General features: G+C 55.7%; 47 protein-coding genes, 2 pseudogenes and 1 CRISPR repeat array (1 of these 50 running past the window's edge). Of the genes and pseudogenes, 32 read left to right on the top strand and 17 right to left on the bottom strand.

Translation table 11 applies throughout. The features are described 5' to 3' along the window. The 5 genes from HRQ60_RS16125 to HRQ60_RS16105 form a co-directional block, all read left to right on the top strand. Positions 1-1,418, top strand: partial view of a helix-turn-helix domain-containing protein gene (locus HRQ60_RS16125; RefSeq protein WP_172197274.1) — the 3' portion only. 226 nt of this gene lie to the left of the window's left edge; only the last 1,418 of its 1,644 coding nucleotides appear in the window; the start codon falls outside the window, past its left edge; its stop codon occupies positions 1,416-1,418. 72 nt (positions 1,419-1,490) lie between these two features. Next, the gene (locus tag HRQ60_RS16120; RefSeq protein WP_343044715.1) at positions 1,491-2,645 is read left to right on the top strand and encodes an ABC transporter substrate-binding protein; all 1,155 of its coding nucleotides are present in this window, start codon (positions 1,491-1,493) and stop codon (positions 2,643-2,645) included. Next, positions 2,646-3,470, top strand: coding sequence for a (2Fe-2S)-binding protein (locus HRQ60_RS16115; RefSeq protein ID WP_172197272.1), 825 nt, complete (start codon positions 2,646-2,648; stop codon positions 3,468-3,470). A gap of 304 nt (positions 3,471-3,774) precedes the next feature. Then, positions 3,775-4,065, top strand: a complete 291-nt coding sequence (locus HRQ60_RS16110) for a putative quinol monooxygenase (RefSeq protein ID WP_172197270.1) — start codon at positions 3,775-3,777, stop codon at positions 4,063-4,065. Between the two features lie 64 nt (positions 4,066-4,129). Further along, positions 4,130-4,780, top strand: a complete 651-nt coding sequence (locus HRQ60_RS16105; protein WP_172197268.1) for a histidine phosphatase family protein — start codon at positions 4,130-4,132, stop codon at positions 4,778-4,780. A 274-nt stretch (positions 4,781-5,054) separates the two neighbouring features. Here the strand turns inward: HRQ60_RS16105 and fucU are convergent, their stop codons facing one another. From fucU to HRQ60_RS16085, 4 genes are all read right to left on the bottom strand, one after another. Next, positions 5,055-5,477, bottom strand: a complete 423-nt coding sequence (fucU, locus tag HRQ60_RS16100; RefSeq protein ID WP_172197266.1) for an L-fucose mutarotase — start codon at positions 5,475-5,477, stop codon at positions 5,055-5,057. 18 nt (positions 5,478-5,495) lie between these two features. Then, a complete protein-coding gene (locus HRQ60_RS16095) occupies positions 5,496-6,173 on the bottom strand; it encodes a class II aldolase/adducin family protein (RefSeq protein WP_172197264.1) in 678 nt (225 codons plus the stop codon). Positions 6,174-6,430: 257 nt separating this feature from the next. Continuing rightward, positions 6,431-8,263 carry a rhamnulokinase gene (locus tag HRQ60_RS16090; protein WP_246281361.1) on the bottom strand — a complete coding sequence of 611 codons (1,833 nt, stop codon included), beginning with the start codon at positions 8,261-8,263 and terminating at the stop codon, positions 6,431-6,433. A 38-nt stretch (positions 8,264-8,301) separates the two neighbouring features. Continuing rightward, positions 8,302-10,080, bottom strand: a complete 1,779-nt coding sequence (locus HRQ60_RS16085; RefSeq protein WP_172197262.1) for an L-fucose isomerase — start codon at positions 10,078-10,080, stop codon at positions 8,302-8,304. A 253-nt stretch (positions 10,081-10,333) separates the two neighbouring features. On the opposite strand from HRQ60_RS16085, the gene HRQ60_RS23920 reads away from it, so the two are divergent. The 10 genes from HRQ60_RS23920 (at position 10,334) to HRQ60_RS16040 (ending at position 21,740) form a co-directional block, all read left to right on the top strand. Next, the gene (locus tag HRQ60_RS23920) at positions 10,334-10,531 is read left to right on the top strand and encodes an S-layer homology domain-containing protein (RefSeq protein ID WP_172197364.1); all 198 of its coding nucleotides are present in this window, start codon (positions 10,334-10,336) and stop codon (positions 10,529-10,531) included. A 216-nt stretch (positions 10,532-10,747) separates the two neighbouring features. After that, positions 10,748-11,551, top strand: coding sequence for a DeoR/GlpR family DNA-binding transcription regulator (locus tag HRQ60_RS16075; RefSeq protein WP_172197260.1), 804 nt, complete (start codon positions 10,748-10,750; stop codon positions 11,549-11,551). A gap of 458 nt (positions 11,552-12,009) precedes the next feature. Further along, positions 12,010-12,775: direct repeats of the CRISPR family, unit length 32 nt; unit sequence GTTTCAATCCACGCACCCGCACGGGGTGCGAC. A gap of 296 nt (positions 12,776-13,071) precedes the next feature. After that, positions 13,072-14,226, top strand: a complete 1,155-nt coding sequence (gene bglB, locus HRQ60_RS16070; RefSeq protein WP_172197258.1) for a beta-galactosidase BglB — start codon at positions 13,072-13,074, stop codon at positions 14,224-14,226. Next, entirely contained in the window at positions 14,219-15,409 is a 1,191-nt protein-coding gene (locus HRQ60_RS16065) for an SGNH/GDSL hydrolase family protein (protein WP_172197257.1), read from the top strand. Before bglB ends, HRQ60_RS16065 begins: the two co-directional genes overlap by 8 nt. A 209-nt stretch (positions 15,410-15,618) precedes the next feature. Then, entirely contained in the window at positions 15,619-16,578 is a 960-nt protein-coding gene (locus tag HRQ60_RS16060; protein ID WP_425501692.1) for an ABC transporter permease, read from the top strand. A 16-nt stretch (positions 16,579-16,594) separates the two neighbouring features. Further along, the gene (locus HRQ60_RS16055; RefSeq protein WP_172197253.1) at positions 16,595-17,470 is read left to right on the top strand and encodes a carbohydrate ABC transporter permease; all 876 of its coding nucleotides are present in this window, start codon (positions 16,595-16,597) and stop codon (positions 17,468-17,470) included. An 85-nt stretch (positions 17,471-17,555) separates the two neighbouring features. Beyond that, complete coding sequence (locus tag HRQ60_RS16050; RefSeq protein WP_172197250.1) at positions 17,556-19,247, top strand: extracellular solute-binding protein; 1,692 nt, start codon at positions 17,556-17,558, stop codon at positions 19,245-19,247. 66 nt (positions 19,248-19,313) lie between these two features. Next, complete coding sequence (locus HRQ60_RS23730) at positions 19,314-20,711, top strand: hypothetical protein (protein ID WP_246281360.1); 1,398 nt, start codon at positions 19,314-19,316, stop codon at positions 20,709-20,711. Continuing rightward, a complete protein-coding gene (locus HRQ60_RS16045; protein WP_246281359.1) occupies positions 20,626-20,916 on the top strand; it encodes a helix-turn-helix domain-containing protein in 291 nt (96 codons plus the stop codon). Before HRQ60_RS23730 ends, HRQ60_RS16045 begins: the two co-directional genes overlap by 86 nt. Further along, positions 20,856-21,740: an IS3 family transposase gene (locus HRQ60_RS16040; RefSeq protein ID WP_172197244.1), complete on the top strand. Its 885-nt coding sequence runs from the start codon at positions 20,856-20,858 to the stop codon at positions 21,738-21,740. Before HRQ60_RS16045 ends, HRQ60_RS16040 begins: the two co-directional genes overlap by 61 nt. A gap of 363 nt (positions 21,741-22,103) precedes the next feature. On the opposite strand, the gene HRQ60_RS16035 is transcribed toward HRQ60_RS16040, so the two are convergent. Further along, a complete protein-coding gene (locus tag HRQ60_RS16035; RefSeq protein WP_172197241.1) occupies positions 22,104-22,745 on the bottom strand; it encodes a DUF1129 family protein in 642 nt (213 codons plus the stop codon). Between the two features lie 80 nt (positions 22,746-22,825). Continuing rightward, positions 22,826-23,473, bottom strand: a complete 648-nt coding sequence (locus HRQ60_RS16030) for a YukJ family protein (RefSeq protein WP_172197238.1) — start codon at positions 23,471-23,473, stop codon at positions 22,826-22,828. Positions 23,474-23,665: 192 nt separating this feature from the next. Between HRQ60_RS16030 and HRQ60_RS16025 the strand changes: the two genes are divergently transcribed. From HRQ60_RS16025 to HRQ60_RS16010, 4 genes are all read left to right on the top strand, one after another. Continuing rightward, a complete protein-coding gene (locus tag HRQ60_RS16025) occupies positions 23,666-24,481 on the top strand; it encodes an alpha/beta hydrolase (RefSeq protein ID WP_172197236.1) in 816 nt (271 codons plus the stop codon). Between the two features lie 944 nt (positions 24,482-25,425). Further along, positions 25,426-26,040 (top strand): DUF47 domain-containing protein, encoded by a 615-nt coding sequence (locus tag HRQ60_RS16020; RefSeq protein ID WP_172197233.1) that lies wholly within the window; start codon positions 25,426-25,428, stop codon positions 26,038-26,040. A gap of 174 nt (positions 26,041-26,214) precedes the next feature. Continuing rightward, complete coding sequence (locus HRQ60_RS16015) at positions 26,215-27,204, top strand: inorganic phosphate transporter (RefSeq protein ID WP_172197230.1); 990 nt, start codon at positions 26,215-26,217, stop codon at positions 27,202-27,204. 138 nt (positions 27,205-27,342) lie between these two features. Further along, positions 27,343-28,263 (top strand): hypothetical protein, encoded by a 921-nt coding sequence (locus HRQ60_RS16010; protein ID WP_172197228.1) that lies wholly within the window; start codon positions 27,343-27,345, stop codon positions 28,261-28,263. Between the two features lie 238 nt (positions 28,264-28,501). On the opposite strand, the gene HRQ60_RS16005 is transcribed toward HRQ60_RS16010, so the two are convergent. The 6 genes from HRQ60_RS16005 to HRQ60_RS15980 all read right to left on the bottom strand — a co-directional run bounded on the left by HRQ60_RS16005 (position 28,502) and on the right by HRQ60_RS15980 (position 35,058). Next, entirely contained in the window at positions 28,502-29,476 is a 975-nt protein-coding gene (locus HRQ60_RS16005) for an alpha/beta fold hydrolase (protein ID WP_172197226.1), read from the bottom strand. A gap of 105 nt (positions 29,477-29,581) precedes the next feature. Beyond that, positions 29,582-30,604: a glycoside hydrolase family 130 protein gene (locus HRQ60_RS16000; RefSeq protein ID WP_172197224.1), complete on the bottom strand. Its 1,023-nt coding sequence runs from the start codon at positions 30,602-30,604 to the stop codon at positions 29,582-29,584. A 49-nt stretch (positions 30,605-30,653) separates the two neighbouring features. Continuing rightward, entirely contained in the window at positions 30,654-31,529 is an 876-nt protein-coding gene (locus tag HRQ60_RS15995) for a carbohydrate ABC transporter permease (protein ID WP_172197222.1), read from the bottom strand. A gap of 1 nt (position 31,530) precedes the next feature. After that, positions 31,531-32,403, bottom strand: a complete 873-nt coding sequence (locus tag HRQ60_RS15990) for an ABC transporter permease subunit (RefSeq protein ID WP_172197220.1) — start codon at positions 32,401-32,403, stop codon at positions 31,531-31,533. Positions 32,404-32,684: 281 nt separating this feature from the next. Beyond that, the gene (locus tag HRQ60_RS15985) at positions 32,685-34,004 is read right to left on the bottom strand and encodes an ABC transporter substrate-binding protein (RefSeq protein WP_172197218.1); all 1,320 of its coding nucleotides are present in this window, start codon (positions 34,002-34,004) and stop codon (positions 32,685-32,687) included. Between the two features lie 274 nt (positions 34,005-34,278). Continuing rightward, positions 34,279-35,058: a response regulator gene (locus HRQ60_RS15980; RefSeq protein ID WP_172197216.1), complete on the bottom strand. Its 780-nt coding sequence runs from the start codon at positions 35,056-35,058 to the stop codon at positions 34,279-34,281. A 181-nt stretch (positions 35,059-35,239) separates the two neighbouring features. On the opposite strand from HRQ60_RS15980, the gene HRQ60_RS15975 reads away from it, so the two are divergent. The 3 genes and pseudogenes from HRQ60_RS15975 (at position 35,240) to HRQ60_RS23490 (ending at position 38,649) form a co-directional block, all read left to right on the top strand. Continuing rightward, positions 35,240-36,193, top strand: coding sequence for a glycoside hydrolase family 113 (locus HRQ60_RS15975; RefSeq protein ID WP_172197214.1), 954 nt, complete (start codon positions 35,240-35,242; stop codon positions 36,191-36,193). Further along, positions 36,193-37,359 (top strand): annotated as a pseudogene (locus HRQ60_RS15970) (AGE family epimerase/isomerase); the annotation flags it as partial. The gene HRQ60_RS15975 and the pseudogene HRQ60_RS15970, both read left to right, overlap by 1 nt. A 57-nt stretch (positions 37,360-37,416) precedes the next feature. Further along, on the top strand, positions 37,417-38,649 hold the full coding sequence (locus HRQ60_RS23490) for a glycoside hydrolase family 130 protein (protein WP_216671614.1): 1,233 nt from the start codon (positions 37,417-37,419) through the stop codon (positions 38,647-38,649). 182 nt (positions 38,650-38,831) lie between these two features. On the opposite strand, the gene HRQ60_RS15965 is transcribed toward HRQ60_RS23490, so the two are convergent. Genes HRQ60_RS15965 through HRQ60_RS15955 form a run of 3 tightly spaced genes read right to left on the bottom strand, consistent with a single transcriptional unit; the run spans position 38,832 to position 43,188 of the window. Next, the gene (locus tag HRQ60_RS15965) at positions 38,832-39,929 is read right to left on the bottom strand and encodes a LacI family DNA-binding transcriptional regulator (RefSeq protein ID WP_172197211.1); all 1,098 of its coding nucleotides are present in this window, start codon (positions 39,927-39,929) and stop codon (positions 38,832-38,834) included. A 48-nt stretch (positions 39,930-39,977) separates the two neighbouring features. Further along, positions 39,978-41,276, bottom strand: a complete 1,299-nt coding sequence (locus HRQ60_RS15960) for an ABC transporter substrate-binding protein (protein WP_172197208.1) — start codon at positions 41,274-41,276, stop codon at positions 39,978-39,980. After that, on the bottom strand, positions 41,266-43,188 hold the full coding sequence (locus HRQ60_RS15955; protein ID WP_172197205.1) for a cache domain-containing sensor histidine kinase: 1,923 nt from the start codon (positions 43,186-43,188) through the stop codon (positions 41,266-41,268). The genes HRQ60_RS15960 and HRQ60_RS15955 overlap by 11 nt, the downstream gene beginning before the upstream one ends. 235 nt (positions 43,189-43,423) lie before the next feature. Between HRQ60_RS15955 and corA the strand changes: the two genes are divergently transcribed. The 5 genes from corA to rlmD all read left to right on the top strand — a co-directional run bounded on the left by corA (position 43,424) and on the right by rlmD (position 49,092). Then, positions 43,424-44,380 carry a magnesium/cobalt transporter CorA gene (gene corA / locus HRQ60_RS15950; RefSeq protein ID WP_172197202.1) on the top strand — a complete coding sequence of 319 codons (957 nt, stop codon included), beginning with the start codon at positions 43,424-43,426 and terminating at the stop codon, positions 44,378-44,380. Between the two features lie 465 nt (positions 44,381-44,845). Then, positions 44,846-45,136 (top strand): YerC/YecD family TrpR-related protein, encoded by a 291-nt coding sequence (locus HRQ60_RS15945; protein ID WP_141448471.1) that lies wholly within the window; start codon positions 44,846-44,848, stop codon positions 45,134-45,136. Positions 45,137-45,140: 4 nt separating this feature from the next. Next, positions 45,141-45,941 (top strand): sirohydrochlorin chelatase, encoded by an 801-nt coding sequence (locus tag HRQ60_RS15940; RefSeq protein WP_172197361.1) that lies wholly within the window; start codon positions 45,141-45,143, stop codon positions 45,939-45,941. A gap of 196 nt (positions 45,942-46,137) precedes the next feature. Further along, positions 46,138-47,019, top strand: a complete 882-nt coding sequence (locus tag HRQ60_RS15935; protein WP_172197199.1) for a diacylglycerol kinase — start codon at positions 46,138-46,140, stop codon at positions 47,017-47,019. A 510-nt stretch (positions 47,020-47,529) separates the two neighbouring features. Next, on the top strand, positions 47,530-49,092 hold the full coding sequence (gene rlmD, locus HRQ60_RS15930; RefSeq protein ID WP_246281363.1) for a 23S rRNA (uracil(1939)-C(5))-methyltransferase RlmD: 1,563 nt from the start codon (positions 47,530-47,532) through the stop codon (positions 49,090-49,092). Between the two features lie 57 nt (positions 49,093-49,149). Here rlmD and HRQ60_RS15925 read toward each other — a convergent pair whose 3' ends face one another. Then, entirely contained in the window at positions 49,150-49,521 is a 372-nt protein-coding gene (locus tag HRQ60_RS15925; protein WP_172197196.1) for a helix-turn-helix domain-containing protein, read from the bottom strand. Between the two features lie 178 nt (positions 49,522-49,699). After that, positions 49,700-50,308 carry a RadC family protein gene (gene radC, locus HRQ60_RS15920; RefSeq protein ID WP_172197193.1) on the bottom strand — a complete coding sequence of 203 codons (609 nt, stop codon included), beginning with the start codon at positions 50,306-50,308 and terminating at the stop codon, positions 49,700-49,702. A 497-nt stretch (positions 50,309-50,805) separates the two neighbouring features. Between radC and HRQ60_RS15915 the strand changes: the two genes are divergently transcribed. The 5 genes and pseudogenes from HRQ60_RS15915 to pglX all read left to right on the top strand — a co-directional run. Continuing rightward, the gene (locus HRQ60_RS15915; protein ID WP_172197190.1) at positions 50,806-50,997 is read left to right on the top strand and encodes a helix-turn-helix domain-containing protein; all 192 of its coding nucleotides are present in this window, start codon (positions 50,806-50,808) and stop codon (positions 50,995-50,997) included. Positions 50,998-51,048: 51 nt separating this feature from the next. Then, positions 51,049-51,657, top strand: a complete 609-nt coding sequence (locus HRQ60_RS15910; protein ID WP_172197355.1) for a DUF1819 family protein — start codon at positions 51,049-51,051, stop codon at positions 51,655-51,657. A gap of 10 nt (positions 51,658-51,667) precedes the next feature. Beyond that, a complete protein-coding gene (locus tag HRQ60_RS15905) occupies positions 51,668-52,225 on the top strand; it encodes a DUF1788 domain-containing protein (protein ID WP_172197187.1) in 558 nt (185 codons plus the stop codon). A 14-nt stretch (positions 52,226-52,239) separates the two neighbouring features. Next, a complete protein-coding gene (gene brxC / locus HRQ60_RS15900; protein WP_172197184.1) occupies positions 52,240-55,761 on the top strand; it encodes a BREX system P-loop protein BrxC in 3,522 nt (1,173 codons plus the stop codon). Between the two features lie 14 nt (positions 55,762-55,775). Beyond that, positions 55,776-57,470: pseudogene (pglX, locus tag HRQ60_RS15895) on the top strand (BREX-1 system adenine-specific DNA-methyltransferase PglX); the annotation flags it as partial. Positions 57,471-57,671 lie beyond the last annotated feature (201 nt).

Below are 57,671 nucleotides of genomic sequence, written 5' to 3'. Positions count from 1 at the left end.
GGGAAGCGGGATTTCGCGTCACGCTGCTGCTGTTCTCCTGCTGCCGCATGCAGAAATACGCCGGGCAGTGGTTGGCGGCGGAAGCCGAACTTCCCGCTTCGGGAAGGTTGGAACGGTCGTCCGGGCTTCCGGAGCGCCTGCCGGGAATGGCGGGGGAAGCGCCGCCTCGCGACCGGCTGGAACTCAAGCATGCGCTGCACCGCTGGATGGGCGTACGCCAGACGGAATCGGCGGCAGGCGATAGGCAGAGCGGACTTTTGAAAAGCACGGAGGAAGAAGCCGGGCGGTCCGGGATCGATCTCGCTTTGGCGTACATGTCCGGGCATTATGCGCGGGAAGTGAGTATTGAGGAGATGGCCGTTCGATCCGGGATGAGCGTCAATCATTTCATTCGGACGTTCAAAGCCCGAACCGGACGGACTCCGGCCCAGTATCTGCTGCATCTGCGAATGACCCGGGCGAAGCAGCTGCTGTTCTCAAGCGACAAGATCAAGACGATCGCGCGAAGCGTCGGCTACAAGGACGAGCATTATTTCAGCCGGGCATTCAAAAAGTCGGAAGGCATTGCCCCGGGCCAATATATGAAGCGAAGCGATCTGCGGATTGCGACTGTCTACTACGGGCTTGACGACTATCTGACGACGCTCGGCATTTCGCCTGTCGCCGTATTGTCTTACGAGCAAAGGATTCCGCGAATCGGCGAATCGGCCGCGGCGCAGTCTGATGAACCGGGAGCATCCGTCCGGCTCGACAGTTCGGCCTTCAGTTATGCCAAGCTGGGCCGAACCGCGCCGGACCTGATCCTGACCAGCAGCCGCCTGGACGCCGACGCGCAGTTGGAGCGGATTGCTCCGACCGTCACGCTTTCCTACTCCAATGACCTGGTACGGCAGCTTAGGCAGATGGGCGGCATCTTCGGTCGGCAGAATGAAGCGGAAGACTGGATCGGCCGGTACGAAGCGAAGCGGAAAAGGATGCGCGCACAGCTGACGGCCCAAGCGGGGCGCAGGATGACGGCTTATTATATTCGGGTCGGTGCGACATTGTGCCGCGTATACGGAGCGCTGAATCAGACAGGAGCGCTGCTGTACGACGATCTCGGTTTGCAGCTTCCCGATCATTTTCCGGCAGGCGAATGGGCGTTGAATATCGGTCCCGGGCAGCTTCCCCTTTTCGATGCGGACTGGCTGTTTATGGCAGTGGAACCGACGCCGGAAGCGGCGGGACGCATGCGCGCGATCGAAGCTTCCGAAGAGTGGCAGTCGCTTCGGGCGGTCAGGGAAGGACGGGTCTGCGATGCGCAGGGACTTTTGTTCAAAGCGCTTGGCCCGGCAGGCCGTCTCGAGGCGATGCACGAACTGTTTGACCGAATGACCGAAGCAACCCGGGTGAATTTGTCCATGCAAAATCGGCGATAACGTCCATTGAACCGAAGGCGCTTCTTCCCTAGTATAGAGTGATAATGATTATCACTTATAGGGGGATGAACGGTGCAGCATACAGGGAACGGATTGAATAAGGGGAAAAAGAATAGATCAAGCAGCGAACCTAAAGAAAGCGGGAGCAGGAAGACTCGCTTCGGCGCTGCACGCGTACCGTTCGCCGCGGGCTGGATGCTGCTGATTGCGGCGGTACTGATGCTCTCCGCCTGCGGATCGGCCATGCCGAATGCACAGACAGGGAAGACCGAAGCGGCGGCGCAAACCGAAGCCGGTTCGGATACAAAAGCGTCTTCCGGCGAGGCCTCGACTTCCGAAGCGCAAACTTCTTCTTCAGCAGGCAGCGGAAAGTCAGCCACGATTGCGATTACGCATCTGAAAGGAACGGCGGAAATTCCGGCTTCGCCGAAACGGGTGGTCTCTTTGTCCGCCTCGTATATCGACCATATGCTGACGATCGGCGAGACGCCGGTGGGCGTCAATACGGAAGAGCGCTACGGCGGCGATTACCTGCCTTATCTGGCGGATGAGCTGGAAGGCGTGGCTACGGTCGGATCGGCCGAAGCGCCGAATCTGGAAGCGATTCTGCTGCTGGACCCGGATGTGATTCTGGTCGAAAGCCGGACAGACGAGACGACCTACGAGCAGTTGAACAAGATTGCGCCGACTGTCGTTTTGGGCAACGAATGGAAAGACTACGACGAAGATCCCGACTTTTGGACGGAAGACTTGTTGAAAATTGCGGAGATGTACGACAAGACCGGGTTGGCACAGGAGAAAATTGCCGAACTCGACAAGAAAACGGCGGAGGTCCGGGCGCAGGTCGAACAGTCGGAGCATCGTAAACTGGCTTATATCCGGGTGCGGGACAAACTGCTGCAAATCTATGCGCAGAACGGGCATCCGACGAACGGACTGCTCTATCACGACCTGGGCTTCGAACCGTCTTCCTTGACGCCGATCGATCAACGCGAAGATTTGTCGTTGGAAGCGGTGGCCGATCTGGATGCCGACCGGCTGATTCTGGAAGTCGATCCCAATGGCGCGGATTTCCTCGCTGCGGCCCAAAAAAGTTCGGTCTGGAAAAACGTTCCGGCTGTGCAGCAGGCGCGCGTATACGAAACGGATTCTTTCTGGTTGTTCAAAAGCTGGGGGGTCATCGGCCGGACCGAGATCCTGGAAGATGTGCGAAAGCAGGTCGAATAGATGGACAAGTCGGAGCAGCCGGAGAAACTGAAACTGCCGGAGTCGGAGCCGCTTGAAGAGCGGCAGTCGGAAACCCTGGAAGCTTTTCTGAGAGACCGGTTTGCGATGGTAAGGAAGCGGCCGGGCAAGGATGCGGAGTTCGAGGAGGAAGACGTACAGAACTTTCCTTACTCCGTTCAGGATCTGCTGGACCCGGACGTCCTGCGCCTCCTGCTGCTCCGCCAATCCGTGCTGTTGGGAAGAGCCGCACCGGACGTAACCGGGACCTTGTTCGCCAAGCGATACTCGGTTCTTGCGGCCGGTTTGTTCGCGGCCTACAGCGCTTATGGAGCGGTCCTGTCTCCGAAGCCGGGCGATATCCGGCTGCGGATCGGTGCAGGAGCCGCGATGGGATACCGGGTACGCGAAGAGCCTCGCCTGACGGGCGGTTATCCGAGTCTGTCCGCTTATGCAGGGAAAGTCGAAGCCCAGGTTCAAACCGTGCTGAGCGCGGTGCAACGGGCATCGGGAGCGAATGCCAGCGTGCTGCATACGCTCGTCCTGCATCAGATTCATACGCTGTACCTCTGCCTGGAAGCGGAATTGCAGCAGGGCGGTTCGCCGTTTGCCGCTCGGGCAGACACGATTCGCAGGCATCGGCAGGAACTGAGTGCACCGGCAAACTCATGGTTCCATGCCCGTTTCCGTTCGATCGGTCCGGATGCCGCAGGGAGGCCGCTTCTGCTTCGCCGGCACTGCTGCCAGGCTTATCGTACCGTGCAGTCCGGCCGCTCGCACGGCTACTGCGACAGCTGTCCGAAAAGCGAAGCCTATAAACGGACCTAACGGACCTGAAGGACTTGAAGGACCTGACGGATTTAAGGGAGCTTGTCCTTCAGGCTGCTGCTGCACGACCGGCCAGGATGTCGTACCCGGGGTTTGCTTCCTGCCGTTTCAAAGCGGCAGCCGCAACCCCCTGACCGATAAGCCGATCACGGACCAAAAAGGCGGAGCCCTTCGGGGCTGCCGCCTTTTTGCCTGGCGCGCCGTGATTTGTCCGGGGTGTCTGTGGTAAGCTGGAACAAGAAAGCGGGATCGATCCACCCGAATCGGATTCCCGGAGCAGACGATTCATAGAGGAGGATATTCGATGATTGTCATGCATGTCGATATGCAGGTCAAGCCGGAAAAGCGGGACGCTTTTCTGCAGACCGTTCAGCCGCTCGTTGCCGGTTCCCAGGCCGAAGACGGCTGTCTGCGCTATACGCTGACCCAGGACGTTGCCCAGCTCGACCGGTTTACCATGATTGAAGTCTGGACCGACGAAGCCGCGATCGAGCGTCACAACGCTTCGCCGCATTTTACGGGATTTTTCAAAGTCGCGAACGAATTTTTCGCAGCTCCGCTGAAAGCGGAAAAGTTCAGCGCGGCGGACATCTGATCCGACCGGAAGCATCGTACGACGAAATAAATCCAAATCATGATTCGATACTGGAGGATGGTCCATGAGCCCGAAAATCAGTTTGTACCTCGTCAGACACGGGGAAACGTATCTGAACCGCTACGGAAAAATGCAGGGTTGGTCCGACAGTCCGCTGACCGATGAAGGCAGGGTTGTCGCCACAGCCGCCGGACAGCGGTTGGCCGATACGGAATTCGCTTATGTCTACACAAGCGATTCGGGCCGGACGCTTGAGACCGCCGAACTCATACTGAACGAAAGCCGGCATCCCGTTCCGGTCATCAACCGGATCAAGGCTTTTCGCGAAACGTTCTTCGGCGGGTTCGAAGGCGAATACTCCAAGATTGCTTTGGGCAAAATTGCCGAGAACAATGCGGGAGTAAGCTTTGCGGAATTGATGAAGACGGTCACGGTCGCCGAATTCGCGGACATGACCAAGAAAGCCGATCCGTACCATCACGCGGAGAACTTCGAAGAGCTCTGGACGCGGATCCGCGGCGGGCTGCAGACGGTGATCGATCTCGATTATACCGGCGACGCCAAGGTTCTGATCGTCACCCACGGCAACACGATCCGCAATATCGTCAATCAACTGTGCGAAGGCGTCGATGTCACGATCGAGATCAAGAACGCGAGCGTAACGATTCTGGAGCACGAAGACGGACAGTTCAAGTGGATCGGGTTCGATCAGTGAACCGGGTATGCAGAGTGAGCAAGTGGAAGCGTCAGGAAGCGAATGCGCAGGCGGAAGAAGAAGCGCGCGAACGAGTGAGCCACAGAAGAACAGACGTGTAAAAGAAAAAGAACAGATGAAAAAGCCGGATTCCCTCGATGTGCAGAGGTGGGGAGTCCGGCTTTTTTTTGCCGATGAAGCACAGTCGCAGAAGACAGGTATGTCCGCTGTCTGCACAGGCTTGATTGCAGGCGGCAGATCGGGGTTCGCTGCAAAAGGTTCGAATCGCAGCGAACTAGATCACGCCTTTTTTCAAAAGGATATTCCCGTACAGCGCTTCTTCGCCGGTCACGACAATCGCATAGGCGCCGCGGGCGCGTTCGTAGAAAGCGAAACGTTCCTCAAAAGCGATCTGCGCGGACGCATCGTGGCGGGCGATCACTTCGCGGTACGTGTCCCAGATCGTCGGCACGATAGGATCGCCGGGCACGACGCTCATCAGCGCCGCCTGGTGTTCGGCGTACGGATCGAGCGGCAGCAGCTCCAGCATCGTGTCGAGCAGGGAAGGGATGTCGAGGCCGTCGCAGCGAATGACGCGCTCATGCAGCGAGTGGCCGGGGAAATTGGCATCGGCCAAGACGATTTCGTCGCCGTGGCCCATTTTCATCAGCGCATGGACAAGGTCGGGAGAGAGAATCTTGGGGATCTTTTTCAACATAGCGCGTCTCCCTCCCGGCTAGAAGCCGTAGAACGAACGCAGCCCGACCAGCTCGTCGATCCGGTGCTGCGGCAGCTCGCGTTCGCCGTCGATCATACGCGTGAGGAAAGTCAGCTTGGCCGTGTATTCCAGGCGCTCCATATTCATGTAGGCGTCCATCACGCTTTTGCCCCAGGTCAGCGCGCCGTGGCTTTCGAGCAGGACGGCCGTTTTCTTGCCGAGAAAAGGCATGATCGAATCCGGAATCTCTTCGGTCGACGGCGTGCCGTAGGCCGCAAGCGGGATATCGCCCATCGCGATCACGGATTCCGGCATCATCATCTTGTCGAGCGCTTCGCCCTTGATCGCGAACGCGGTCGCATAAGGCGGATGGGCGTGGACGACGCCGTGCATGTCCGGGCATTCGCGGTAGACGCGCAGATGCATTTTGACTTCCGTGGACGGACGGTAACCTTCGGCGGCTTCGACGATCTCGCCGCCGAGATTGACTTTGACGAGCATATGCGGCTCCAGGTAGCCTTTGCTGACGCCGGTCGGGGAAGCGAGAATCTCCGTCTCCGAGAGGCGGGCGGAAATGTTGCCGTCGTTGGCGGCGATAAAGTCTTTGTTGAACAGATTGCGGCCGATATCGCAGATTTGCAGGCGCAGCAGGCGCTCGCGTTCGACCGGATCGGCGATCGTGTGGGGTTGGGTCATGGGTAGGGGTCTCCTTTTGGAATCGATTGGGTAGAGAGCAAACAGGGATTCGTCCGTTTGGTGCCGGCTGCGACACGCTAACGAAACCTCATAACGCTATTCGAACGCATATTGGAGTTTCGACCCTGTAACGAATCCCTGTATCGCTATTTGGCATTTTGGAAGCGAAATTAGTCGATTGAGCGGATATAGCGTTCTCAGGATTCGTTAGAAAAAGAAATCGGCCGTTTCGGCTTGTTTAGCGTTCTCAGGATTCGTTAGAACTTACGGATCTGCCGGTTCGCAGGTTCGCCGGGCAGGTAACGTTCGAGCGCAAACGAGCGCCCGAGAATCTCCGCCCGACGGTCGAAGTCCAGCTCGCCCAATGCGGCGAGCTGGACAAGCGCGCTGCCTGCGGCGCTCGCTTCGACCGGGCCCGCAATGACTTCGCGGCCGGTGCGCTCCGCCGTCAGGCGGCAGAGCAGCCGGTTGCGGCTGCCGCCTCCGACGAGATGGACCGCGGCGATCGCGCGGCCTGTGATCGACTCGAGCTCGTCGATCGCGCGGGCGTACGCGTCAGCCAGACTCTCGAGCACGACGCGCGCCAGCTCGCCGTGGCTGCCGGGGACCGGCTGCCCGGTCTCCCGGCAGTACTGCCGGACCCGCTCCGGCATGTCGCCCGGAGCGGCAAAGCGCGGATCGTCGGGATCGATCCGCGAAGCCGCAGGTCCCGCGGCTTCGGCCAGCGCCGCCAGGTCACCGTGGCTGAGCGCTTCGCCGCCGGCGTTCCAATGCCGCCGGCATTCCTGAAGCAGCCACAAGCCCGTGATGTTCTTGAGCAGGCGATTGCCGCCGCCGTAACAAGCTTCGTTCGTCAGGCCGCGTTCGTAAGCGGCATCGGACAAGATCGGCCGTGGGGTCTCGACCCCCGCGATCGACCAGGTGCCGCAGCTGATAAAAGCAGCGAAGGGGGCTTCGGTGGCAGCGGAGCCGGCCGTTTTACCAGCCGGCCGTCCGGCTGTTGTGCGGTCGGCGTCCGGCGCTCCGCTTGCTTTCTCGGCCCTGCCGGCTGACTCAGCCGCGCCATCCATCCCGCTGCTCTTCGCTGTCCCGGCTGACTCAGCCGCGCCATCCATCCCGCCGTTCTTCGCCGCGTCGGCTATATCCGCCGTTCTGCTCCACCCGGCGGCTCTATTCACCGCACTGCTCGCCGCTGCCCCGGACAACCCTGCCGCCGCTACCTTGCTGTAAGGCACCGCCGCCACGGCCGAAGCGGTGTCGTGCGAAGCGCCGGCCACCACGCGCATGGGGCCGCAGCGCAGCTGCGCCTGCAGTTCCGGCCGCAGTTCGCCGAGGACCGTGCCGGCCGGTACGACCGGCGCCAGCAGGGCGGCCGGAATCCCCAGCCGTTCCAATACGGCGGCGGACGGTTCGCTGCCGCCGGCCGCAAGCAGACCGCCGGTGCTGAGGATGCTTCGCTCCGCAGCCGCGGCGCCGCACAGCCGGTAATGGAACAAATCCGGCATCATGAGCAGACGGGAAGCCTGCTCGCGCAGCTCGGGCTGTTCTTCCAGATCGGCGAAGATCTGGTATACCGTATTGATGGGATTCGGCTGATTGCCGGTCAGCTCGAACTGTTCGCGCAGCGGCAGGCGGCGCTCCAGTTCCGCCGCGTGCCGCGCCATACGCGCGTCGCGGTAATGATGCGGCGGCCGCAGCAGTTCGCCGCCTTGGCCGATCCAGCCGTAGTCGACGCCCCAGGTGTCGACGCCGATCCCGAGGATCGGCTGTCCTTCGGCGGCAGCCAGGCGGATACCCGTCTGAATCTCCGCGAACAGCCCTCCTTCGTCCCAGTACAAGCCGCCGCCTTCTTCGACCGGCACATTGTCGAAGCGGTGAATCTCGCGCAGCTCAAGCTTCGAGCCGTCGTAGCTGCCGAGCATGACCCGGCCGGAGCTGGCGCCGAGATCGACGGCCAGCACCCTTTTGACAGAAGAGATTTCAACAGTTCCGGCAACCCCGGCATGTGCGGCAGATTCGCCGGAGTCCGCACCCTGCGGATCTTGACCCATCCCGTTCAAACTTTCCGAATCGAATTTAAGAGGCTTCATGGGCATGCCCTGCTTTCCGGTAAAATGGCGTCAACGCCTCAGTACAGCGGTCCGAAGTTCCGGCAGGCTGCATAATCGGCCGCTTCCGTGTTTTCCGTGCCGAACAGCGACCAGACGCGTGGGCGGAAGATGTCTTTCTCGTCCACGTTGTGCATGCTGACCGGAATGCGCAGGATGGAAGCGAGGGTGATCAGGTCGGCGCCGATATGCCCGCAGCTGATCGCGCCGTGGTTGGCGCCCCAGTTGTTCATCACGTCGTAGACGTTCGAGAACGAGCCTTTGCCTGTCAGCTTCGGCGCGAACCAGGTTGTCGGCCAGGTCGGGTCGGTGCGCTCGTCTAGCGTGCGGTGCACGTCTTCCGGCAGGTCGACCGTGTAGCCTTCCGCCAACTGAAGCACGGGTCCGAGCCCTTTGACCAGGTTGAGGCGCACCATCGTGACCGGCATGCCGCCGCGCGTCAAGTAATCCGTCGAAAAGCCACCGCCGCGGAAATATTCCTGCGAAGCCGGCCGGAACAGCGTCTTGTCGAGGCATTTGGCCGCTTCTTCGTCCGTGACGTCCCAGAAAGGCTTGATCGCGGGCAGTCCGTCGATCTCCTGCTCGCCGGTCCCGTCGAGCGCCGCCGAACCGGAGTTGATCAGATGGAGCAGCCCGCCCTGCGCCGCGCCTTCAAGCTTGTGTCCCGTCACGCGTTCCACCGCCGCCGGGCTCCAGAACGTCCGCACATCCGCGAAGATCTGCGCCGTGCCTGTCAGCAGATGGTTGAACAGCATGACGACGCCGTTGAGGCTGTCGTTCTCGGTAGCGACGATGTACGGCGCGCGCCGTCCGTTCCAATCGAACGAGGAATTGAGGATCGTCTCCATAAAGTCGGCGTTCGGGAAGTGGTCCGTCCAATGCCGCTGCCCCTGGAAGCCGCCCGCGATCGCGTGATGACCGCCCGCTTCTTCTTCGAAGCCGAGCTCCGCCAGCCGTGGATTGCCGACCATGAGATCGCGCGCGATCAGCGTCATTTTGACGACGAATTCCCACTGCCGATTCTGTTCGTCTTCGCTGATGATCAGATGTTCGGGATTGTTGTTGGCGCCGAGTTTGCAGTTTTGCTTGGTCCAGGCCAGCGCTTTGACATATTCGTCCTTGTCGTAGATCTCTTCTTCGACGCGGCGAACGAATTCGGACATGTCGACGTATTCGTTGCGCATGCCGAGATAATGCTGGAACAGATTCTCGTCGATGATCGAACCGGCGATACCCATCGACACGGAGCCCATGGAGAGGTACGCTTTGCCCCGGATCATAGCGGCGGCCAGCGCAGACCTTGCGAACTGAAGCAGCTTGGTCTGCACGTCGGCCGGAATCTCTTCGCTGCCGGACTCCTGTACGTCTTCGCCGTAAATGCCGAACGCCGGAATGCCTTTTTGCGCATAAGCCGACAGCACGGCCGCCAGGTACACCGCACCCGGCCGCTCCGTTCCGTTAAATCCCCATACCGCGTGCGGAATCGAAGCGTCCATGTCCATCGTCTCGGAGCCGTAGCACCAGCACGGGGTCACGGTGATCGAGACGCCGACGTTTTCCCGCTTGAACTTGGACGCCGCCGCGGACGCTTCCGCTACGCCGCCGATTGTCGTGTCCGCAATCACGCACTGCACGGGCGAACCGTCCGGATAGCGCAGATGCTCCTGCAGGAAAGCGGCTGTGCGCCGCGCCATGCCCATGGTCTGTTCTTCCAGCGATTCGCGTACCCCGCGTCTTCTGCCGTCGATGGTAGGGCGAATCCCGATTTTCGGATACTCTTGGGTAACGGTGGCTGACATAACGTACCTCCTCAAAATAGGTGAATGGGAAGGGGCTTCGGGCATGCGATCGCATCCCTGAACAATCCCCGGCAAAGCGTAACGATCCGACGAAAATATAGGTTAGAAAGCGTTATCAATTCTTCTTTATCTTAAAAGCCCAGCTGAAAGAAGTCAACAATAAGGCGAGGTTTTATTGTTGTTTTGTTGTTTTTTGTCTAAAATATTTGTGGTTTTATGGTTTTTGCGAAAAGGGATTTTAAGATTTTGAAAAATCGGGATATCTCTGCTTGGCGGTTACCGCGATGCCGATCAAGTCTCGAACTGGGCGCGGGAAAGCCTGGCCGCCGTGCTGCAGTCCGAGATCGTATCGGGCAGAACGGCCACCAGCCTGGCTCCAAAAACCGATATGACACGGGCGGAAGCGGCAGCGATCATCGAACGTCTGCTGAAAGTGTCCGGCTTGATCTAAAAGCAAAAACAGCCGAAATCTCTTCGGCCGCTGCATCCCTATCCGCCTTCACAAGGCGGATAGGGATTTTTTTGCGCGGGCCGATGTACTCTTTTCCTTGCCTATTCCGAAGAAAGATCGATATATTTGTAGAAAGAAACCGCAAGCCTGCGCATGCAGGAAGGGCGAACGGTACGAAGCGGAGACGCAAGACGAGGATACGGGGGCGGATACAAGATGAAAGCCGAACAGCGGCGCGAATGGATTATCAACGAGTTATACCGCAATAAAAAGGTACAGGTCTCGGCGTTGGCGCAAACATTCGGCGTCTCGGAAGAGACGGTGCGCCGCGATCTGGATAAGCTGGAGAAAGAAGGCATCGCGCAGAAAAATTACGGCGGAGCCGTATTGAGCGCTCCGACCAATCTCGATCAATCCTATGCCAGCCGGCATGACCTCAATCTGGAAGCCAAACGCCGGATTGCCGGGTACGCGCTGGATCTGATTCACGACGGTGACAGCATCATGGCGGATACCAGCTCGACCGCTTTTGAAACGCTGCGGATGCTGGTGGAGCGGCGTTCGCAGCTGACGCTGATTACGAACTCGCTCGTCGCGCTGTCCGCGCTCCAGCAGTCGGGTCATCGGCTGATCGGCACCGGTGGGACGCTGGGCGCTTCGACCAGCTCCTTCGTCGGTCCCGATGCGGCGCGGACGATCGAACGCTATAACGCAGACGTGACGCTGCTCGGCTGCAAAGCGCTGTCGATGCACGGCGGCATCTGCGATTCCAACGAAGCCGAGAGCGAGTTGAAGCTGCTGATGCGGCGGCAGGCGAACAAGACCATGCTGCTGGCGGATCATTCCAAATTCGACCGCCTGGCTTTTATCCGGCTGTTCGACTTCGGCGATATCGACTTCGTCGTGACGGACCGCCCGCCGGCGGAGGAATGGAGCGACTTTCTGCGCGGGCACGGAGTGACGCTGGTGTGCGGGGAAGAAGCGGAAGATGAAGCGCTGCAGCCCGAGGATGAAGGGTAGAAGCGGCAAAAGAAACGACCCAGACGCAGACCTTGTCCCTTGTGGGACGGGGGCTGCGTCTTTTTGATGCGGATTGGCGTACGAGTGGACGGATTGTGCCGGAAAAATCGATCTGTACGCGATCCGGTGTCCTTCCGCTTTGTCTCCGGACGGCGGAAACCTGCATCCAACGCGCCGCCTTCGCACGCTAACGGATCGAGGTGACGCTTAGAAGCGCCTATCGGCGGTTCGATATTTTTAACGGATCGAGACGACGCTTAGAAGCGAAAAAGAACAGATTCCGCCCTTTTTGAGCCCTATTTGGGCGGCTAAGCGTCCGTACGATCCGTTAGAATTCGGAACCATCGGAAAATCGCCCGCTAACGGACATGCAATCCGTTAGCGGGCTGAGGGTTGGATCTGGATGGTGGGATGGGGTGCGGGGTGTTCACTCCGTTTCGAGTCCGCGCTGCAGCCCGGTTTCAATCCACGCACCCGCACGGGGTGCGACATCGAGTTAATATCGAGATAGTACGTTTTACCCGGTTTCAATCCACGCACCCGCACGGGGTGCGACCATCATGCGCATTCACAACCCAGAGGAAACTGAATGTTTCAATCCACGCACCCGCACGGGGTGCGACGTAATCTGCTCAATCTGCTGTGTAACCCATGCTTCCGTTTCAATCCACGCACCCGCACGGGGTGCGACCACCGATACGTGGCGCTGCTTACCGGGGCGAAACGTTTCAATCCACGCACCCGCACGGGGTGCGACCCATAACCGCCGGGAGCCTGTTCACAACGGACGAAGTTTCAATCCACGCACCCGCACGGGGTGCGACTTGCAGGCCGGGGCTTCGATTCCGCTTCCGGTAGGGTTTCAATCCACGCACCCGCACGGGGTGCGACGTAATTTTCCGAGCTTGGTTTAGTGTTCAGTTGCTGTTTCAATCCACGCACCCGCACGGGGTGCGACCCGATGTCTGGCAGGCCATAGCCGCCTTTACCGAGGTTTCAATCCACGCACCCGCACGGGGTGCGACGACATGCCGACAATGATCCAGTCCGCCCATACGTCGTTTCAATCCACGCACCCGCACGGGGTGCGACGCCAAACGAAGTTACCAGCCCGCCAAAACTCAGGTTTCAATCCACGCACCCGCACGGGGTGCGACTCGCACAAAACGCGTAAAAAACGAAACCATAAACGGTTTCAATCCACGCACCCGCACGGGGTGCGACTGCTCGCCCTATCAGCTCATGTGCCATGGGGGCTGGCAAGGGCAAAAGTGCGAACCTCAGAATCAGACTATCCAAACCTGGACAAAAACACAAGAGAAATCCCGGGAACCCTTGCACGGCGCGGGGTGCGAACCTGCCGGGGATTTCATGCGAGCTTGGGGTTCGCAGGGATAAGCAGGATTCTTGTCTATTTACGCGATCTCTTTCATCGGCCTACACTGACGGGGCAGGATCGACCGGCGTCGTCGGACTTTCCTTTTTCCGAACGAATCCAGGCAGCTCAAAGGAGTGAAAAAATGACTACGCTTACAAAAGAAAACCTTGAACAAACGATCGCCAAAGTTGTCGGGCAGATGAAAAATATGCGGGGATCGATCGAAGAAACGGCTCCGATCGGCATCATTTCGATGGAGAACTGGGAATGGCCGCAGGGAGTCGGGCTGTTCGCGCTGCACGGTTATTACCGGGAGACCGGCGATAAGGAAACGCTGCGCTTCCTTACGGATTGGTTTGATGCGCGTATTCAGGAAGGGCTGCCCGACAAAAACGTCAACACAATGTGCCCCATGCTGACGCTGACGTACCTGGCGGAAGAAACAGGGCGTCCGGATTATCTCGACCTGTGCCGGGAATGGCTGGATTACGTTCTGCATGAGATGCCGAGAACGGAGGAAGGCGGTATCCAGCATGAGGTGACGGGCAGCGCGAACGAAGGGCAGCTCTGGGACGACACGCTGTATATGACGGTGCTGTTCGTGGCGAGGATGGGCGTACTGCTCCAGGACGACAAGTGCATGCAGGAGAGCGTGCGGCAGTTTCTTGTCCATCTGAAGTATTTGACGGACCCGTCGACGGGTCTGTTTTTCCATGGGTGGACTTTTCTTGAAGGCGGGCATCATTTTGCACGGGCGCTGTGGGCGCGGGGAAACTCCTGGTACACGGCGGGGCTGGTCGATTACCTGGACATGGCCGAGCAGCCGGCCGGCGTGCGGCTGTTCCTCCTGTCTTCGCTGCGGAGGCAGGCGGACAAGCTGATCGAGCTGCAGTCGCCGGAAGGCGCCTGGCATACGCTGCTCGACGATCCCGATTCGTATCTGGAGACGTCGGCCGCGGCTGCTTTTGCCTATGGCATGCTCAAAGCGTACCGGATGGGCGACCTGGACGCCAAACACCGCGACTGCGCGCTGCGTGCGCTGGACTATGTCCTGGATTCGATCGACGAGGACGGGGTTGTACGCGGCGTATCCTACGGAACCGGTATGGGCCGGACGCTTCAGGCGTACCGCGATATTCCGATCTGTCCGATGCCGTACGGCCAGTCGATGGCGCTGCTGCTGCTGGTTGAAGCGATGAAACACGGCGAGGGCCATTTTGGGGGAAAAGCCGGAGAGACGGAAGCGGCAAAAAAAGCAGCGCAGCGCCCCGGGGAAGATGGGCGCCGCGATGAATGAATCGTTGAACGGCGGCGCCGTATCCGGTGACCCGCAGGCCGGCAGCTCTCTGCCGTCCGGTGAACAGCCGGCGGTCCCCGCAGCCGCAGGCCGGCCGGAATCCGCAGGCGATTCCGGCATCTTGGCCCCAGCCGCCTTGGTCCGAGGCGGCATCGCTTTTCACGGAGCGGCCGAGCTTGAGGCCGCTCCCATGGGCGGCGTATTCCTCCGCCGCATGCCGCGCTCCGTGCGCGAGCAGCTTGGCGCTCGCGGGCGCTTTATCGCAGCCGAGTCCACCGGCTGCGAGCTGCGCTTCGTCACGTCCTCGCAGACCGTGGACGTGACCTTGGCCCTGCCGGTGCAAGGCGGCACCGTCGCCGTGTACTGCGGCGGAATGTTCCATTCCGAGCACCGGCTGCAGGCCGGTTCGGTCTGCACGCTGCGGCTGCATGCGCCGCCGCGGCTGAAGGCGGCCGACGCCCGCAGGCTGTCGGCTTCGGGCTTCGCGCCGGCAGTCTGGCGCGTTCGCTTCGGGCGGGCCGAGGCCGTCTTCTGCGGCCTCGACGCCTTCGGCGAACAGGTCCGGCCGCCGAGGCCGGGCGAGACGCCGGAGCTGCGCCTGCTCGCCTACGGCTCTTCGATTACGCACGGCGGCGAAGGAAGCCGCTTGGCGTATATCGATCAGACGGCCCGGCGCCTGGGCGTCGATCTGTACAATATCGGCATGAGCGGCTCCTGCCTGTGCGAGCCCGAATTGATCGACTGGATCGCGGATCGGCGCGATTGGGACATCCTTTTCCTGGAGCTGGGCGTCAATATGAGAGACGGCATGGACGACGAGACGTTCCGCTCCAGGGTCCGCTATACCCTGGAGCGGATCTCGGCCGCGCATCCGCTCCGCCCGATCGCCCTGACCACAATCTATCCGAATTTCGCCACACTGGGCGAAGGTTTCCCGGAAGCGGCCGCGAAAGAGTTCCGGTTCAACGAAATCCTGCGGGAAGAAGCGCGGCGGGTGGGCCATGCGAAGCTGCTGCCGATCAAAGGCGATACGGTGCTGGACGATCCCGGCGGTCTGTCCTGCGATCTGATCCATCCCGCCGACGAAGGCCATATCCGCATGGGCGAGAATCTGGCCCGCCGGTTGGTGCCTCTGCTCGGAGCGCAGGCGTGGCAGGCGTGCGGCGATTCGCAGTCCCTTTAACGCGCCGAAGGTTTTTTATCCGGGTTAACCGGACTTGAATCCTTCAACCGTGCGGTTTCCGGCGGATAAACACGAAAATGGAATATTGCGAATACTGCTTTTTGAGGCTAACGTGACAAACAGAAAGAGCTTGATCCAAGCTGCCGACAGTCAAAATGAGAACGCTTACCAAGAATAATTCCGAAATGAACGCAAAGGAGGTTGCCCGTATGAAAGCCAACTCGGCCAAGCCTATCCGGCTGCAGGCGAAGTCGCCCGGACAGTCCCGACGGTTCTGGCACACGCAGCGGTTCAAGACGAACGCGCCGCTGTGGATCATGTTTATTCCCGTCATCGTTTTTTATCTGGTTTTCAAATACGCCCCGATGGCCGGTCTTGTGATCGCCTTCAAAAACTACACGTTCTATGAAGGAATCTGGGGCAGCCAATGGGTCGGTTTTGCCAACTTCGAGATGCTGTTCACCCAGTCGCAGTCGCTCCAGATTATCCGCAACACCCTGCTGCTCAGCGTCCTGAGTGTCGCGGTCGGGTTTCCTTTTCCCATCATTCTCGCCATTATGCTGAACGAGGTCCGCAAAAAGTGGTTCCAGAAATCGGTGCAGACGCTCGTCTATCTGCCGCACTTCTTCTCCTGGGTGATCGTGGGCGGCCTCGTCGTGACGATCTTCGCCCAATCCGGGATCGTCAATGCGGCGCTGGAGAAGCTGACCGGGCAGTCGTTCGCCTTCCTGTTCAACGAGAGCTCTTGGGTCGCCATTTTCCTCGGATCGGGCATCTGGAAAGACGCCGGATTCAGCGCGATCATCTATCTGGCGGCGCTCACCTCGATCGACCCGAGTCTGTACGAAGCGGCGTCGATGGACGGAGCGGGCAAATGGAAGCAGATCCGCAATATCACGCTGCCCGGCATCAGCCCGACGATCGTCATTATGCTGATTCTGGCCATGGGACGGGTGATGGAAGTCGGTTTCGACCAGGTCTACGTGCTGCAAAATTCGATCGTGTCGGGCATATCCGAAGTCATCAGCACCTACATTTACGCGATTGGTCTTCAGGGCGGACAGTTCAGCCTGACGGCGGCGCTCGGATTGTTCGAATCGCTGGTGGCGTTCATTCTCGTACTGCTGACCAATGCGGTCGCGCGCCGATTCGGTCGGGGCCTATGGTGAAAAAGGAGGAACGATCATGAAATCGACCCGGGGAGAGCGTACGTTTTACGTGTTCAATTATGTGCTGCTGACGCTGGCCGGCATCTTGTGCCTGCTGCCTCTGCTGCATCTGGCCTCGCTGTCGCTCAGCGGCAAAAACGCGGTCATGTCGGGTTTCGTCACGCTCTGGCCGCAGGAGATCACGTTTGAATCCTACAAGCTGCTGTTCGAAGGCACGCCGGTGCTGCGCTCTTTCGCGAACAGCGTGCTCATTACGGTCGTCGGCGTAGCGCTCAGCATGGTCGTGACGATCTGCGCCGCTTATCCGCTGTCGCGCCGGGAATTCTACGGCCGCCGCTGGCTGACGCTCGCGATCGTGTTTACGATGCTGTTCACCGGCGGACTGATTCCGACCTACCTGGTAGTCAGTTCGCTCGGACTGGTCAATACGTACGGGGCGCTTTGGCTGCCGGCACTTGTCAGTACGTACAATATGATGATTATGCGCTCCTTTTTCGAAAATGTGCCCGAAGAACTCATCGAAGCGTCGCGGATCGACGGATCCGGGGAGTGGAGGCTGCTGCTGCGGATTGTCCTGCCGCTGTCGCTGCCCATGCTTGCCACGATCGGATTGTTCTACGGCGTGTATTACTGGAACTCGTTCTTCAATGTCATGATCTACGTCAACAGTCCCGAAAAACTCAATCTGACCGTGCTGATCCAGCAGATGGTGCGAAGCCAGGCCGTGCTGCAGGAGATCAACACGATGGATACGCAGCAGGCCAGCAACATTACGCCGGAAGGCATCAAAGCCGCCGGCATCATGATCATGATCATTCCGATGCTGATCGTGTACCCGCTGCTCCAACGTTATTTTGTGAAAGGGGTGACGATCGGGGCCATCAAAGGCTGAAGTCGGAGGCATGCCGGAGATTTCCGGCGCACACCGGATGTTTGTACAAAGTCGACAGCTTTCTAATCAGAGGAGGGTTATCCGTATGACCAGAAAAAAACTTGCCGCAGGCCCAATTGTTCGCAATGCCCGAAAATCCGCGTATGCGGCACTGGCTTTGACCTTCGCCCTGAGCGCCGCGGGCTGCAGCGGGGGAGGATCGCCGGGAGCAGGCGGCGCCGACGGAGAGACCGGAGCGGCGGGAGACAAACGCGGTTCGATCACCGTCTCGCTGTACGACCGCGGTACGGTTCCGGCGTCCGAAGGGACGATGGACAGCAACCGCTGGACCAAGTGGGTCAACGAGAACGGACCGGCGGATGTGAAATACGTGACGGTGCCGCGCTTCGAATCGCTGCAGAAGTTCAACGTGCTGTTCGCTTCGCGCCAGGCCCCGGATCTTATTTTCGAATTCGATACGGCTTACCAAGGCCAGCTCTACAATCAGAAACAGCTGATGCCGCTGGACGATCTGATCGCCAAGAACAGTACGGAATACAAAGCGATGCTGGAGAAATATCCGGCTATCCAAAAAGCAGCCACGATGGAAGACGGCAAGATGTATCTGCTCGGCCGTCCGATGGAGCTGACGCCGCAGCATTATCTGTTGATCCGCAAAGACTGGTTGGACAAGCTGGGGCTGGACGTGCCGAAGACGCCGGACGAATTCTTGGCGGTCGCCGAAGCGTTTACGCAGCAGGATCCGGACGGAGACGGACAAGCCAATACGGAAGGTACGGGACTGAGCTTCGTGGCGGGCATCATTTTGAACCATATGTACGGCACGGGCTTCACGCTGTTCGGCGAAGACCAGATCCCGTGGGTACTCGAGAACGACAAAGTCGTGCATGACTGGGAACGGATTCGCTCGGCAATCTCGTTCCAGCAGAAGCTGTACGACGCCGGCGTGGTGGACAAAGACTTCGTGACGGACAAAAACGGCGAGAAGCAAAAGCAGATGTGGATCTCCGGCAAGCTCGGCATTTATGGCAGCAACGGCGCGGATGTGAGTTCGTACGAAGCGCTCAAGCAGAATGTGCCGGATGCCGAAGTGATCGCCATGCCGCTTCCGGAGACGGAATTCGGCAGCTACAGTCCGCTTCTCAGCAGCCCGGTGCAGATGACGGGAATGGTGAACGCATCGGCCAAAGACCCCGTCTCGGTCATGAAAATGATCGATTTCATGGTCAGCGACACCTATACGAATACGATCCAGAACGGTATCGAAGGCGAGCATTATACCCAAACGGACGACGGCCGCGCCAAACCGATCGATCCGGAGAAAAATAAAACGGAGCTGGAATATAACCGCGATATGGGCAGGCTGACTCCGCTCGTCGGCAAAAATTACGGTCTCAAAAACAAAGTCAGTCCGACGGACGCCGAAAAAGATTTCATTAAGATTTACGAGCAGGCGGAAGCCGCTTATATGGATCCGGCCCGTCCGATGGTCGGCATCACGCAGAGAGCCTATCTGCCGCTGCTGCCGCAAAATCTGGCTACGATCAATACCAACGCCAACAAAACGATGCTCGATATGGCGATGCAGACGATCGTGGGCGGCGGCGGACAGGCGGCGGTCGACAAGTTCATCAGCGATTCGCAGGCCGTATGGGACAAAGCCGGCGGCGCGCAGATCGACGAGTTCTATGCGACCTGGTATGCGGAGAACAAAGACGAGGCTATTCTGATGAGCGACATTTATGAGATGGGCAAGCAGATGCGGGAGCAGCAGTAAGACAAGGCGGCGGTGGGCCGGAGCGTGCTCGAAGCAAGAATCGCCGAACGGAAAGGAGGCTGTATCTTGAACGATTGGACACTGCGCACGATGCGGCGGATTTACGAAGAAGCATCGGCGGGTATCGTGATCGAAGACGGGCTGGTCCGGTATGACCGTCCCGGCCATACCCGGCAGATCGCGCATCTGCCTGTCTGCCACGAAGGGCGGTATTCGGCCGGCTATTACGCGCTGGAGACGCTGCTGGAATCGAAGAACATGCTTGAAGCGTCCACCGGTTCTTCGGGGCGTTCCGCCGCGCAGCGGCTGGAGACGCTGCGCGCGCTGGAGCGGCTGCAAATTACGGATCCGGAAGACTCGCACTACGGAGCTTTCCGCTGGTATGCGGAAGAATCCGCCGTGCAGGATTCGAACGCGGCGTTCTTTATTTTGATGCCTCTGGTATCGCTGAGGCTGCGTGCGCCCGGGGCTGTACCACCGGCACATACGGACGCGATCGACGGCATGCTCCGGCATGCGGCATCCTGGTTCGAACGGGAATGCCGCGAACCCGAATTGTATTATCCCAACAAGACGATGAGCGACGGAGCGATGCTGCTTGTGATCGCTTCGCTGCTCGGCGACGAGGCCCGTCTGGCACTCTCGATGCAGTATTTCGAGCGTTGGGCGGATTATACCGCTCGCAGAGGCTGGGGATGGGGCGAGAATATGAGCCTGGTCTATCAGAGCGTGATGCTGAACGCTCTAGAAATCGCGCTGCCGCTGCTGCAGGAACGCCGGCCCGAACTGGCGGAACGGTTGGAAGGCCACCGGAGAACGCTGCTCGATATTTTGCTGTTCCATGACGGGCACGAATTCGTTCCGACGATTCGCAGCTACAATTTCGGCGGCGAAGTTCGCCGTTCGAGCCTGGCCTGGCTGATCGCCGGAGTCACGGGCACGGACGAGCTGGAGAACAAGGAGGCTTCACGCGGGGCAGATGGCCCGGCGCCGCTTCAGCTTCCGTTTCAAGCCAATGATTTTCCCACACTGCTGCTGTTCGAAGGGGATTTTCAAGCCCAGGGAACAGGGCATGCGGCAGGGGGGGAGGCCAGAATGGCAGCGGCGGGCGGCAGCGCAGCCGGCGACCTCGGCGGCGCAACGGAAGGATTCGCAGGTACGCCGGAAGCCGAGCGGCTACCCGTACCGCGGATCCGCCGCGAAAAAGTCTTCGACGATACGTACGCGTACAGCTGGATCGGCCGACGGACACGGCTCGGCAGCCTGAATGAAGTGCACCCCTTAAAATGGACATTAGAAAACCCCACGGGTAAATTAATGAGCATTTGGGGGTGCATTTTTCATGGCAACAAAAGGACAGAAGTTCAAAACATATTCATTGGAACTCAAGAAAGAAGCCATTCGGCTGCATGTAGAGGAGAAATGGACGCATCGTCAAATCACAGATCATCTTCACATTCATGACGTAGACCGTGTTCGGAAATGGATGCAAAAATATAGAAAGCAAGGCGAGTTTGGACTGTTGGATCAAAGAGGAAGACGCGAAGAATATGTGGATTCAGACTTACAAATCAAGCAGTTACAAAGGGAAAATGAGCTGCTAAAAAAGTGCTTAAAAATCTGGAGGGAGGAGGAACAAAAGCGCGCTATGCGCTCATTCGGCAGGTGAACGAAAAAGGGCAGATTCAGCGGCTCTGCCAGCTGTTTGGCGTCTCGAGAAGCGGCTATTATACCTGGTTGAATCGACAGGATCTAGATCGAGATGCTGCAGATCAACAGCTTGTGAGTCAGATCTACCACAAGTATGACGGGTGTTACGGTTATCGCCAGCTCCAATTGTTTCTTGCGCAGGATCTCGGCGTCTGGATGAATCACAAGAAAGTGTTACGGCTCATGCAGAAGCTTGGGATTCAATCCCGAGTTCGTAAGAAACGCAGATACACGTACACGGCAGACGTAGCTGGGCTGGTCGCAGAAAATCTACTCCAGCAGCATTTCAAAGCTGAAAAACCAAATGAGAAATGGGTCACGGACATCACGCAGTACGCAATTGGTGAGCGTTGGTTATACCTATCAGCCATTAAAGATCTGTTCAACAACGAAATTGTCGCCTATGAAATCGGCGAACATCCGGACAAAGAACTTGTACGGCGTACGTTTAAGAAAGCTTTTCGCAAACGAAAAGACGTGACGGGCGTGGTCGTTCATAGCGACCGCGGAGCCCCGTACACGTCTCATCTGTACCACGACATGCTGCCAAAGGTTGGCGCCCGAATCAGCATGTCTCGCGGGGGCAATTGTTATGACAATGCCTCCATAGAGAGCTTCTTCTCGCATCTCAAAACGGAAGGGCTCTACCTGTATTCTATCCGAAGTTTTGAAGAGGCGCAAAAACGGATCGAAAGATACATCCGCTTTTATAATACCAAACGACCACAGCGAAAACTAAACAAACTGACGCCGGTGGAGTATCGATGCCAGTTCGTTTCTTAGGGTTTTTTCACTGTCCATAAAATGGGGGCTTGACCAATCTGGAGAACTGGGTTTCTCGACACTCTGAGCCTCCCGCAAGGGAGGCTCAACGTGTCGAGAAAGTCTGATTCCGAGAGAAGCGAGGAGGCGGAGGGAGAAATTCAGTGAAGGAACGATAGTGTTCGCCTTTGAAATCGGGAAAATTCCATTGAAATTTGATCGTTTTTCCCGATTTCAACACGCGACCTAAAGCCTTTCGAAGAAAGGCACATCGTGAGCGTCCGCTAACGAATTTCTCCCGCAGCCGACAAGCTTTTCACACGAATGGGACTTTCTCGACAGCCTGGAGCCTCCCGCAAGGGAGGCTTCTTTGCATGATAGGTCTTATCTTCTACGCAGCAGCGCGAACTGACCGATAAATCCGATCGCCGCAATCACGAGGCTGATCTGGAACGGAATCTTGACAGTTGGCGCGATCTGCAGCACCATCAGGCCGGCTGCTCCGACTACGATCAGAGCGATCAAAGTGGAGCCGATTCCGCGCAGATTGAACTTGGGCGGAGCCGGCACGCCTTCTTCGGGATCGCGTCGAATCAGTCTCATCAGCACTTCAAACAGGGCAATGGCCCCGATCACAACGATCAGCAGGGTGCCGGTATTGATTTCCTCCGTCTCCGGAACGAACAGGGCGGTCAGCCCGAGCAGCAGAAACGTCCAGCTGAGCGCGGTCCAGGGGACCAGCAGGTAGGAGCGCAGAGCCGGTTCTTTTTTGCGTTGGGGCAGACCGGCAAGACCCTGATCGGCAAAGTCGATCGGATTCGGACCGAACAGCCGGGCCGCGGGAGTGCCTTTCTGCTGGGCGGCGAGGAGTTCCAGTCCCCGTTCCAGCAGCCAGTCTTCGCCGTTTTCTTCGATCACGCGGCTGGATCGGACGTGAACGATGACTTCATCGAAATACTCGGCGTTTTTGGTGTTCAGTTGGTCGCGGATCTTGTTGATCTCGCGGATTTTTTTCCGGACGCTCAAAGCGTGAACCCTCCTTGTCGGGCTGAAATGAATAACGTGGACGGCACCCAAGCGGATAAGCGGAGCGGCGGCGAACGAGATTAGTCCGCCGCGCGTCCCCGCTCGTCCGTCTTCCAGGATTGCGATTGAAAAGCGAGAAACAGTCCGATCCAGCGGTCTCCTTCGGCAAAATGTACCAGGATCGCTCCGTCCCGGAAAGCTCCGTTGTCTTCGTGCCACGGATGCTCATTGCCCTGATTCATATGAATATTGTGTACGCCCCGTCCCGGACGGAAGCCGAAGTAGTAGTCCGGCGTTTTCGCTTCCGGTCCCCAACTGTCGCCGAAGACGTACAGATCGGCATGGGCCAGTAGGGCCGCGTCGATCAAGGCGACGATCTTCTCGTTCAGATCGTTGTCCGGTCCCGGCAGGCTGGCGGGCAGCGGGACCATGTCTTCTTGGCTCAGCAGCGGACGGCGGACGAAGTCCAGCCCCTGTACGGGCCGGCCGTGTTGGATCGGGGAGAATCCGCCGGGCAGGGTCTTCAACGCCTCTGCATCGTCGGGCAGGCAGGGTCCGATATGGTACAGCAGCTCGGACGGATAGGCTTTGGATTTGATATTGACCGAGGCCCGGTAGGAGGCGCCCCGATCGTCCTGCAGGCAGATATGAAAATGCGGCTGGCTGCCGAAGCCGTGGATCGATTTGATCGCTTTGGCTTTCAGCACACCGTAACGGTAGCGGTTCAAGTGGCATTCCCTCCCGGACGTTTGTCTTTTTAAGCATAGCGCAATCGGCTGCAGGGGTCTACGCCGGGCTGTCGTCCGGGTGTGGAGGACGGTCAAGCCGGTTTGCCAATTGACAATCAGGGGGATAGGGCGGTAAGATGAATGTAATTCATACCTTTTGACTAGGAATTAGATTACAGGGAGGCTGCTGCCATGGAACGCCAGATTCTGATCCGCCACGACAACCATGATTTGACCGCCACGATTCATTATCCGGCTTCGGGAGAATGCGAAGGACGTCTTCCGCTGACGGTCATCTGCCACGGCTTTGTGGGCAGCCGGATCGGAGTCGACCGCCTGTTTGTGACCACGGCGCGTGAACTTGCGGGCGACGGCCAGCTGGTCGTCCGCTTCGATTACGCCGGATGCGGTGAGAGCGGCGGCGTGTACGGGGAAGAAGGCATCGAGTCGATGATTCGCCAGACCCGAACCGTGCTCGATTACGCGATGACCTGCGCGGATATCGATCCGAGCCGGGTAACGCTGATCGGACACAGCCTCGGCGGAGCAGTGGCGCTGCTGACCGCCGTGCGGGACCGCCGGGTCAAGAGCCTCGCGCTGTGGTCAGCCGTCGGCTATCCCTTCAACGATATCGTCAAGATCACGGGCCGCTCGCGGTACGACGAATCCGTCCGCACCGGCAGCGCCGATTATCTGGGCTACTCGTTTACGCCGGTCTTCTTCGAATCGCTCGGCGCGTTCCAGCCTTTCCAGGAAGCGGGCAAGTTCTACGGGGACGTACTGGTCGTACACGGAACGTCCGACGACGTCATTCCGGTCGATTACGCCTTCTTGTACCAGAAGCTGTTCTGGACACGGGAAGACTCGCGCTGCGACAAAGAAATCATCTTCCAGGCGGATCATACGTATTCGTCCGGCCCGCACCGCCGCCAGCTGCTCGATATTACCCGACGCTGGCTGCAGGACCGGCACAAGAGCGAGATCGACTGGCAGCACTGGACGATTTAACATCCGTGCAGCGCTGCGCAGTGTACGGGCAGCACTGGACGATTTAATGTCCGTGCAGCGCTGCGCAGTGTACCGGCAACATTGGACAATCTAACGCTGTCCAACATTGCGCAGTGTACTGGCAGCACTGGACGATTTAACGTCCGTGCAGCGCTGCGCAGTGTACGGGCAGCATTGCATGATTTGGCCGCTTTTGTATTCAAATCGACCCGATCTCGCGAAACCTTCCGAAATAGATGCGGCAGAGCAGCTATTTCGGATAAATAGCCATTGAAATTCATAATAGCTGCAGGAGAGCAGCTATTTGGTGAGACAAAGCGAAATTCAGGTGCGTACAGCCTGAATAAGTGTTCTCACGCCGTTATTTCGCCCCATACAATCAAAAAACGAGAAATAAGTGTTCACAAGCACTTATTTCTCGTTTTTTTGCTGCCGCCGCACAGATCTATCCGCTCGGCTTCCTTCCGCCTGCTTCGACTTCGTTCTGTATCTGCTTCGGCTTCTTTGCGCCAGCGTTTCATCCGCAGCTGCCTCACATCCCTGCACTGCCCGTGCGTGCTTTCTCCAGCTCCGCGTTAACCGCCAATCTCCCGCCCGGCCTTATCCCGGATCCTTCTCCAATCTTCCCGGCCCAATCCCCGACAAACCTCGCCCTGTAACCTGTTATTTTCGGCCTTTAGACCTTCCGTTTAAGATTCGTTTAATGAACGGTGTGTAAAGTGGAGACAGATCGCAGAGGGTTCCGGAACCCCGAAACCGAGCAATTCGGCAGTGAATGCGTCCTTTTAATCAAATAAAGTCGACTTTTATGTAAAAACAGTGTGAAAATCCAAAGAAGTTTTCTTTAATCCCTTACATCGTTGTGATAAAATGATGGAGGTCGCAAAAGCGACTTCAAAGCCTTGCCCATTTTTGGTTTTGAACATTTGAAAAGGGGTTTTAAAATGCGTGTAAAAAAGAAGGACATTTTCTTTCAAACACTCGAAGACATGGCCGATACGATTGTACAGGCAGCGGACTATTTCTCCAAGCACGTCGCCGACCTGAAGGACGTAAACACCTTCGTCAAAGACATGAAAGATTACGAAACCAAATGTGACGGATTTACGCATACCATCATTACGGAGCTGAACAAGACTTTTATCACTCCGCTTGAACGAGACGACATCCTGAAGCTGGCAACTACGCTTGACGACGTGTTGGACGGACTGGAAGCGACCGCTTCGCGTTTTTACATGTACAACTTGGGCCAGCCTGACGAATATATGATTCAGTTCGGGGAAATCCTGCGCGAATCGGCATACGTGATCCAGAAAGCGATTCACCTGCTGTCCCAGAAAAAACTGCTCGCGATCCGCGAATATACGATCCGTCTGAACGATCTGGAGAACCAGGGCGACCAACTGCTGCGGATCTGTATCACGGAATTGTTTGCGAACGTAAGCGATCCGATCGAACTCATCAAACGCAAAGAAATTTACGAACGTCTTGAGACGACGACCGACAACTGCGAAGACGTTGCCGATATTCTGGAAACCATCATTATGAGCAACTCCTAAACGGAGCCTGCCATTTTAGGGTTAGAGGAGGTCAGGACCGCTTTTTGCGGGATTCGGCATGCGAGCGTGGGCATCGTCCATCGATCGGCGGCTGTTTCGTAAAAAGACAGCGGCACGGCATTTGCAGGTCTGCGAATGCGGCGGAGCCGTCTTTCTTCATGCGGTCAATACACTATGGAAACATCATTAATTGTCCTTGCGCTTGTCGTCTTATTGGCGCTCGCTTTCGATTTTATCAACGGATTCCACGATACGGCCAACGCAATTGCCATGTCCGTATCGACACGGGCGCTGAAGCCGCGCACCGCCATTTTGCTTGCGGCGGGCATGAACTTCCTCGGAGCCATCACGTTTACCGGCGTAGCCAAGACGATCGGGGGCAGTATCGCCGATCCGACCAAGCTCGATAACGGGATCGAGATCGTCATCGCGACGCTCATTGCGGCGATCATCTGGAACCTGGCTACCTGGTGGTTCGGGATTCCGTCTTCCTCGTCGCACGCGATGATCGGTGCGCTTGCGGGTGCCGTGTTCGTGGGTGCCGGTTCGGACAGCGTTAACTGGAAAGGGTTCCTCGAGATTGTCGAAGCCCTTATCTTCTCGCCGTTAATCGCATTCGCCGTCGGTTATATCATCATGATGATTCTCAAATATACCGTGGGTCGGCGCAGCCCGCACACGGTCAACAAAGGCTTCCGTTCGATGCAGGTGCTGACCGCGGCGCTGCAGTCGTTCGCGCACGGTACGAACGATGCGCAAAAAGCGATGGGCATCATGACGTTCGCGCTGATCTCGGCGGGACGTTGGGATTCGCTTGAGCCTCCGCTGTGGGTCAAACTGTCCGCCGCTACGGCGATCGCGATCGGTACATCGGTCGGCGGCTGGAAGATCATCAAGACGCTCGGTACGAAAATTTTCAAAATCGAGCCGATCAACGGTTTTGCGGCCGACGTGTCGTCCGCTTCAGTTATCTTTACCGCGACGCTGCTGCATCTGCCGATCAGCACGACGCACGCCGCGACTTCTTCGATTCTCGGCGTAGGCGCGGCCAAGCGCTTCCGCGAGGTCAAATGGGGAATGGCGGGCCGGATCATTGTAGCCTGGTTTATTACGATTCCGGTCGTAGCCATCATGGCCGGTCTGATCTTCAAACTGCTGTTCTAGCCGAAGCTTTACACGTATCGCAGCCAAGCCCGCCGGAGTTCCCGGCGGGCTTTTTTGTAGGGGCTATCTCTGCGCCTTCCGTATAAAAGTGTAACTTATTCGGATCGGACTCCGTCTAATAGAGTGGAGGTGTTGAATATGAAAAAAAACGCCAGAATGATAAGCCTGGCTTCCGCGCTGCTGTTGACCTTTGCTTTGACAGCCTGCGGCGAAGCGAAAGCCCCAGCGCCCGAGCCGGAAGAGATCCCGACGAATACGACCCCGGTAACGCCCGATACTGCGGCTCCAGACGAAACCGATGTGCAGGAGCATGACGTCATCTCGGCGACCGGCGAGTACGGCGGGCAGGCCGATCCGCACACGATCGAGGTTACGATGGACGGCTCGCCGACTTCGTTCCAGGTTTCCGAGAGCGCCGCGGCGCAGCTCGAAGGTCTGAGCGAAGGCGACACGATTTCGTTCGAATATATGGAGCATCCGGTAGAAGGCAGCGACACGCCTCAGTTGGAGATTCAATCGCTCAAAAAAACGCGGGATTCGGCGGCACAGGGAGCGACTGGAACGACCGAAGGCGAAAAAGAGACTTCGGAAAGACCGGCCACCGAGACCTTCACGGTCGGCGACGGCGTTGCGGAGACCGCGGTCGGTACACTGCAGCAGGGAGACGGCTATTCGCTGTACGTGCTGGACGGCTACAAGCTCGAAGCTTCGAGCGGACGTTTGGTGATGACCGCGAATCCGGACTATTACGCGGAGATCGAGAAGCTGCCGGCGGATTTCGATCTGGACAAACTGCGCAGCGAGGGAACGGCCGAACTTGCGAAAAGCGGTGCCAAGGTTGACGAATTCTTCAGCGATACTTTGGTTGAGAGTCCGATGGTGAATGCCGCTTTGTTCCTTCAAGGGAGCGGCGAGAAAGAGCTGCGGGATTATATCGTCTGGAAAGCCCGGGACGAGAGCGCCTACCTCTTCCGTCTGGTGATGCCGGAGAGCGAAGAAGGTTCGCCGTTCTATATGGAAGCGACAACGTCGCTGTCCACGATCTTGGGCGAGAAATGAGTCGCCATTCTCCCGGTTCGGCCCTGCCCGAATAGGAGCCGTCCGAAGTTCCGGGCGCGCCTGTTCATCCGCAGCTCATGCTGCCCGGATTTCATTCCGTTTTATACGCATACAAAAGCCCCGACTCCTTCAGTCAAAGGATCGGGGCTTTCTCGATTGCACCTCTTCAATCGAATGTCTTCAACTGCACGTATTCATTCGGATCGATTCGGCCGTTTGATCGGAAAGAGAGGATCCGCTAGAGCGCACAGATCTCTTTCAGCGCCAGATCGCCTATGCCCGGCAGCCATTCATGGCCGTGCTCGTACAGCAGCACTATTTCCTTGTCTGCCGTAATCTTGTTGTAGGCTGCGAATTGAGTAGACGGCGGGCAGACGGTGTCGGTCAGTCCGGTTACCCAGATCACGCGGCCGCGGATACGGTCCGTCAGATTCTGAATGTCGATATACCCGAGCTTCCGGAAGGCCTCTTCTTCCCGCTTATGCTGCGGATCGAACCAGCGGAAATAATACGACAGTTCTTCGTAAGCGGAAGTAACGACTTCCATTTCCCATGCCCGGCGATAGTCGGACAGGAACGGATAGACCGGAATCGCCAGCTTGATGCGCGGTTCCAGAGCGGCGCAGGCGGCGGTCAGCGCGCCGCCCTGCGAATAGCCGAGCGCCGCGACGCGGTTCTCGTCCACCTCGGGCATATTCATCAGGATGCGGGCGGCTTGCGCCGTATCGAGGAAGACGTTCCGGTAATACAGATTGTCCGGGCTCTTGTCTTCCAATCCCCGGATGATATGGCCGCGCAGCGTCGGTCCGGAAGTCCGCAGATTGTCTTCGGACGGGCCGCCTTGCCCGCGGCAGTCCAGGGCCAGCGCGCTGACGCCGCAGGCAGCGTACAGAATCTTCTCGCCCCAGTCGCCGCTGTCGCACGAATAGCCGTGGAACATAACGACGCCGGCACCGTTCGCTGCCGGTTCTTCGCCGGTGCGGCGTTTGGGCCGCACGTATTTGGCATGCACGCGCGCTCCGCCGACGCCCGTAAAGTACAAATGGAAACATTCGGCCGCCGGGCTGGTCATCTCCGCCGGCACCAGCTCGTAATCGAGCGGCTGTGCGTCAAGCTCGGCCAAGGCCCGTTCCCAATACGCGTCGAAGTCGTCCGGACGCGGACTTTTCCCGTTATAGTCGCGTAGTTCGCGCAGAGGCATATCCCGATCCATGTGTATTCCTCCGTTTTCCTCGTAAAATAGCGGTTTCGGTTCATAATTCAACCGAAACCGCTTTCCTCGTCATTATAAACGTTTTGTCGGAAGCCGCACAGCCGATTACATCCGGCCGATTTCGCGATCGTCGCCGATCACTTCGTCCGTGTCGATCACATAGCGGACAATCTCGTCGACCGTTGTATAGGCGATGCCCACATACGTATCGGCGGCCCCGTAATACACGGCGATCCGTCCGGTGTCGGCGTCATGCAGCGTCGCGCACGGGAAGATGACATTGGCTACGAATCCGCGTTCCTCGTACCATTCTTCCGGCGTCAGTACGAAGTTCCCGGAACGGTATTTCACTTTGGACGGATCGTCGAGATCGAGAATAACGGCGCTCATGCTGTAGACCAGACCGTTGCAGGTGCCGGTTACGCCGTGATAGAACATCAGCCAGCCTTCGCTGGTTTCGATCGGGGCCGGTCCGCCGCCGATTTTGACGGACTGCCACCAGCCTTTGCCGCCTTTGGACATGACATGGCGGTGTTTGCCCCAGTAGAGCAGATCCGGGCTTTCGCTGAGGAACACATCGCCGAACGGCGTATGGCCGCTGTCGCTCGGACGCGACAGCATGACATAGTTTCCGCCGATCCGGCGCGGGAAGAGGACCCCGTTGCGGTTGAACGGCAGGAACGGGTTCTCGAGACGGACGAAGGTGCGGAAGTCTTCCGTCCGCGCCAGTCCGATCGCCGCTCCGTAGAAGTCGGTACACCAGATGATGTAATAGACGCCTTCGACTTTGACCAGCCGGGGATCGTAGGCGTAGCCCGGATTATAAGGCTTGCCTTCCTCGTCGACAAAGTCGATCGGACGTTCGTCGAACGTCCAGTGGAGCGCGTCGACGCTTCGTCCCAGGGACAGATGCGGACGGCCGTTGACCGTTTCGGCGCGGAATACGCCGATAAATCCGCCTTCGTAGGCGGCGACGGCGCTGTTGAAGATCCGGGCGATCCCGGGAGCGGGATTACGGGGAACGACCGGATTGGCCGAGTGGCGCCAGACCGGCGCGTTCAAGCCTTCCGGTTTGTTTTCCCACGGCATGTTGGGCAGCGATTCTCCGATAATGCGTACGTTGGACATGAATGATTTCTCCTCTGCGAATACGTAATGGGCGGCTCGAAGCGGGCGATCAGCCTTTTTCCGAACCTTGGGCGAATCCGTTATAGATGTATTTCTGCAGCGATAAGAAAGCGATCAGGGTCGGGATAATCGTGATGATGATCGCCGCACAGATGACTTCCCACTGTGAACCGTACGGCCCTTTGAACTTGAACAGCGCCGTGGATATGACTTGGAGCGAGGTCTTGGGCATGTACAGGAACGGCGTGTAGAAGTCGTTGTAGATACTTACGCCTTTGATAATGACGACCGTGACGACCGCGGGAAGCAGCAGCGGCAGGATAATGCGGAAATAGATCTTGAAATACGAAGCGCCGTCGAGCATCGCCGATTCGTCGAGCGACACCGCGATCGTATCGAGAAACTGCAAGAAGATGTACACGGCAATAATGTCGGTACCGAGATACAGCACGATCGGCGCCAGGCGGGTGTTGAACAGATTCAGATCGTTGATGATCTGGAACGTCGCAACCTGCGTGGTCACGCTCGGAATAAGCGTCGCGAGCAGGAAAGCGCCGAGCAGGAGCTTTTTGCCGCGGAATTGGAACCGGCTCAGGATATAGGCGATCATCGACCCGGTCAGGGTAGCGCCGATGATCGACACAATCAGGATAATCATCGTGTTCATGAATCCGACCAGCATTTTGCCGTTCACGAACGCTTTGGTGTAGTTATCGAAGTTCAGCCAGTTCCCCGGAGGCGTCAGAGGGCCGGTCGAGCTGTATTCGCCGCCGGTCTTGAGCGAGGCGAACAAGACGACGACGATCGGAATCAGGGCAGCCAGTGCGCCGATGATCAGGGAGGCGTACTTGAGAATCGCAGCGGCCGTATAACGGATCGTATGCGAACGGGTGCTTTTGCGAACGGTAGGTTTGGCGGCCTGCATCTTATTTGTCCTCCTTCACGAAAAATTGCTGGATAAGCGTCACGGTTACCACAATGAACAGCAGCACGACGGCCATGGCGGAAGCGAGTCCGACTTTGCCGTATTTGAACGCCACGTCGACCGTCTGGATGACGAACGTGTTGCTGCCGTTGGAACCGCCGGTCATGATATAGGGAATATCGAATGCGCTGATGGCACCGCTGATCGACAAAATAATGTTGAGCTGCACGATTCGCTTGATGCTGGGCAGAATGATATGGCGGAATTGATGCCAACGGTTGGCTCCGTCGATGTCGGAAGCTTCATAGATGTCTTTCGAAATCGAGGAAATGGCACCCAGGAAGACGATAAAGTTGAAGCCCATGTATCTCCATACGGAAGCTCCGGCGAGCGATACGTTAATGATATGCGGGTTCAGCAGCCATTTCTGAATCAGGAAGTCGAGTCCGAGCGCTTGGAGAACGGTATCGAACGTGCCATCCGGCTTAAAGAAGAACAGGAAAATAAAACCGATGGCGACGCCGTTCAGCAGGTAGGGAAAGAACAGGATTCCTTTGAAGAAGTTTTTGCCTTTGACCTTGAAACTCAGAATGGTCGCAAAATACAGTGCCAGACCCATCTGCGCGAAGGTAGCGAAGAAGTAATACAAGCTGACTTTGAATACGGAAAAATACTTGGGATCGGTAAAAATGCTTTTGTAATTCTCAAATCCTACATATTCGAAGGTCTTGCTGTAGCCGTTCCAGTCCGTAAAGCTGTAGCGGAACATATTGACGACCGGCAGATAGGCAAAAACAAACAAAAGCGCGATCGGGATGATCGTAAACGAGAGAATAATCAGGATTCGTTGATTGCGGTAACTCAAATTCCACACCTCCGTAAGGGTCTTTCGTCCGGTCCGTCAGGCCGTAAAAAGGAAGAGGGGAACCACGTACTTGGTCAACACCAAAGGTAAGGTTACGCTCCCCTGAGATTTCGTACTTGAAGCGTGTACGAAGTCTCCGACGGAATCGCACCTAAAGCGCGTGCGTTTCAGGAAAACGTAAACCTCTGATTAAGAGTTGAAAGGTACTAGACTCCCTCTTTCCTCCGAAGCCCTTTTCTATCATTCTTCCGGCTGGGCCGGCATTCTTGGTCTGTACGTGGATGCAGAGGTTACTCGGCGGCTCCGACTTTGGCGCGCGATTTGACCCAGGCGTCGTTCAAGCCTTTCATGATGTCGTCGTACGATTCGGGACGGTTGCCGATCCCCGCTTCAATGATAATTTTCTTGAAGTCCGGCTGCCAGAGACCGATTTCGGCGTCTTTGTCGATCTTGTCGACCAGGCCTTTTTGCTTCTCTTCGGCCGGCGTTTGCGTTTCGAATTTGACGTCGGTGCCTTCGAACTGTTTGAGGATTTCAGGCAGTTCCGCGCCTTTGACCGGGCTGATGCCGCCGCCTTCGGTGGTCGGATAACCGGATTCGTTAATAAACCAGTCTACCCAGGCACGCGCGGCTTCTTTGTTCTCGCTGTTTACGTTGATGCCAAGCGTGTAGTCGTCGGCCAGAGGCACGATACGTTCTTTGGCATTGGTCGGGAAAGGCATAAAGGCGATATCGTCCGGATTCGGAGCGATTGCTTTGATCTGGCCGATCGCCCACGAACCGAGCACCATCGTCCCGATCTTGCCGTTGGCCAGGTCGGCTTTAGAAGATTCCCAGTCGGTCGTTGTCGGATCTTCTTCGATCAGGCCGTTTTTGGCCGCATCGTACATGACTTTGTACAAGTCATAGTGCGGAGCTCCCGGTACGAAGTTGTCGTCCGTACTCGGCTGCTTGACGTTGACGTACTCTTTGTCGCCGGCTACGGTCGTCAGCACCGCTTCCCATTGGGTGAGCGGCCAGCCTGCGGCGTAGTTGGTGTACAGCGGAACCGCATCCGTCTTGTCTTTGATCGCCTGCAGGGCCTGCATGAATTCTTCGATCGTTTTCGGAGGTTCGCTGTAGCCGGCTTTGTCGAAGACCGACTTATTGTAGATCACGCCCGAATAGTTGATCGTAATCGGAAGACCGTACGCTTTGCCGTCGACTTCGCGTTCTTCGAGTCCGTCGTACTGCTTGGACATTTCTTCCATCGAACCCAGCGGCTCGAAGAAAGTCGGCGTGTCGGCCAGCGGAATACTGGTCGGCAGCAGGAGAACGTCGCCGTAGTCGCTCGTGTTCATCCGGATCTTGATCTGGTCTTCATAGTTGGCCAGCGCTTCGAAATTCACCTGGATATCGGGATATTTTTCGTTGAATTTCTTGGCGTAATCCTGAAATACGGTGTCCACGATGTCCGTACGCTGCGTAATGACGGTAATCTCGCCTTTTGGCGTACTGTCTGCCGCGCCGGGAGCGGCCGGCGTGTCGCTTTCTTTGGAAGAGCAGCCTGCGAAGAGGGAGGCGGTCAGCGTAAGCGCTACCAGCCCGAGAATCGATTTGCTTGTTTTCATTTCTGGAAGAACCCCTTTCTCTGTTGGGAATGAAGCGGGAATAGTCAAACAGCAGCGGCAGAACCTCATCCGTTTGTGTCCGAACCATTCGTGAATACGCTTTCTGTTATGGATTATAGACCGGATAAAACCGTTTATCGATGTGCTGGTTTGGCATTTATAGTCTTCATTTATTATTTATTTGTTTGCTTTTTAATTATATTTTAGTTCTAACAAATTTAAGTTTCATAATGCGCGTACAAAAAAAGAAGACCGTGCAGGACGGTCTTCCCGTTTAAGGGGAGCGTGGGTGGTAGGCGGCGTTTTTGTAATCTTTGGGCGTCATGCCGACCGTTTTTTTGAACAGCTTGTTAAAATGGACCGGATCGCCGTAACCGACTTTTTCCGCGATTTCGTAGTTTTTGAGTTCCGGTTGTTCGACCAGCAGTTTCTTGGCATGGTTCATGCGGATCCCGATCAGATATTCCGTGAGCGTCTGGCCGGTCTCGATCTTGAAGAGCCGGCTGATGTAGCTCGAATTCATACCGAGCCGTTCCGCAAGCCGGGCGAACTCCAGCGGTTGATCGTATTCGCTCTCGAGCAGGCTCTTGAGCCGTTCCACCACATAATGATCGGGTGCCGGCTGCGAAGCGGACGAGAAGGCAGCCGAATCCCCGCCGTCAAGCGGATCTTCGGCAGTTCGGGCGGCCGCGGTCCGTTTCAGCAGCGAGAGCAGTTCCGGCTTGTCGATCGGTTTCAGCAGATAATCGGTGACGCCGAACCGGAGCGCGCGCCGCGCATAATCGAAATCGCTGAATCCGCTCAGGACGATAATCGGCAGGTCGGGAAAGCTTCTTCGGCAGCGTTCGATCAATTCGAATCCGTCCATCACCGGCATGCGGATATCGCTGATCAGCAGGTCGACGCCCTGCGGGGGAAGCATGGACAGCTGGCTCCAGGCTTCCGCACCGTTGCGGTGCGAACCGATGATCTCCACATCGGGGCCTTCGCGCAGACAAATCTTTTCGAGCCCCAACCGGATTAACTCTTCATCGTCCACCAGGATTACTTTCATCGGACAATCGCCTCTTTTGTTAGTTTTTTTGTTTCTAAAGTATATAACGGTTATTCGACAATTATCCAGAGAAAAGTGACGTTCCGACTTGAAAAAGACAGCTAAAACGTTTATAAATAAGGGGATAAAAAGTTTTCTAAATAAGATAACAAAATAATAACAAAATGAACGGGGAGTAACTATGAAGAATCTGGAACGGTTCGTCTGCGGGATGACCTGGGGATTTATGGGGGTACGCGGAAGCTGGACCGGGCAAGCGGCGCGGGACTCCATGCAAAAAATGGCGGAGAGCTCGGCGGCCGACTGGACGGCAATCGCTTTTACCGCCATGCAGGATACCGCGCACTCGACAGAGATTCACTACGACCAGTCTCCGACGGTTCAAGACGAGGAAGTACGCGGCGCGATCCGCAGCGCGAGAGAACTTGGACTAAAGGTCTGCCTGAAACCGATCGTCAACTGCGCGGACGGTACCTGGCGGGCGCATATCAACTTTTTCGACAAAGATGTGCCCTGCGAGCCCAAATGGTCCGATTGGTTCGCTTCGTACCGGCGGTTTATCCTCCATTACGCGGCGATCGCCGAACAAACGGGCTGCGAGATGCTGTGCGTAGGCTGCGAGATGGTGCAGACCGACAGAAGGGAAACCGAATGGCGCGAGCTGATCGCTGCCGTGAGGGAAGTTTACTCCGGAATCGTGACATACAACTGCGATAAATACCAGGAAGATAACGTGACCTGGTGGGACGCGGTGGATGTAATCTCGTCGAGCGGCTACTATCCGGCGGACGATTGGGAGCGGCAGCTCGACCGAATCGAAGAAGTGGTGCGCCGCGCAGACAAGCCGTTCCTGTTTCTGGAAGCGGGCTGCCCAAGCCGTCAGGGTTCCGCCGCGATTCCGAACGACTGGACGCTGCAGGGCGGGCCCGACGAAGACGAGCAGGCCGCTTTCTATACCGCCATGCTCGGCAGCTGCGAACGCCGTCCGTGGGTCGGCGGATTTATGCTGTGGGACTGGCCGGCGCATCTCTACGAACGGACGCAGGCGCAGGAAGACGACGGATACTGTATTTACGGCAAGAAGGCGGAAGCGATCGTGCGCCGCCATTACCAAGAGAGACGGGGGATCGTGTAATGAACGGTAACGATTTGGCAGGAAAGTGGACGACCCAGGATTGGCGGACAGAACTGGAGCTTGAACTGAAGACCAATATTCTGGGATTCTGGATGGATAAAGTTCCGTCCGCGCATGACGACGGCTTTGTCGGCGAGATCGGATCGGACCTTGCGGTGCGCGAAGACGCCGACCGCAGTCTGGTCTTGAACGCCCGTATTCTCTGGACGTTCGCGGCGGCATACCGGCGGTATGCGGATCCCGCTTACATGGATATGGCCGATCGGGCCTATCGCTATCTGCACGAACATTTTCTGGACCGCGAACACGAAGGCTACTACTGGGCGGTCCGCGCCGACGGAACGCCGGCGGAAACGAAGAAGCAGGTCTACGGCCAAGCGTTCGTCATCTACGCCTTGAGCGAATACGCGCAGGCGCTGGACGCAGCCGGCAGCGCTGCGGATCCGCAGCGCCGAGAGGAAGCGTCTGCGCAGGCGCAGCGGCTGTTCGGCCTGATCGAAGCCCACAGCCGGGACGGACGTTTCGGCGGCTATATCGAAGCGCATGCGCGGGACTGGAGCGATACCGAGGATCTGAGTCTGAGCGGCAAAGACCTGAACGAGAAGAAGTCGATGAATACCCATCTGCATGTGCTGGAAGGGTATACGAATCTGTACCGGATCCGGCCTTCGGACGAGCTGCGGCTGCGGCTGTCGGAACTGGTCGAAGTGACGCTGACGCATATCGTCGATTCGTCTACCGGACATTTCCACCTGTTCTTCGACGAGCAGTGGAACGTCAAGTCGGATCATATCTCGTACGGGCACGATATCGAAGGCAGCTGGCTGCTGGTCGAAGCGGCCGAAGTCCTGGGCGACGAAGCGCTGCTGGAGCGGGTACGCCATACGGCGCTGCAGATGGCGCAGGCGGTGCTGGAACGCGGCCTGGACACGGACGGAGGACTCTGGAACGAAGCGGCCGGCGGCCGTTTGATCGATGACAACAAAGACTGGTGGCCGCAGGCGGAAGCGATGGTCGGCTTCCACAACGCGTACGAGCTGACCGGCAGTTCCGCGTATCTGGAAGCGGCGCAGCGTTCCTGGGCATTTATCCGCGATTACATCGTGGACCGCGAACATGGGGAATGGTACTGGAGCGTCTCCAATGACCGTGTGCCCAATACGAAGGATGCCAAGGTAAGCGCCTGGAAATGTCCGTACCATAACAGCCGGGCCTGCTTCGAAATGCTGGCGCGCCTGGAGCGTCTGGAAGCGGCCGGAGCTTCTTCGGACCCATTGTTCGAACAGCGCAAACGCAAGGTGACGCGGAGCCATGAAGCGCTGCTGGCCAAGCCGAACCGCAAAGCGGAACCCGGAAACGGCGTATACGACCGCTATATCGATCCTGTACTGACGGCGGCGCATGCCCCGCTGATCTGGAAATACGATTTCAATCCGGCCACCAATCCGTACTTCTCGGAACGTCTGGGCGTAGGCGGGGCTTTCAATCCGGGCGCGATCTACTTGAACGGCAAATATGTGCTGGTGGCGCGCGTCGAAGGCGCCGACCGCAAATCGTTCTTCGCCGCGGCGGAAAGCGACCGTCCGACCGAAGGATTCCGGTTCCGCGATCGTCCGATCCGGATGCCGGAGACGGCCGAACCGGATATTAACGTATACGACATGCGGCTAGTTCAGCATGAAGACGGTTGGATTTACGGCCTCTTCTGCACGGAGCGCCGCGATCCGTCGGCCGCTCCGTCGGATCTGTCGAGCGCCGTTGCCCAGTGCGGCATCGCGCGCACGCGCGACCTCGAAGTCTGGGAACGGTTGGCCGATCTCAAGACGCCTTCGGCGCAGCAGCGCAATGTCGTGCTGCATCCGGAATTCGTCGACGGCAAGTATGCGTTCTATACGCGGCCGCAGGACGGATTCATCGATGCGGGTTCGGGCGGCGGCATCGGCTGGGGATTGTCCGACACGATCGAGAACGCGGTGATCGACCGCGAGATCATCATGGACGAGCGAGCCTACCATACCATCAAGGAAGTGAAGAACGGCCAGGGTCCGGCTCCGATCAAGACCGACAAAGGCTGGCTGCATATCGCGCACGGCGTGCGCGGTACGGCGGCGGGACTGCGTTATGTCCTGTACGCCTTCCTGTCCGATCTGGCCGAGCCGTGGAAAGTGACGCATCGCCCCGGCGGGCATCTGCTGGCGCCCGAAGGGATCGAGCGGGTCGGCGACGTCTCGAACGTGCTGTTCTGCAACGGCGTGACCGTCAACGAAGCCGGAGAAGTACATATTTACTATGCTTCTTCCGACACGCGGATCCATGTCGCCGAGACGAGCGTCGACCGGCTGCTCGACTATGTGACGAATACTCCGGAAGATCCGCTGCGCTCTTACGCCTGCGTCGAGCAGCGGCTGGAATTGATCGAACGCAATCTGGCTTACCTGGAGCAGCAGAACCGCTAGAACTTTTAGAACCACAGGAGAACGGTAGGGCTCGCCAAACTTCCCGTTTGCCGCGCAACCGGATCCCGATACAAACCGATCTGACTATCTACAGAAACAGCCCGGATCTTCCGCATGAAGCGGAAGATCCGGGCTGTTTGCGTGCGCCTGGGCGGCGGTTCGATCCAAGCTAGGCCGGAAGATCAGACTTCGCCCGGCAGGGCGGCTTCTTTGGCGACCGGGATTTCGGCGACCGAACCCCGGAGAACCAGATCCGAAGCGACGAGGATTTTCTCCAGCGGAGCTTTGGGTTCGCGTACCCGTTCCAGCAGCCGAAGCGCGGCGCGGCGTCCCATCGCTTCTTTGGGAACATGCACGGTCGTAAGGGCCGGCTGCGCCCGTCCGGCATCTTCGATATTGTCGAACCCCGTCAGCGAAATGTCTTCGGGAACGCGGATGCCCAGCGAATCGAGCGTTCGCTCCGCCGTCAGCGCCACGGAATCGTTGGCGCAGACCAGGGCGGTCGGCAGTGTCCGCTGTTTGCGGCGTTTGAGCAGCCACTGCCGAAGTTCCGGTTCGAAACTGGCGTCGTCGATACCGACCAGGGCGTTCATCGGATCGTCGCCTTCCTGCGGCTTCAGACCGTAGGCTTCGAGAGCGGAACGGTAACCGCTCCAGCGGTCGCGGAAGCTGCGGGAGAATCCGGAATTGCCGATAAAATGCAGGCGGCGGTGGCCGGAGCCGAGCAGATGGTTGGTCAGGCGCAGACTCGCATCCGTATTGTTCGCAAACACGCTGTCCGCGGGAATCAGCGGATCTTCGTGGTCGATCAGTACCATAGCCAGACCGATCCGGTGCACTTCAAGCAGCAGCGGCGTCGAAATCTGGCCGATGCCGATCAAACCGAGAAATCCGCTGGGGTTGAGCACGCTCGTTACGGCATCGACGCGCTGCTCCGATACGATCACGACGCCGAATCCTTTTTCTTCGAGCGTCTCGGTGACCCCGTCCAGAATCCGCCCCCAATACAGCGATTCCCGCGTCTGAAAGCGGACGTTCGGCATCAGGACCAGCACGGAATGGCGTTCGGGGTCGCGCTGGGGAGTGTGTTCTTTCTCCCGGCGGGCGGCCTGGCCGTAACCGCGTTTTTGCGTGAAGTAACCGAGCTGGGAAGCGGCCTGGATCACGCGTTCCCGGGTGCTCTCGCTGACGCCGCCTTTGCCGGAAAGAGCTTTGGAGACCACGAATTTGGATACGCCGAGCTGATCCGCGATTTGCTGCATCGTTATTTTTTTTGTCATCGGTTTACTCCTTTGTGCCGGCCGCGCGGCTTAAGCGGGGCGGCCGGTCTATGGATGGAAATACTCGGACCGGGCTTCCGCCCAGCTCGCATTCAATCGGTCGAACGCTTGGGCAAGATCCGGTGCCGCAATCAGTTCCTGCATATAACCGCCGGTCCAGAACGAGAAGTCGACGCGGTCGGCCAATTCGATAAAAGCATCGTTCGTTTGAACGCCTTCCACGAGGGTCGGCTTGAACGAGAGGAATTCGCGAAACTGTTCCATTTTCGGTTCCTGGTTGGAGTCGACCGGAAGAAAGCCCCAATCGTCTACAAAACCCGAGTCTTTGACGAAAAATTCGACCCATTCCTGCGCGATGTCCGGTGCGGTGCTGAACTTGCTGACCCCGATGAAATAATCGGGATTGAGCGGCGCATAATAGGAACCGCTGTTATCGTAAGGGAACGGGAAGAAGCCGATCTCTTCGGATACCGCTCCCGCATCGATCAACTGCCGAATAGCCCAGCTTCCTTGAAAATACATCGCCGCGCTGCCCGAAGCAAGCTCCGCTTTGGAGGTTTCCCAGGAATTGGCGAACAGCTGGTCTTCGACATACCCTTCCCGAACGAGCCTGCGGACGATCCCAAGGCTCTCGCCCCATCGGCCGTCGATCTTCCAGGGTTCGTCGGTCAAAGTCATCTTGTTCAGATAGTCCGCATCGCCCGAAGAATAATTGACCAGGATATCTCCCCATTCTTTGAGCGGCCACTGGGCTCCGTAATTCAGATAGACGGGTACGATGCCTTGAGCTTTCAATTTGGCGCACGCTTCAAAAAACTCGCCGAGCGTCTGCGGAACCTTCTCGATGCCCGCCTGTCGAAAAGCTTTCTTATTATAAATGATTCCGTCCGTTGCGGTACCGGTGGCGAGTCCGTAATGTTTGCCTTCGTATTTGCGCAGATCCGCAAACCGCATATGATCGAACAGACTTTCTTTGAGCGGAGCGAAAAAGTTGGGCAGTTGGCTGCTCGGCATATTGATCGGGAGCAGCAGCACATCGCCGGCTTCGCGGGTAGACAGCCGATTGAGCACGTCGCCGGCGTAATCGGACAGCCCTTCGAAGCGGACATCCACGCCGGGACGATCCGCTTCGAAGCGTTCGGCATACCCGTCGAATACGCCGTTCTCGATCAGATCGATCCGGTTGGTCAGAACCGTCAGAATACGCGTCTGTTCCGGCGCAGGGCCGGACGGCGCTTCTTCGGCTTTTGGGCGGGAACAGCCGGATACCAGCAGGGCGGCGCATAGGGAAACGCGCAGAACGGTCCGTGCTAGGTTGGTCCATTCACCGGATGTATCAGTTTTCATGGTCACCCTCCATTTCCGTGAGACTGCCTGCATCGCCGGAAGACCAGGGAGGCAGCGTCAGATCGACGAACGTGCCGCGGCCTTCCTCGCTGGACACGCGCAGACCGCACCCCCGTCCGTAGCGCAGCGCCAGACGATGGTGAACGTTCTTGAGACCGACGCCTCCTCGGACACGCTTGCGGGGCGGCAGCCCGGCGGCGATCGCCCGGTTCAGTTTGTCGAGTGCCGCTTCGTTCATACCGCATCCGTTGTCCGAGACCCGAAAATGCAGCAGGCCGGCTTCCCGGAACCCGTCGATCGACAAGAGCATCAGCGGTTTGTCGTCGAGTCCGTGATAAGCGGCATTTTCGATAATAGGCTGCAGCGTCAGTCTCGGCAGCCGTTCGTCCAGCAGGTCGCCCGGTACGTTCACGTTCAAACGGAAACGTCCGCGGTAGCGGTAATTCAGCAGATCGACGTATCTCGCGGCATGCTCCAGCTCTTCCCGGACGGTGGCATCGCCGCCGGGATCGCCGGTGCTGTAGCGAAGCATGCGTCCGAGAATAGCGATCATATCGGCGGAATCGGAATCGTCGTTCAACTCGGCGGTCATCCGGATCGCTTCAAGCGTATTATAAACGAAATGCGGATTGATCTGGCTCTGCAGGGCGCCAAGCTCCGCTTCTTTCTTCTGGGCTTCGATCCGGTAGATGTCGGCGATCAGCTCTTCGATCCGGACCAGCATAAAGTTGAACTGGCTGCCCAGCTTGCCGATCTCGTCTTTGCGCCGGACCACGAAACGCACGCTCAAATCGCCCCGCTGGACGCGTTTCATCAAGCGCATCATGCCGTCGAGCGGGCGGGTAAGAGCCGAAGAGAGGAAGATCGAACTGAGCAGGGCGACCAGCGTGACGACGGCAATGGCCGCAAGCGTCGCATTGCGCGTATGCGCCGCATCCCGCGTCAAAGCGCCGAGAGGAATAGACAGTATGATTTTCCAGTCCGTCTGCTCGGAGGTATCGTAGACGACCAGCTGTTTTCCCGAAGAGGCCGCGGATCCGGAAGAAGGGGTATAGACGAAACTTCCGTGCGCCTCGCGCAGCCGGGGGAACAAGTCGCCGCTGCCGATATTCGTGCCGAGTCCCTGCATTCCGCTGTCGTAAATGACGACTCCGTCCGGATCGACCACAAGCGAGCGGCCCTGCGTCACCTGATCGAGTTCGGCGAACGTTTTTTGCAAAGTGCTAACCTGGGTATCGACCGCAATCAGTCCCACGGTATTCTGGAAGCCGTCCATCACTTTGCGCACCACTGTAAAAGCGTAACGGGTACTCTGAAGATTGCTGCGGAATTCCTGCGTAGGCAGCAGCAGGGCTTCGCCGCCGGAGTCTTGGGTCTTCTCGATCCAACTGCGGTAGCTGCCTGCGACATCCAGCCGCAGACCGCCTCCGGCCGCCGAAGAATACCCGTTTCCGTAACTGTCGAATACATAGATGGAACTGTCGCCGCCTTTGAGCGCATTGATGAAGTTCATGTTGTCTTCAAGGCCGCGCTGGATCGACAGCCGCAGGGCGTAATCTTCCGTGCCCGTATTCTCTTCGCCGGGAGCGGCCGTATACTGCTGGTAATACCGGTTCGAGCGGATCAGGTTATTCTTGAAATCTTCCATATAGGAAGGCATGGCGGACAAGGCGGTCATATCGCGGATGTAATCGTCCAGCCTGTCGATGACCTGCCCGATCATCTTCTGGGAATAGGCCGCCGTGTTGTTCTGGATCGAGCGCGAGTAGCTGCTGTACGAGATGCCTCCGATCACCGACAGCGGCAGGAGGATCAGCAGCACGAAGACCAGCAGAAGCTTTTTCTCCATCCGCATATCGGCGAACCGGAGTTTGCCGAACATTAGGCGGAGCGAACGTTTGAACGGAGGCATAGCCTTAACTCCACCTATCGCTTTATAATATTGTTTGCTTTTGTTGATAAAATTAGTATAACAAAATCAAGCTTGCAGCGTCCATGACTTTTGTGAAGACGGCGAGCGTCCGATCCCCGTTGCACCTTGAAGGCCCAGGGCTTACGATAGACACAGCATAGGGCGCTTCGGCCAACCGGGAAAACCGGAGACCGCAGGCGCCCTGCCAAGCAGAAAAAGAAGGAGGGCGGCCGCTTTGATCCGGACGCTTGCGGTAACGCACGACCACCAAGTTCATCTCGATATTCCGCTGACCGAGCTCGACCCGTTGAAATTCCAATGGTTCTGGGCGGATTTTCAGGCTCCCACATCCCGGGAAACGGAACTGCTCGGCACTTATTTTCATTTTCATCCGCTCGAGATCGAAGACTGTCTCAACGATGTGCAGCGTCCCAAGATGGACCCGCACGAGAAGTACGTTTTTCTGATTACCCATGCGCTTGGCAAGGGAGGCAAGGAAGCGGGCGAAGTGGATATGTTTCTCGGGCGCACCTTCCTGGTGACGTTCCATTTCGAACGCATGCGGGAAATCGATGAAGCGTGGGAACGTATCCGCACCCGCGCCGTCGACCCGTCGAAGAAAACGAATCCCGTCGCCGCCGCTTATCTGGTACTCGATGCGCTGGTGGACGAATATTTCCCCTGCGTGTTCGGCGTCGAAGACGAGCTTGCGGATCTGGAGGAAAAAGGCCGCCGGGAATCGGTCGATCGCCTGCTGGCCCAGGTATTCGATCTGCGCTCGCGGCTGCTCAAGCTGCATCATACGATCGTGCCGATGCGGGATCTGCTGTACCGGATCATCAATTCGCAGCACGTCGACGATTCGCAGGAATACCGGGTCTATTTTACCGATATTTACGACCATCTGCTGAAGCTGTCCGAGATGATCGACTCCAATCGCGAGATGACGGCCGATCTGCGCGACAGCTACATCTCGCTCAATTCCAACCGGATGAACGGGATCATGAAGACGCTGACGGTTATCACGACCATTTTCATGCCGCTGACGCTGATCGCCGGCATATACGGGATGAATTTCGAGCATATGCCGGAGCTGCATTGGAAATACGGGTATTTCGGCGTGCTCGGCGGTATGCTGTTCCTGGCGGGGGCGATGATCGGCTGGTTCTGGCGCAGAGGCTGGTTCAAATAAGCGGGTTCGAATAAACGGAAAAAGCAGCGGGAGAACGCCGGAACGACATTCGGATTTGGCTCCCATCGCTGGAAAATGCAGGGATGAACGGCTCCGGAAAGTTCGCCTGTGGCGGACACTTTCCGGAGAAAAGCTGAAAAAGTACGGAGCGGCGCCCGCTTCTGTCCGTTCGGTCTGTGGCGCGTGAAACCGTTAACGCTTGAAAAACGTAACTTGTCCCGCTACAATATAAAGGAAACCAAAATCATGGGGTCTTCGGGCACGGGCTGACGGCAGAGAAAGCATTTCGAAGCCGGAAGGTTCGCCGCTCCAAGGCTGTAAAAAATAAACTAACTAGTACCTTGACCGAATCAAATCCGACGTTTGCGTTCATCGGAAACACGCACGGTTCAAGCGGGTTTTGATGGACGTAACCTAACATCGTTATCGGTCAAGGAACAGTAAACGGTAGGGGATGATCTTTCAGTGCAGCTGAAAAAGTTAAACGATAAAACGGTCGATCAATTGTTCGAGGCCATTCTGACGCTCAAGGATCTGGAAGAATGCTATGTCTTTTTTGACGATCTGTGCACGGTGAACGAGATTCAGTCGCTGTCGCAGCGCCTTGAAGTGGCGCGCATGCTCGGCAAAGGCAGCACGTACAACCAGATCGAAGCCGAGACTGGCGCAAGCACCGCGACGATCTCGCGCGTAAAACGCTGCCTGAACTACGGCAACGACGGATACAAACTGACGCTCGAGCGTCTGGGACGTTAAGATGATGAACAAAACGGGCGCACTGATTATCAGTCACGGTTCGCCTCAGCCCGAATGGGTGGAGGCGGTTAACGATGCGGCCGGCAAAGTCAGAATCAAGGAACATATGCCGGTCGCGGTGTCGTTTCTGGGCAATGTGGAAGGGTCGTCGATTCAAGACGGCATCGACGAGTTGGAAGCGGAAGGCGTCACGGACATTCTGGCCGTGATGCTGTTCGTGTCGGAAGGCAGTACGCATATCGACGAGATCGAATATGCGCTTGGCATCAAGGATGCCCCGGATCGGGAGACGGATCTTGAACCGTTTGCGATCAAAGCCCGCATGCACGTCGGACGCCCGATGGGCGACGACGCGGATGTGGCCCGCATGGTCTGGGACAAGGTCTCGCCGGCTTCGGTCAACCCGGAGCGGGAAGTGATCCTGCTCGTCGGACACGGCAGTATCCACGACGGATTCCGTCAGCGCTGGGAAGCCGGAGCTTCGGCTCTGACCAAGCGCGTCGGCGAAACGAGCGGACTGCTGTGCGATTATGCGCTGCTCAATCCCGACAGCGTGCGGACCAAAGCCGAAGAATGGATCTCCAAAGGCCGGCGCGTGTTGATTGCTCCGCTGTTCCTGAGCACGGGTTACTTCCTGCAGACGGTCATTCCGCGCAAGCTGGAAGGACTGGATTACGGTTACACGGGCGAGGCGCTGCTGCCCCATCCGCTGCTGCCGGTCTGGATCGAGCGGCAGGTCGAAACGCTGCTGCTCGGCATCGAAGGCGAAGCGGGTTCTTCGGCGGGAGACGGCTCCGTAGGTTGATACGGCACGATGGAATGAAAAATGGATCTAATTCTCTATGAAGCGAAGGTTCCGCACAGCGGCGGCCTTCGCTTCGAGTTGTAATCGAAAGCCGGATACGGCGTTCCGGACCGATGCAGCCCTTTTGACCGGGCCTGCGGAAGAGAAGGAAGCGCCTTACGGCAAGAACTTATAAGGAACAGGTGGAATTTGAAAGATGAGAAGAGCGAGGCTGATCTATAATCCGACGTCCGGACGGGAAGAGATGCGGCGCCGGCTGCCGGATATTTTGCAGCGTCTTGACGAAGGCGGGATCGAGACGACCGTACATGCGACGACGGGAGAAGGCGACGCGACGCTTGCGGCGATCGATGCGGCGCAGCGCGGCTACGATATCGTCATCGCCGCGGGCGGAGACGGTACGATCTATGAGGTGGTCAACGGTCTGGCGAATCAGGAACATCGGCCGGATCTCGGCGTATTTCCGCTCGGCACGACCAACGACCTGTCGCGTGCGCTCGGCATTTCGCGTCAATGGGAAGATTACTGCGATCTCGTGCTGCGCGGCGAATCGCGTCCGATCGACGTGGGACGGGCGAATGATCGGTATTTCATCAATATCGCGGGCGGAGGCTCGCTGACGGAACTGACGTACGAGGTGCCGAGCCGTCTGAAGACGATGATCGGCCAGCTCGCTTATTATTTCAAAGGCGTCGAGAAGATGGTCAACCTGAGTCCGATGCAGCTGAAGATCGAAGCGGAAGGCCAGGGCGAGATCGAAGGCGAATTCATGGTCTTCCTGATCGGCAACACCAATTCGGTCGGCGGATTCGAACGTCTCATGCCGGATGCACGGATCGACGACGGGCTGCTGGATGTCATTTTGCTCAAAAAATGCAATCTGGCCGAATTCATCCGCGTTGTCTCGATGGCGCAGCGCGGCGATCATTTCAACGATCCGAACGTGATCTATTTCCGCACGAAGCGGCTCGAAGTGACTTCGCCGAATGACGTGCTGCTGAACCTCGACGGCGAACTGGGCGGACGCCTGCCGGGTGTGTTCGAAGTGCTGCCTCAGCATCTGCGGGTATTTGCGTAAGATCGGGCGGCAGGCTCCGGCGCGAAGACACGCAGAGGCTGCGATCTTAGGCTTGGATGCCGCTTTGGCGCGGACGAAAATCGTGTCCCGCCGCACATAACGTGTTACAATACGGGAGGAAGAACCGCGTCCGGCGGCAGAGCATCAGGCCGGGCGGAGGGCATCCTCCTTTTTGGCGTGTCTGAAAAAATGTAAAAGGCCAACAAGGATAGACTTAAGAGGCCAGGTTGCTTTTTCGGCAATCTAACGTTGAGCTCATCTCCTTCATGAATATAAGCGAAAGAAGTGAATAGAATGAACAAAAACAACAACGGCCGCAGTACGGGCAAAAGCGGCGGGCAGGGACGCGGAGGCAAAAGCAAGCCGCCTATGGGAGCGTCCGCGGGACGCAGCCGCGGCGGCGCGGGCCGGACGAACACCGGTCGCGGAAGAGGCGGGGCACGTCCGGAAGAAGAAATCGAAGGTCTGCCGGTCGCCAAGAACGACGAAGTTACCCTCGACATTATCGGCATGAACCATAACGGCGAAGGCGTCGGCCGGGCGGACGGCTATACGCTGTTCGTAGCCGGTGCGCTGCCGGGCGAGAAGATCTCGGCCAAAGTCATCAATACCAAAAAACAGTACGGGTACGCCAAAATGGGGATGCTGCTCGAGAAAAGCCCAAGCCGCGTCGAAGCGCCGTGCGAAATCTTCGACCGCTGCGGCGGCTGCCAGATCCAGCATCTGGATTACCCGGCTCAGCTGGAATGGAAGCGGCAGCAGGTCGCGGACAGTCTCCAGCGGATCGGGAAACTGAAGGTGCGGACGTTCGGCGCCGAGCAAACTGCCGAATACGCGGAAGAGGCTTCCACCGGGCAGCCGCTTCCAGCGCTTGAAGAGACCGGCTTCGGCGGCGGCGAAGGCCGCGAGAATGCGGAAGAACAAGCAGGCAGTCCGGCTTCCGAAGCCGGAACGCTGGCCGTACCGGCCGAAGCGGATTCCGCGGCAGGGGAAGGCGCGGCTTCGGGCGGGTCTGCCGCAGCCGACGGCGATTCGCTTGGCGTCCTCGTGCCGCCGACGCTTGGCATGAGCGATCCGTGGCGCTACCGCAACAAAGCCCAAGTGCCGATCGGCGAAGAAAGCGGCCGCCTGATCGGCGGGTTCTACGCGCGCGGCACCCACCGCATCGTCGATATGGAGACGTGCATCATTCAGCATGAAGCCAACGACGAGATGGTCGAGACCGTCAAAGCGATCGGCCGCGAGCTGGGCATCCCTGCTTACGAAGAAGAGACCGGCCGAGGACTGCTGCGGCACGTTGTGGTCAAGGTGGCTTTTGCGACGGGCGAGAAGATGGTGGTACTGGTCACGAACAGCGAACGTCTGCCGAAGGCCGAGCAGTGGACCGCCGCGATCCAAGAACGCGTACCCGGCGTAAAAAGTATCTGCCACAACGTGAACATGCGCCAGACGAACGTCATCTTCGGCGATGTGACCACCGTGCTGTGGGGCGAAGAAGTCATTCACGACTACATCGGGGAGATCAAGTTCGCGATCTCGGCCCGTTCCTTCTACCAGGTCAACCCGGCGCAGACAGAAGTGCTGTACGGCAAAACGCTCGAATATGCAGGTCTGACCGGCAAAGAAACCGTGATCGACGCCTACTGCGGCATCGGCACCATCTCGCTGTTCCTCGCGCAAAAAGCAAAGCGGGTCTACGGCGTCGAGATCGTCAAGGAAGCGATCGAAGACGCGCGCAAAAACGCCGAGATCAACGGCATCGATAACGCTGAATTCGAAGTCGGCGCGTCTGAAGACGTGATTCCGCGCTGGAAAGAGCAGGGCATCACGCCGGACGTGATCGTCGTCGATCCGCCGCGCAAAGGCTGCGACATCAAGCTGCTGGAGACGATTATCGAGATGAAGCCGGAACGCGTGGTCTACGTGTCGTGCAACCCGGCTACGCTGGCGCGCGATCTTCGTGTGCTGGAAGACGGCGGGTTCAAGACGGTGAAGGTGCAGCCGGTGGATATGTTCCCGCAGACGGTGCATGTGGAGGCTGTGGCGCTGCTGGTACGGCAGGATTTGGAGTAAGGGAATCGGTGAGTTGGGGACGCAGGTTTTACTGCGTCCCCCTTTTTATGTTAAGGACTATATGAAATCGCGCGTATCCCCTTTGTTTACATTCTTGAAGTTTCCTTTTTTCGAAATTAAATAGGTGTTCTCGATCGGTATCTCAAGCAAGCATTGCTTGATCAATTCCGAAGAAAGTGATGTACTCGCATTGCTGGCAGAGCCATGCTTTAAAATCGGATCATACATAGTAAGCAGACCAACGACTGTTGTTTTAAGAGCAGAAGCAACCTTTTCCAGTGTCTTGATGGTAGGATTCTTTTCTCCACGCTCGATCTGTCCTATATAAGAGGTATTGATCCCAGAGATCAAAGCAAGCTGCTCTTGGCTTAGACCGTTTTGCTGTCTGAGAAATCGAATGCTTTCTCCAATCGTCTGAATGCTATCCATTATGCCTCCTCCCACTCCAAACGATAGATTTTTTTCCAGAAAGCCTCAACGGACTATAGTCAAGTAATGCATTGATATAGTCGCGAAGTGATACAGTTGGCAATGAGAACACGAATAAAAGCATAAAATACATGATGGGCTAATTGAATTTTGAGAATTGGATTTCCATTTCGGTGAGTTAAATATGTCCGTGTTCTTTGAGGCTATAAAATTGATGGTCGCCAATAATGACATGATCAAGTACCTCTATACCGATGATCTTGCCTGCATCGACAAGGCGCTTGGTCATCTTCACATCTTCAAAGGAAGGTTCTGGATCTCCGCTAGGGTGATTGTGTGCACAGATCAGCGAAGCGCTGCAGCGTTTGATTGCCGCTTGGAATACTTCACGAGGATGTACGATTGCTGAATTCAAGTTTCCTATCGAGACTACTTCTTTAAAGATCAGTCGATTTTTTGTGTTCAAGAAAAGGCAGATGAAGTTTTCTTTTGTAGCATGTTTGTATTCAGAGGAGAGAAGATCAAATACATCTTGTGGATTTCGAATCGCGGTTGGATTATGGGTTGGAGCTGCCAGGACGGTAGCTAATTTCAGCATGGCAGTGATTTGACGGGCTTTTCCTGCGCCAATGCCTTTGATCGTAACCAACTGTTGTTCGGTAGCACTCAGAAGCTCCGTCTTTGTAGGGAACTGGTCGAAGAGCTGTTGAATGGTATAACTGTCTTCTTGCTCTCTGAGAGACTGAGCAATTAGGCATTTAAGATTATCATTCAATTGATATTTCATTTTATCTTCCTCCATTAATGTAGATAATTGAACAGACAAAACCCCAAGCGCATAATGCGCTTGGGGTTCAACGTGATGGAACATAAATTGTTGAGCTCTACGTGAAATTGCGTACTGATTTCATTTTGATATGCAATAGAATGGACGTGTACGTTTACAAGATTTAGTTTCTCTCCTTTCTTGAAGCTTGCTATACATACTGTATAGGTATCTAATGAATAATATGTATTTAAAAAATGAGACTTTCCTGTTTTCTAAAGCATGTAGGCAAACCTATTTAGCCAAATCCGAATCAAAATTAAAGTTGAAAAAGTTTGAATATTCTCGCTGTCTTTTCAGAACGAGATGCTAGGCGTCGTTATCATAAACACCTAGTAAATATCCGTAACTCATTCATACTAATTCACACCAAAACGAAAATATTCATTCCAATTCAAATTTCATCAAGCTATAATAAATGAGTCTTATTCTTAAAGCAATACATGGAGGTAAAGCGTATGTATAATGAGCCTGAAAAATGGTCGAGCCTTGAAGAGGTAGCCGAGCATTTAGGCGTGAGTAAAGATACGATTCGTAACTGGATAAAGAAAGATGTCATCCCGCATCGTCGGGTAGGTAAGTTGTTTAAATTTAGGATCTCGGAAGTGGATTCTTGGGTAGATAGCGGGAAGAGTGCGCAGATTGAATAGTTTACCAACGGCAGTAAGTCAGAGAAGTATGTAGGAGGGTTGTTGATTAACATGGTGGTTGCAAATAGGCTGTACAACAGCAGCTTAACTTCCGAACAATTTCTTTTCTATGAAATGAGGATTGTTTCTAAGCAGTATCTTGAAGGAAAGTCGATTGACGAAATTATTAAAGATATAAAAGCCGATAATTTGTTTCAGTACCCAACTGAGCGGAAGATGTCCAGGATTGCTCGAGCCTGTCAAAGAAGAGTTCTCGCTCTCGGTAACGAGAATCTGATTCATGAATTGGCAAATGCATCCGTCGAAGTAGCAAAGCAAGTAAACCTTTATGCGATGATGCGATACAGTCGTCTTGTCCGTGAGTTTATGACTGATCTTATTGGTGAGAAGTACCGTCAGCAAGAATTTTCTTACACTCGAAAGGACATCAATGGTTTTTTCTCCCGTTTGCAAGAACAGAACGACGACGTAGCAGCTTGGAGCGAGCAAACGGTAATGAAGCTGAAGCAGGTACTGACTAAGTGCCTGATTGAAACGGAGATGCTAGATAGTATAAAAGATACCACGTTAAATCCAATCTTCATTAGTGAAGAATTAGAAACGGGCATTCGCGAAAATAATGATTTGACCGCGCTTGCCGCTTTCAACTGTTTCAGGTAGGAGTGTAAATATGGCTGAAATCAAACAAGAACTGGACAGAATCAAATCGCGAATTTCAGATGTGAATTTCCTTGCCAACAAAGGGTTGTCGAACGAGGTCGGAATACACGTATTTACATATGCACCGCAGCATGAGTTAATCGTCCGAGATTACGTTGAACGACTTGTCAATACTCCATCCGACGATTTTCGCGTTATTGAAAAGGATATGTATAAGATTCTTCTTGAAATTCTGGAGGAGAAGCGTGTGCTTGGCACGGTTGCAGCACTAGAGGAGAAAAAAGGTAAGGATTATCTGCTTACTCAGTTACAGAAGATTGCCACGCAGGAGGCATTCTTATCGAAGATGAGATATGAGCCGCACGAACGCGGGGATGTGCTGTTTTTAACGGGCCTCGGCAAAGTATATCCCTTTATGCGTTCACATAAGATGCTTGACAGTATGCAGCAGGTATTCTCGGATATACCAATTGTAATGTTCTACCCAGGAGAATTTAACGGACAAAGCCTAATCCTTTTCGAGAAGTTCCTTGACGGAAACTATTATCGGGCATTCAATCTACTATAACCGGAGGGAAGCAAATGAAGATTCAGAGTATGTTCCAAAAAGATATCAATCGCGATATCAATGGTGTTATCAAAGTAGCACAAGATGACGAAAAAAGCCTCGTTCAGGAACTTGACGAGTACATTATCACCAAGGAACTCCGTCGACATTTCGGCACGTTTTTTGATAATTACTCGAAAGCTATCGATTATCCTACCGATAAAATCGGTGTATGGATTTCGGGTTTCTTTGGAAGTGGTAAATCACACTTTCTCAAAATGTTGTCTTATCTTCTAGCGAATCGTAAGATCGGTGACAGAAAAGCTGTAGACTTCTTTGAAAATAAATTTGATGATCCAATGATGTATGCGACGGTTGTCCGCAGCACGAACATCCCCACAGAGTCTATCCTTTTCAATATAGATATTGAAGGGCCTATTAACAAAGATAAAACGGCAGTCCTTCGTGTATTCGCCAAGGTGTTTTATAATCATTTGGGATTTTACGGAGAGGACTTGAAAATCGCAAAACTCGAACACTTTGTAGACAGGCAAGGTAAGACCGAGATGTTTAGAGAGTCCTTCGAAGAAGTTAATGGTGCGTCATGGTTAGAAGCACGTGCCACTTATGCTTTCTTTGAGGATGATATCGTATCTGTCCTGCAAAGTGTTCTCGGTATGAGTGAAATCGCTGCCCGCAACTGGTTCAACGGCGAGGAACATGCCGATATGAGCATAAAGCAGCTGGTTGAAGAGATTAAAACGTATGTTGATGAAAAAGGCAAAGACTTTCGTCTGTTGTTCTGCGTAGACGAGGTCGGCCAGTACATCGGCGATGACAGTGATTTGATGATAAACCTTCAGTCTATTGTCGAAGAGGTAGGGAGCAAGTGCCTGGGTAAAGTCTGGGTAATGGTCACAAGCCAAGAAGCCATCGACTCTGTTATAAAAATAAGCGGACAGGACTTCTCTAAGATTCAAGGACGGTTCAATACTCGGTTGTCGCTGTCATCAGCATCGGTAGATGAGGTTATCAAAAAGCGTATTCTCAAAAAGAAGGAAGACGCCGACCGACTTCTGCAGCTTGTTTACGACAAAGAGCGTGCCGTGCTGAAAAATTTGTTCACATTTAACAATGCGGTATTGGACATCAAGGGTTACGCCGATGGGGCCGAATTTTCTGCTACATATCCATTCGTGCCTTATCAGTTCATTATTATTCAAAAAGTACTCGCCGAGATACGCAAACACGGTAACTCCGGGAAGCACCTCTCAGGCGGCGAGCGTTCTATGCTTTCCGGGTTCCAAGAGGCTGCTCAGAAAGTACAAGAGAAAGACGAAAATGCCCTCGTACCTTTCTCGCAATTCTACGATACGGTGCATACTTTCCTGGAAAGTCCAATACGCCGAGTGATTGATCGCTGCCAGACTGCAGCCGACCAACATGATGGTTTGGAGCAGCTTGATGTGAGTGTCTTGAAACTCCTTTATCTCGTTCGCTATATTGATGACATTAAGACAAACATCGACAATATTGCTATTTTAATGATTGATGATATCCGTACAGACAAGATCAATCTTCGTCTTGAAATCGCTACTTCATTGGAGCGCTTGGAAACACAAAACTATGTCGCGCGTAGTGGAGACAACTACTCGTTCCTCACCGATGAAGAGCAGGATGTCGCGATTGACATCCGAAACACAACCGTGGACAGTACGACAATCGTTCAGAGTATTGGACAGACCATATTCAGCGAAATCTATCCGTCAAAGAAATACAAGTACAATAAATACGACTTCGCTTATGACCAGTATATCGATGAAACCCTCGTTGGAGCGACAACTGGTGGAGTTCGCTTGCGCTTTGTCACCGTAGCAAGTGACTACTACAACGCTCCTGAAACAAAGCTGATCATGGACTCGCAAGTTAACCATGAAGCGATTGTACTGCTTTCAAGCGCAGTGCAATACTTTGAGGATTTAGAAACCGCTGCGAAAATCAAGAAATATATTAAACAAAAGAACGTATCCCAACTTTCTGAGAGTGTTCAAGACATTATCCGTAAGCGCCAGGTGCAAGCACGGATACTTGAAGAGAATGCTAAGAAGCAGATTGAAAAGTCTATCGTTGATAGTGTGGTATACATCTACGGTGAAAAAGTCGAGATGAAGTATAGCGAGGCAAGAGGAAAGCTTGACGAAGCCTTGAAACAATTGATAGAAAGTGTCTACTCCAAGTTAAGCCTGGTAAACAAGTTCAGAGATAGCGACGCGGATATTCTGGCCATCCTCAACGGAGAGCCGGAACAAATGGGCTTTGCCGGTAGCGGATCAAATAACGAATTTGCCCTGAACGAAGTAAGTCAATGGCTGGAGGAACGCTATATGAGTCGCGTCCCCGTCTCAATGGGCGATGTGCAAAGACGTTATCAGGCGATTCCTTATGGTTGGCGTGAGGTGGATATCGCTGCCCTTATCGCAAGGCTCGTTGTTTCGCAAAAGATTGAAATCCGTTACGGCGGTGCAATCGTTGGCAAGGACGACAGAAATCTTGTCGGCTACCTTCGCAAAAAATCCGAGATAGACAAGGCGAATGTAAGCCGCCGAATTGCACCGAGTGAAGAACTGATGCGTAAAAGCATTACATTCCTACGCAACTGGCTCAATCAAATGGGAATTCCCGAAGACGAAGATGGGCTTATCGCCTTTGTGAAGGAGACGTTTGAACCGAAACTTGCACACTATGAGAAACTTCTTGACGAATACAATCGCGACCGCTATCCACAAAAAGAAGTGGTAACAGCCGCTCGTGATCTGATGAGCGACATTCTATCGCAAAAACGTGACAACGTTGCATTGCTCACTCGTCTGATTGCTAAACAAGATGATCTTCACGACTGTTCTGAGGATATGGAGGAAGTTGAAACTTTCTTCAAGTCTCAAAAGGCTATCTTTGATGCAGCGCGGCAATTACAGCGTGACCTGCAAAACGAGCGGGACTATTTCGTTACGAATACAGATGCGATCGAAAAGATAAGCGAAATTTCGTCAATTCTTGCGATGCCAGAGCCCTACGGTAAGATTAAAGATCTCTCCGATCTGATGCAGGGAGTAAGAAACGCCTACAGCACATTGCTCGAACAGAAGAAAGAGGAAGTTCATGGTAATATCACGCAGTGTATGGGCGACGTTCACACGCTGGCCGATGTCGGCAACCAAACCGATGACGAAGTGAAGAAGGCAGATGACCGCTTTGTCGAATATAAACGGAAAGTTGACGATGCCACAAACTTGACTATGCTTGATGCGATGATTACACAATTACTGAACTATAAAGACCTAGTTTGTAAGCGGATTGAATCAATGCTTCACGATCAGCCGATTACACCGGGCACTACCACGCCTCCGAAGCCGCAGAAAATCGCACAAGTACGCCGATATGACGTGTTTCCTGTTAAAAGGCTGGCATCTCGCGAGGATGTAGATGGTTATCTTGAAAACATTCGTAAAAAGTTGTACGACACGCTGGATGCAAACGACGGCATTCAAATTAACTAAGCAAAGGTGAGAACATGAATAAGAATGCCATTCAAAAATACGCGATCTGGGCACGTACAGAACTCATTGAACAGGTAAAGCAGCGTGCCTTTCAATACGACATTACCGAGAAGGGCTACGGCGATGAGAACGCTACCGTTATCGCAGGGCGTGTACTGGAGCCTGAAGAGAAGCGGCAGCGGCAGTCGTTTATCGAGATCATAAAAGCAAATGGATTCAAGCAAACCGTTGAAGAAGTAGCATACACTTGGTTCAATCGATTTGTCGCCCTACGCTATATGGAAGTGAACGACTTCCTCCCCACTCACGTCCGTGTATTTTCAGATTCGAGTGGCGCCTTCAATCCCGAGATTCTAAAAAATGTTCTGCATCTTGATCTTGAAGGGCTAAACAAGACGAAAGTGTCTGAGCTACTGAACGACAATAAAACAGACGAACTCTACCGCTATCTTCTATTGACGCAATGCAATGCTCTGAACGCGCTTTTGCCCGAAATGTTTGAGCGTTTGGGTGCATATACCGAAATGCTCTTGCCGAATAATATCTTAAGGCCGGAAGGTGTCATAGGACGACTTGTGAGAGACATACCTGAAGAAGATTTCCGTGACGCCGTGCAGATTATCGGCTGGTTGTACCAATATTACAACACCGAGCCGAAACAAATGGTGTTTGATGGACTCAAGAAGAACGTCAAAATTACAAAAGAGAATACCCCTGCCGCTACTCAACTCTTTACGCCGGACTGGATTGTGCGTTATATGGTGGAGAATTCACTTGGGAGGCTGTGGCTTGAATCACATCCAGGCAGCTCGCTACGTACAAACTGGAAATACTACCTTGACGAGGCGGAGCAAACGCCGGAAGTCGCAAAGCGTCTTCGTGTTTTGCGTAGTGAAAATAACGTTAAGTCACCAGAAGACATTAAAGTAATGGATCCATGTATGGGTAGCGGTCATATTTTGGTGTACGCTTTTGACGTGCTGATGCAAATTTATATATCTGAGGGTTATTCCGAGCGCGACGCGGCCAAGCTGATACTCGAAAAGAACCTCTACGGATTGGAGATAGACCGCCGTGCTTATCAGCTTGCCTACTTCGCGCTGATGATGAAAGCAAGGCAGTATAACCGTCGTATCCTGACACAGAGTGTGTATCCGCAGGTGTACGAGCCGACGGGCTATGTGGACGGCATGGAATATGGCTCGCTTATTCGCGTAGACGAGCTTGAACCGATGCCAGAACAACCGAAAGGTCAGCTCACGCTGTTTGTCGATAGTTATGACGTAAAATTGAACGCTTGGAACTTCCGAAGACTGCTTGCACAGAAGTATGATGTAGTCGTGACCAATCCTCCTTATATGGGCGGAGCTGGAATGAGCTCCGAAATGTTGGATTTTGTGAAGAAGCAGTATCCAGACAGTAAAAGCGATCTGTTCGCCGTATTCATTGAAAAGTGTGGCGAATTGCTGAAACCTACGGGCTATCAGGCGATGATTACGCAACACGCTTGGATGTTCCTATCAAGCTACGAAAAACTGCGTAGTAAAATGATTCATCGTGATGATATTGTGAATATGGTACACCTTGGTTCAAGGGCATTTGAGGAAATCGGCGGTGAAGTCGTACAGACGACCACCTTCGTGCTTTCAAAACAAAAAATTATTGATTTTGAGGCAACTTACATCCGCTTAGTAGACTATAATAGCCAAAAGGCAAAGGAAAGAGCGTTCTTATCTGGCGACGACCGTTATATCGCGAAAAAGGAGAACTTCGAGAAGATACCTGGCTGCCCCGTATCCTACTGGGTAGGAAGCAATGGGATTAACAACTTTTTAAAAGACGGATTGTCAATCCAAGTGCAACACTTCGTCCTGAAACGATTCGTGTGTAGACTTCCAGCCTAGACATTT

Origin of the sequence: Saccharibacillus qingshengii, from assembly GCF_013185195.1 — a bacterium.
Classification (GTDB): Bacteria; Bacillota; Bacilli; order Paenibacillales; family Paenibacillaceae; genus Saccharibacillus; species Saccharibacillus qingshengii.
This window is presented reverse-complemented; position numbering and strand designations above follow the sequence as displayed.

Coding starts and splice junctions, on each gene's coding strand:
- HRQ60_RS16015 (WP_172197230.1), top strand. CDS start 26,215: ATGGAAACATCATTAATTGTCCTTGCGCTTGTCGTCTTATTGGCGCTC.
- HRQ60_RS15910 (WP_172197355.1), top strand. CDS start 51,049: ATGGTGGTTGCAAATAGGCTGTACAACAGCAGCTTAACTTCCGAACAA.
- HRQ60_RS16105 (WP_172197268.1), top strand. CDS start 4,130: ATGAGCCCGAAAATCAGTTTGTACCTCGTCAGACACGGGGAAACGTAT.
- HRQ60_RS15915 (WP_172197190.1), top strand. CDS start 50,806: ATGTATAATGAGCCTGAAAAATGGTCGAGCCTTGAAGAGGTAGCCGAG.
- HRQ60_RS16055 (WP_172197253.1), top strand. CDS start 16,595: ATGAAATCGACCCGGGGAGAGCGTACGTTTTACGTGTTCAATTATGTG.
- HRQ60_RS23490 (WP_216671614.1), top strand. CDS start 37,417: ATGCTGGCGCGCCTGGAGCGTCTGGAAGCGGCCGGAGCTTCTTCGGAC.
- brxC (WP_172197184.1), top strand. CDS start 52,240: ATGAAGATTCAGAGTATGTTCCAAAAAGATATCAATCGCGATATCAAT.
- HRQ60_RS16065 (WP_172197257.1), top strand. CDS start 14,219: ATGAATGAATCGTTGAACGGCGGCGCCGTATCCGGTGACCCGCAGGCC.
- HRQ60_RS16075 (WP_172197260.1), top strand. CDS start 10,748: ATGAAAGCCGAACAGCGGCGCGAATGGATTATCAACGAGTTATACCGC.
- radC (WP_172197193.1), bottom strand. CDS start 50,308: ATGAAATATCAATTGAATGATAATCTTAAATGCCTAATTGCTCAGTCT.
- HRQ60_RS15980 (WP_172197216.1), bottom strand. CDS start 35,058: ATGAAAGTAATCCTGGTGGACGATGAAGAGTTAATCCGGTTGGGGCTC.
- HRQ60_RS16115 (WP_172197272.1), top strand. CDS start 2,646: ATGGACAAGTCGGAGCAGCCGGAGAAACTGAAACTGCCGGAGTCGGAG.
- HRQ60_RS15925 (WP_172197196.1), bottom strand. CDS start 49,521: ATGGATAGCATTCAGACGATTGGAGAAAGCATTCGATTTCTCAGACAG.
- HRQ60_RS15955 (WP_172197205.1), bottom strand. CDS start 43,188: ATGCCTCCGTTCAAACGTTCGCTCCGCCTAATGTTCGGCAAACTCCGG.
- HRQ60_RS15965 (WP_172197211.1), bottom strand. CDS start 39,929: ATGACAAAAAAAATAACGATGCAGCAAATCGCGGATCAGCTCGGCGTA.
- HRQ60_RS16060 (WP_425501692.1), top strand. CDS start 15,619: ATGAAAGCCAACTCGGCCAAGCCTATCCGGCTGCAGGCGAAGTCGCCC.
- HRQ60_RS16110 (WP_172197270.1), top strand. CDS start 3,775: ATGATTGTCATGCATGTCGATATGCAGGTCAAGCCGGAAAAGCGGGAC.
- HRQ60_RS16000 (WP_172197224.1), bottom strand. CDS start 30,604: ATGTCCAACGTACGCATTATCGGAGAATCGCTGCCCAACATGCCGTGG.
- HRQ60_RS16005 (WP_172197226.1), bottom strand. CDS start 29,476: ATGGATCGGGATATGCCTCTGCGCGAACTACGCGACTATAACGGGAAA.
- HRQ60_RS16010 (WP_172197228.1), top strand. CDS start 27,343: ATGAAAAAAAACGCCAGAATGATAAGCCTGGCTTCCGCGCTGCTGTTG.
- HRQ60_RS16085 (WP_172197262.1), bottom strand. CDS start 10,080: ATGTCAGCCACCGTTACCCAAGAGTATCCGAAAATCGGGATTCGCCCT.
- bglB (WP_172197258.1), top strand. CDS start 13,072: ATGACTACGCTTACAAAAGAAAACCTTGAACAAACGATCGCCAAAGTT.
- HRQ60_RS15905 (WP_172197187.1), top strand. CDS start 51,668: ATGGCTGAAATCAAACAAGAACTGGACAGAATCAAATCGCGAATTTCA.
- fucU (WP_172197266.1), bottom strand. CDS start 5,477: ATGTTGAAAAAGATCCCCAAGATTCTCTCTCCCGACCTTGTCCATGCG.
- HRQ60_RS15985 (WP_172197218.1), bottom strand. CDS start 34,004: ATGAAAACAAGCAAATCGATTCTCGGGCTGGTAGCGCTTACGCTGACC.
- rlmD (WP_246281363.1), top strand. CDS start 47,530: ATGAACCATAACGGCGAAGGCGTCGGCCGGGCGGACGGCTATACGCTG.
- HRQ60_RS16020 (WP_172197233.1), top strand. CDS start 25,426: ATGCGTGTAAAAAAGAAGGACATTTTCTTTCAAACACTCGAAGACATG.
- HRQ60_RS15935 (WP_172197199.1), top strand. CDS start 46,138: ATGAGAAGAGCGAGGCTGATCTATAATCCGACGTCCGGACGGGAAGAG.
- HRQ60_RS15940 (WP_172197361.1), top strand. CDS start 45,141: ATGAACAAAACGGGCGCACTGATTATCAGTCACGGTTCGCCTCAGCCC.
- HRQ60_RS15995 (WP_172197222.1), bottom strand. CDS start 31,529: ATGCAGGCCGCCAAACCTACCGTTCGCAAAAGCACCCGTTCGCATACG.
- HRQ60_RS15960 (WP_172197208.1), bottom strand. CDS start 41,276: ATGAAAACTGATACATCCGGTGAATGGACCAACCTAGCACGGACCGTT.
- HRQ60_RS16050 (WP_172197250.1), top strand. CDS start 17,556: ATGACCAGAAAAAAACTTGCCGCAGGCCCAATTGTTCGCAATGCCCGA.
- HRQ60_RS15975 (WP_172197214.1), top strand. CDS start 35,240: ATGAAGAATCTGGAACGGTTCGTCTGCGGGATGACCTGGGGATTTATG.
- HRQ60_RS16095 (WP_172197264.1), bottom strand. CDS start 6,173: ATGACCCAACCCCACACGATCGCCGATCCGGTCGAACGCGAGCGCCTG.
- HRQ60_RS16025 (WP_172197236.1), top strand. CDS start 23,666: ATGGAACGCCAGATTCTGATCCGCCACGACAACCATGATTTGACCGCC.
- HRQ60_RS16090 (WP_246281361.1), bottom strand. CDS start 8,263: ATGAAGCCTCTTAAATTCGATTCGGAAAGTTTGAACGGGATGGGTCAA.